Origin of the sequence: Staphylococcus debuckii (genome assembly GCF_003718735.1) — a bacterium.
Classification (GTDB): domain Bacteria; phylum Bacillota; class Bacilli; order Staphylococcales; family Staphylococcaceae; genus Staphylococcus; species Staphylococcus debuckii.
Window position 1 is genome coordinate 1,384,118 of record NZ_CP033460.1, and the last position, 57,671, is coordinate 1,441,788.

The following is a 57,671-nucleotide window of genomic DNA, read 5'->3' on the forward strand; positions in this document are numbered from 1 at the left end:
TAAACATATTTTACCAAATGCTACAGGTGCAATAATTGTTACTTCAATGTTTACAGTACCAAGTGCGATTTTCTTTGAAGCATTTTTAAGTTTTATCGGTTTAGGTATACCTGCACCTCAAGCATCATTGGGGTCACTGGTAAATGGAGGACGCAAATTTTTGCTTACTTTTCCATACCAGCTTTTTATACCAGCAATAGTATTGAGTATTCTTATACTTTGTTTCTATTTATTTAGTGATGGAATTCGAGATGCTTTTGATCCTAAATCAGAATAAACTTCAGGAGTGTAACAAATGAGTAAAATATTAGAAATCAATAACTTATATATAGATTTTCATTTAGATAATGGCGTGGTTCAAGCAGTTCGAAACGTTAATTTAGAACTAGAACAAGGTGAAACACTAGCAATAGTTGGAGAATCAGGATCAGGGAAATCAGTTCTAACTAAGGCTATTACAAAATTACTGCCTTCTAAAATAGCGAAAATTAAAAATGGAAGCGTAAATTTTGACGATAAGGATTTAGTAAAATTATCTAATTCGGAGCTCCAGAAAATTCGTGGAAAAGAAATTTCAATGATATTCCAAGACCCTATGACAGCTCTTAATCCTACAATGAAAATTGGAAAGCAAATTACTGAACTTTTAAAAATTCATAAAGGTAAAAGTTTTACTGAGGCTAAAAAAGAAGCCATTAAAACTTTAAATAGTGTAGGAGTGCCAAATGCTGAAAAAAGATTTAGTTATTATCCTCATCAATTTTCAGGTGGTCAACGTCAAAGAATCGTTATTGCTATGGCATTATTGTTGGATCCTAAAATAATTATTGCAGATGAACCGACTACCGCTTTAGATGTTTCAGTTCAAGCGAAAATTTTGAAATTATTTAAAGAACTACAAAAAGACTTTAATACTTCAATCATTTTTATTACTCACGATTTAGGGGTAGTTGCTAATGTGGCAGATAAAGTTGCTGTTATGTATGCAGGAGAAATTGTTGAATACGGCACGGTTGAAGAAATTTTTTATAATCCGAAGCACCCATATACATGGGGATTACTTGGCTCAATGCCGCATTTAGAAACGGATAAATCAGTAAAGCTAGCTTCTATTCCTGGCTCTCCTCCTGATTTAATGTTTCCGCCTAAAGTGGATGCATTTGCGAGAAGAAGTAATTATGCTATGGAAATTGACTTTGAGAGCGCACCTCCTACTTATCAATTCAGTCCGACACACTATACGAAATCTTGGTTATATCACGAAGCTACACCAGATTTCGTCATTCCAGATATTGTAAAAGAATTAAATAAAGAGTTTAAGGGAGATTTAAATATAAAACCGGTACTGCTTGGTCAAGGGGGAGAGCTGAATGTCTAATGAAAAGATTTTACAAATAAAGAATGTAAAGAAATATTTTAATATCGGTAAACCCAATGAGGTTCGAGCAGTAGATGATGTAAGTATAGATATATTTAAAGGAGAAACATTTGGATTAGTTGGAGAATCAGGCTGTGGAAAATCAACTTTAGGCAGAACTATTATGAATCTTTATAAAGCAACTGATGGACAAATATTATTAGAAGGCAGAGATTCTCAAAAACTTAAAAATAAAAAAGATAAGTTACATTTCACTCAAAATATTCAGATGATATTTCAAGACCCCTATGCTTCATTAAATCCTAGATTCAAAATTATTGATATTATTTCAGAAGGATTAGATGTGCAGAAAGTTCATAAAACCAAAGAAGAAAGAAAACAAAAAATATTTGAATTGCTAGAGCTAGTTGGTATGAATAAAGAAAGTGCGTACCGTTATCCCCATGAATTTTCCGGTGGACAACGTCAACGTATTGGAATTGCGCGTGCTCTAGCGGTTAATCCCAAAATTATTATTGCAGATGAGCCGATTTCTGCTTTAGATGTTTCAATACAAGCTCAAGTTGTTAACTTACTGCAAGAATTACAACGCGATATGGGATTAACTATTTTATTTATTGCACATGATTTGTCAATGGTTAAATACATTTCTGACAGGATTGGAGTTATGTATAAAGGTAAATTAGTTGAATTAGGGAATGTAGAAGAAATCTATAATAACCCGTTACATCCTTATACAAAATCTTTATTATCTGCAATCCCTATTTCAAATCCAAATATAGAACGAAACAGAAAAATAATAGAGTATATACCTGAAGCTGAAGAAAATAAGGGGTTCGGAAGAAATGATGAACTCGCACTACATGAAATAAGCAATAATCATTTTTTATATTGTACTGAAGAAAAGAAAATAGAAATTCAAAAGTTGTTATGATCAGATATTAATTATTAATATAAATACATCAGGAAGAAGGTAACATCATGAATAAGAAAACTAAGATTTTAACAGGTATTTTATCCTCTGCATTAGTATTAACTGCATGTTCTAGTGGAGGGGGAAGTAGCAAAGAAGGAAAAGTGTTGAACATTGGTGAAAGTGCCGATATCCCAACCTTAGACCCTTCTTTGGCAACGGATGCTGTATCATTTACTCAATTTGCACAAATATACGAAGGTCTATATAAAGTTGGGAAAAATGATGAAATATTGCCAGCTCTAGCTAAAGGGGATCCTGAAAAGTCTTCAGACGGTAAAACATGGACAATAAAGTTAAAGGATAATGGAAAATGGTCGAACGGTGACCCTGTTACAGCTGATGATTTTGTCTATTCTTGGCGTAGAACTGTAAACAAAGATACCGCTTCTGAATATGCATATATGTTCGAAAACATTAAAAATGCAAAAGAAATAACTGAAGGTAAATTGAAACCTGACGAATTAGGAGTAACAGCAGTAGACAAACACACTTTGAAAATAGAGTTGGTTAAAGACTTGCCATATATGAAAGCTATATTAGCTTTTGGGCCATTTATGCCACAAAATGAAAAGTTTGTTGAAAAACATGGTAAAAAATTCGGTACAACTGATAAAGATGTATTGTTTAATGGACCATTTAAAATAGAAGATTGGAAAAATGAAGACTCATGGAACTTAGTGAAAAATGATAAATATTATGATAAAGATAAAATCAAATTAGATAAAGTACATTATAAAGTTGTGAAAGAAGCTCAAACTGCCGTTAACATGTTTGAATCTAAAGATTTAGATTACGTTCGTAGTTTAACACCAGAAAACATAAAAAAATATAAAGACAAAAAAGATTATAAAACTACTGAAGAAAATTCAGTTTTCTTCTTAAGAGTAAACCAAACTAAAAACAAAAATTTAGCTAATGAACATTTAAGAAAAGCAATTAGTAAATCAATTGATAGAGAAACTTTTGTCAAAAAACTTTTAGATAATGGTTCTCGTGCTACTGATAAATTAACAGCAAAAGGTCTAGTTAAAGATAAAGAAGGAAAAGATTATATTGATGGAGTAAAATCATCTCAAGCTTTTAATAAGAAAGAAGCAAAAGCAGATTTTGAAAAAGCGAAGAAAGAACTAGGCAAAGATAAATTTACAATTGAATTTTTAACTTATGATAAAGATAATGCTGTAACAGAAGCTGAATTTATTAAAGCGCAAATAGAGAAAAATCTACCTGGTGTAACGCTTAAAATTAAACAATTACCATTCAAACAAAAATTAAAAGTTGAATCTGAAAAAGATTACGATATTTCATATGCTGGATGGGGAGCAGATTACCCTGACCCAACAACATATTTAGATTTATTTACAAAAGATAGCCCTCATAATGAAACTGGCTATGAAAACCCACAATACGATGCTCTATTAGAAAAAGCAAATACTGATGAATCATTGAAGAATCCAAATGAAAGATTAAAAACATTACAACAAGCAGAAGATATTGTGTTAGATGGGGGAAATGTAATCCCGCTTTATCAACGTAGTTTGGCACAATTATTAAGAGATGATGTAAAAGGATTAGAAACTCATAACCTAGGCGGAGAATATACTTTAGATAAAGTAGAGTTAGAAAAATAATCAACTCAATAATGATTGAAAACTTCCAAAAACACTAAATGTTTTAGAAGTTAAAAGAAGATGGATGTGAAATTACACATCCATCTTCTTACTTTTTATCTTTTTTAATTAATTATTTGCTTAGTAATAAATCAGTGTTTTTAACTTCTCTTAAAACTTCACAAGTATCGAATGCATTTGATGATAAATTAGCGTATCTTTCTGCTAATCGATAAGCATTAATGTAAAGTTCTAATGCGTCTTTAGCGATATCTTCTGGATCCTCGCTTTTTGAAGGATTCGATTGAAGTACAAGTTCTGCAAACTTTTCGGGATCAATGTTAATTGACATTTAGTTAATACATCTCCTATAAATTTGATAGACAAATCATAACATAGAAACAATTCTCAAAAAAGCGTCACAATACTCCATTCATGACTTATTTTTGAACAATTAAGCTATGTTTTGTCTTACCAAGTCTTTACCCGCTCTCCATAAAGTTAAATATTTTTTTGCAAAAATTTAATGAAGTTACATAATCAAAGCGTTTACAGACTTTGCAAGATTAAATTTTTCTATTAAACTAGCTTATAAGAGAGGATGAATTCATTTTGAGAATATTATTTATCGGTGACATTGTCGGTAAAGTGGGCAGGGAAGCCGTTACCACTTATTTACCGAAATTAAAACAGCAATATCGTCCTACAGTGACAATTGTGAATGCTGAAAATGCTGCACACGGAAAAGGGATAACTGAAAAGATTTATAAACAGTTGTTGCGTGAAGGCGTCGATTTTATGACAATGGGAAATCATACGTACGGCCAGCGACAAATTTATGAGTTTATCGATGATGCAAAACGTATGGTTAGGCCAGCTAATTTTCCTGACGAAGCACCGGGCATCGGTATGCGCTTTATACAGATAAACGAAGATAAACTTGCAGTTATCAACTTACAAGGTCGAGCATTTATGCAAGATATTGATGATCCTTTCAAAAAAGCAGATCAATTAATTGAAGAAGCACAGAAAGAAACGCCTTATATATTTGTAGACTTTCATGCGGAGACAACTTCAGAAAAGAACGCGATGGGATGGTATTTAGATGGACGTGCCAGCGCAGTAGTAGGCACTCATACACATATCCAAACCTCAGATAATCGAGTTCTTCCTAACGGTACGGGTTATATTACAGATGTAGGTATGACAGGCTTCTACGATGGTATTCTAGGTATTAACAGAGATGAAGTTATTTATAGATTTATTTCAAGTCTTCCTCAAAGACATGTGGTTCCAGATGAAGGCAGAGAAGTTTTATCCGGTGTTATCATTGATTTAGATAAAGAAGGAAAGACGAAAAATATTGAACGTATTTTAATTAATGATGATCACCCATTTGACATGTTAAAATAGTTATCGTCCATTAGTATGAATTTAAAGTAAAACCGCTGTTAATATAGTAAAGCAGTGGTTTATTTTGTTATGATTAATAGTGAATTAAATTACAGGAGGCAAAGGTATGAAATCACAAGTATCATGGAAAGTTGGCGGTCAACAAGGTGAAGGAATCGAGTCGACAGGAGAAATCTTTGCCACAGCTATGAACCGTGAAGGATATTACCTATACGGATACAGACATTTCTCAAGCCGAATTAAAGGCGGACATACCAACAATAAAATTAGAGTATCAACAAAGCCAGTACATGCTATTAGTGATGATTTAGATATTCTCGTTGCATTCGATCAAGAAACAATTGAGTTAAATCACCATGAGATGCGTGACGACAGTGTGATTATTGCTGATGCGAAAGCCAAACCTTCTAAGCCTGAAGATTGTAAAGCACAACTGATTATTCTTCCTTTTACAGAGATAGCTAAAGAATTAGGAACTAAATTAATGAAAAATATGGTAGCAATTGGCGCGACTTGTGCCATTATGGATTTAGAAATTCAATCATTCGAAGCACTTATTGCGAACACTTTCGGTAAAAAAGGTGAAAAAGTCGTGGAAAGCAATATCCAAGCATTACACCAAGGTTATGATGCGATGAAAGAACAAATGCCTGAATTAGAAGGTGATTATCACTTAGAACCAAGTGAATCAGAACCGCATCTTTATATGATTGGTAACGATGCTGTGGGATTAGGCGCAATTTCAGCAGGGTCTAAATTTATGGCAGCTTATCCAATTACACCTGCATCAGAAATTATGGAATATATGATTGATAATCTGCCGAAAGTCGGCGGTACAGTTATCCAAACCGAAGATGAAATTGCAGCGGCTACTATGGCTATTGGAGCCAACTATGCAGGCGTCAGAGCATTTACAGCTTCAGCAGGCCCAGGTCTATCATTGATGATGGAATCAATCGGCTTGTCTGGTATGACTGAAACACCACTCGTTATTGTCAATACACAACGTGGCGGTCCATCTACTGGATTACCTACTAAAGAAGAACAATCCGATTTAATGCAAATGATTTATGGGACACATGGCGATATTCCAAAAATCGTGATTGCACCTACTGATGCTGAAGATTCTTTCTATTTGACAGTTGAAGCGTTCAACTTAGCTGAAGAATATCAATGTCCAGTTATTATCTTAAGTGACTTGCAATTAGCATTAGGTAAGCAAACAGTTGAGCAATTAGATTATGACCGTATCGAAATTAAACGCGGTGAATTATTACAAGGTGACATTGAACGTGAAGAAGATGACAAATCTTACTTTAAACGTTATGCACTAACAGCTAATGGGGTTTCTCCTAGACCAATACCAGGTGTTAAAGGCGGTATTCACCACGTAACTGGTGTCGAACATAGCCAAGAAGGTAAACCAAGCGAGTCTGCACAAAACCGTCAAGAACAAATGGATAAACGTATGCGTAAAACTGAAAACTTGTTAATTTCAGAACCTGTTATTGATGACCAACCTTATGATGATGCAGATATCTTATATATCGGTTTTATTTCTACTAAAGGTGCGATTCAAGAAGGTAAATCACGTCTTGAAAATCAAGGTGTGAAAGTAAATCATTTACAAATCAGACAATTGCATCCATTCCCAGCAGAGATAGTGCAAGAAGCGGTAGATAAAGCGAAAAAAGTAGTAGTTGTCGAACATAACTACCAAGGCCAATTAGCTAATATTTTAAAAATGAATGTTAACGCACACGGTAAATTAATCAAGCAAACTAAATATGACGGCACACCATTTTTACCGCATGAAATTGAAGACAAAGGATTAGAGATTGCCAAAGAGACTGAAGGAGTGGGTACAAGTGGCAACATTTAAAGATTTTAGAAATAACGTTAAACCAAACTGGTGTCCAGGTTGCGGAGATTTCTCTGTACAAGCAGCGATTCAAAAAGCCGCAGCCAACGTTGGATTAGAACCAGAAGAAGTAGCACTGATTACGGGTATCGGTTGTTCAGGTCGTTTATCAGGATATGTTAATTCTTATGGCATGCACGCTATTCATGGCCGTGCACTTCCGATTGCCCAAGGTGTGAAAATGGCAAATAAAGATTTAACCGTTATTTGTTCTGGTGGCGATGGTGATGGTTATGCTATCGGTATGGGTCATACTATCCATGCGTTACGTAGAAATATGAATATCACTTATATTGTTATGGATAACCAAATTTACGGTTTGACTAAAGGGCAGACTTCACCATCTTCAGCACCCGGATTCGTAACAAAAACAACTCCAAAAGGTAACATTGAACAAAATGTAGCACCATTGGAACTAGCATTATCCTCAGGAGCTACTTTTGTAGGCCAAGGATTTTCAAGCGATATTAAAGGTTTAACAAAATTAATTGAAGAAGCGATCAATCATGACGGTTTTTCATTTGTAAACGTCTTTTCACCATGTGTAACGTACAATAAAGTAAACACTTATGATTGGTTTAAAGAACATTTAGTATCTATTGATGACATGGAAGATTATGATGCAAGTGATAAAAACAAAGCAATTCAAACAGTCATTGATAATGAATCACTTGTAACTGGAATTGTTTATCAAGATAAAGAAACGCCTTCATATGAATCACAAGTTGAACAAATGAGTGGCGAACCTTTAGCTAAGCAAGATATCAAAATTGATAAAGCACAATTTGAAGATTTAACACAACAATTTGTATAATATTAACTAAAAGTTCTCTTTATGTCTGGAAAAAGGGTATAAGCCTATTAAGACGTAAAGAGAATTTTTATATTTTTAAAATGTAGTACAGATACATAATTTAAATGATAATTTATACGATTTAGATAAATATATAATATAAACGTTTGGTACACCGCTTTAATTGGGTATTGATAAATATGTCATATTAAAGAGGTGTATGAATGACAAAAGAAATCAATAAAAATGATGAAGAAAGTGCTAAGCAGCAAAGACTATTAGACAATATCTTTGCGAATTGCTTAGGGCAATATCCTGATTATTTGAATAACCAAAATGATGAAAAAAATATAGAAAAAGAAGGACAAGAAGAGAGAAAATATTTACTGAAAACTGCAGCGAATCGAGAACACTTAGCAGAATGTATACGAGATTATATTAATGGAGATTTAGTAAAAGTGCTGGTGGATGAAAGTATGTTGATAGATTTTACAGAATCTGCAAATCAAGATCATACACACTTCAAGAGTAGAAATAAAGAATTAGTTACGAAATTTAATAATAGAATACAACAAATCAAAGGAAATATTCCTTTTGATAAAGGGAATCAACCTGTACCGGTAATGGTGAAAAGAGTAAAATCTGGTGGATTTAAATCAATAGCAATCGATGATATTCATTGCCTCGTCTATAAACAAATAGATAACCGTCTTATCGTTGTAAGTTGTTATTACCATACTATTTAAATATTCCTGTCATACTAATACACACTTCATTAAAAATTTGATACATTTAAAGTAACATATGAGGAAAAGAGGAGTTTCAGTATGCAAGATACATTAATGAGCATTCAAGTTTTGCCACAAACACCAAATGGAGAAGATGTGATTCCTTACGTAGATGAAGCCATAAAAATCATTGAGCAATCTGGCTTAGATTTCCGAGTAGCACCATTAGAAACAACAGTGCAAGGTACAATGAGTGAATGTTTAATTCTGATTCAAAATATTAATGATAGAATGGTTGAATTAGAAGTGCCAGGCGTCATCAGTCAAGTGAGATTTTATTACGTGCCGACTGGTATTACAATGGAAGAATTGACCGTTAAATACGATTAATATTAAAAAGTTTATTTAGAAACAGACTTTTGTCTTTTAGCTAGGGCTAGGAGATGAAAGTCTTTTTTCTTCCTAGAATCATTTTGCACATTTCGACTAAACCATATATAATGAAGTAATGATTAATCGGGGATATAGAAAGGATTTTGCGAAGTGAATGAAGAACAAAGAAAAGCAGGTTCTTTAGATGTTATTGCACAACGAAATAAAAAAGAAAAAGATTACAGTCAATACTTCGAAACAGTTTATCAGCCGCCAAGTTTAAAAGAAGCTAAAAAACGTGGGAAAGAAGATGTTCAATATAACCGTGATTTCCAAATTGATGAAAGATTTAAAGATATGGGTAAAGGCCGTACTTTTTTCATCAAAACATTTGGTTGCCAAATGAATGCGCATGATACAGAAGTCATGGCAGGTATATTTGAAGCGCTCGGTTATACTTTAGCTGAAGATATTTTGAAAGCAGATGTTATTCTATTGAATACTTGTGCAATTCGTGAAAATGCTGAGAATAAAGTATTCAGTGAAATCGGCAACTTGAAACATTTAAAACGTGACCGCCCAGATTGTTTGATCGGTGTATGCGGTTGCATGTCACAAGAGGAGTCAGTCGTTAATAAAATCTTAAAATCTTACCAAAATGTCGATATGATTTTCGGTACCCATAACATTCATAAATTACCAGAAATCTTAGAAGAAGCTTATATGTCTAAAGCCATGGTCATTGATGTATGGTCTAAAGAAGGCGATGTTATCGAGAATTTACCGAAAGTCCGTGATGATTATTTCAAGGCTTGGGTGAATATTATGTATGGTTGCGATAAATTCTGTACATACTGTATCGTGCCTTTTACAAGAGGGAAAGAACGTAGTCGACGCCCTCAAGATATTATCGACGAAGTGCGTGATTTGGCCCGTCAAGGTTATCAAGAAATCACTTTATTAGGTCAGAACGTTAATTCATACGGTAAAGATTTACAAGATATGGAATACGATTTAGGCGATTTATTCGAAGATATCTCTAAAATAGATATTCCGCGCGTGCGCTTTACTACAAGCCATCCTTGGGACTTTACTGACCATATGATTGAAGTCATTGCTAAAGGCGGCAATATCGTACCGCATATTCACTTGCCAGTTCAATCAGGAAATGATGCGGTCTTAAAAATTATGGGACGTAAATATACGAGAGAAAGTTACTTAGATCTTGTTAACCGTATAAAAACAGCGATTCCTGATGTCGCATTGACAACTGATATCATTGTAGGCTATCCAAATGAAACAGAGGAACAATTCCAAGAAACATTGTCATTATACGATGAAGTTGAATTTGAACATGCTTACACATACTTGTATTCGCAACGTGATGGTACACCTGCTGCACGTATGAAAGATAATGTAGAAAAAGAAGTGAAGAAAGATCGCTTGCAACGCTTGAATCAAAAAGTAGGTTATTATTCAGAACGTGCATTAAAAGGATATGAAGGCCAAGTTGTGACAGTATTATGCGAAGGTAGCAGTAAAAAGGATAATGAAGTCTTAGCAGGTTACACGGATAAAAATAAACTTGTAAACTTCAGAGGTCCGAAAGAAGTTATCGGTAAATTAGTAGATGTTAAAGTCGATGAAGCGAAACAATATTCATTAAACGGTACTTTTTTACATGTTCATGAACCTAGAACGGTGAATGCATAATGCATAACAAAGAAGAAATTTTAGCGGAAGCACACAAGCTGAGCAAACAAATCAAGCGTTTAGATACTGTAAAATATTACCAACGCGTAGAGACTCAAATTCATCGCAACCACCATATTGATGAGTGGATGAAAGATTTAAAGCAAAGACAAAAACAATCCGTTAATTTGCAGAATTACGGAAAAATAGAAGCGTATAAACGAAGTGAAGCAGAGATTGACCAGATTCAAGCTAAAATCGATGCTTTACCGATAGTGACAGAATTCAGAGAAGCCCAATCTGATGCGAATGACTTGTTGCAGATGATGATTAATACGATGGCTGACCGTTTAAACGCTGCACATCAAGATAAATAATCATTTTTAAAAATAGAAAGGGCGTCAATATATGAATGTGAGAAAACTTACTTTAACTTCGATGTTTATAGCGATTAATGTGGTTTTAAGCAGTATTATAGTTATACCATTAGGTCCGATTAAAGCCGCACCGGTTCAACATATGATTAACGTGTTATGTGCGGTATTTGTAGGACCTTGGTATGGATTGGCGCAAGCATTTTTATCTTCAGTCATCCGTATGATATTCGGTACAGGCTCAGCCTTTGCCTTTCCCGGTAGTATGGTGGGAGTATTGCTAGCTAGTTTGTTATACCGTTATCGTAAACATCTATTTATGGCAGCATTTGGTGAAGTCATCGGTACAGGGTTAATCGGAAGCTTTATGTGTATTCCGTTAGCTTGGGTTATCGGATTGCATAGTATCGCAATCAAACCGCTTATGCTGGCATTTATTACTTCTAGTGCGTTAGGTGCTTTTATCAGTTATGTATTATTGATGATATTATTTAAAAAAGGAAAGCTTTCAAGATGGTTGCCTAAAGATTAGTATGAAAGTAAAGAAGGGCTGGGACATAATTATTTCTTGTCCCAGCCCGTTCTTGCCTTAATAAGCAGTTTTATTTTGTGATTGATCTCTTAATTGAATATAGCGATCGATATAATTTGAGAATGCACCATCTACATTTGCATTAATCAAGTTTTTCATTGCAAGTTGCGTATTGGCAGTATAAGGATGAACAAGTAAGCCATGTTGATGCAATCGTTCAACTTGTGCCGGTGTAGCATCATGATATTCAGGACCCACTCCGCGTGCATAAGAAGCGATATAATTTAAATCTGCATCAGAATATTGCGGTAGTTGCAATGCATCTGTTAATTGAATCAGTGGTACATTAGGATTTAACTTTTTCATTTTCAATAAACTTTCTTGAGAGAATGATTGGATGACCACTTGACCATTTCGTAATTTGTCTGGCGTCATCATACCGTGTTTGTTTAAAGTCTTTAATAGTTTTTCTTCCATACCCGGATACACATTCGGTGATTTGGTTTCAATATAGTAATTAGTATTTGAACCATAACGTTTCAAGATTTCATCTAAAGTAGGAATTTTAGCCCCCGCATATTTAGGATTCGCATATTGTGGATTTTTTTGGTTAAACCAACTGCCGACATCCATTTTTTTCAATTGCGCAGTTGTGTAATTTTTAACTGGACCATGGTACTTGCCGCCTGTAGTTCGATCCACTGTTTCATCATGCATCGCAATTAAATTGCCATCTTTGGTCATTTGCAAATCTAATTCTATGTAATCTGCGTGCAAATCGTTTTTGGCTTTATCATAAGCAAAGAAAGTATGCTCGGGTGCATAACCGCTTGCGCCTCGATGTGCAATGGCTACGTTTCTATCAAGCACATTTTTATTTTGCTCCTGATTTGTATGGGCTGCAGAAGAGTTATCCGGTGAGACGGGACCTGTTCCGCCACCGCTGGCTAATGCACTTTGCACGCCTGCAAGAATAGTTGTTGAAAGTATTGCTGATGTTAATAAAGTTTTACCTAATTTCATCTTGAATCCCCATCTCCTTTTTAAAATCTAAGATTAATATAACAAAAGTCTATATACAATATTTTAGTTTTAACTATAAATACATATAAATTTACTACATATTAAAAATAGATTAACTTGCTTAGCAATTTTGTTTTTTCAAGTATACCATGAAAATGAGAAACTCGTATGCAAAGATAGAATTTGTTAAAATAGATGAGTTAAGAGAAAAGCAATTCACATTGTTTGCGTAAATCAACGAAAATGTATAAAATATATTAAATTAAAAAAGAATTAAACCGATAATAGAAGGAATGATTAAGAATCATGACAAATGTAACGCCGATGATGCAGCAATATTTAAAGATTAAATCACAATATCAAGACTGCTTGTTATTTTTCAGATTAGGCGATTTTTACGAAATGTTTTTCGAAGATGCGAAAGAAGCTTCTAGAGTCTTAGAAATTACACTGACCAAGCGTGACGCGAAAAAAGAAAACCCGATTCCAATGTGCGGAGTGCCTTATCATTCAGCGGAAAGTTATATCGAAACTTTAATCAATGAAGGTTATAAAGTCGCTATTTGTGAGCAAATGGAAGATCCGAAAACCACTAAAGGAATGGTTAAAAGAGAAGTTATCCGTGTCGTTACACCTGGGACTATTATGAACCAGGGCGGTATGGATGAAAAACAAAATAATTATATCTTAAGTTTTATTAAAGAAGGCTCAGCTATCGCGCTCAGTTATTGCGATGTATCAACAGGTGAGTTGAAAGTCACTCAATTCAGCGATGAAAGCATGTTGTTAAATGAGATTACGACCATTAACCCGAATGAAATTGTGACTGCAGAACAAGTCAGCGATGCGTTGAAACAACAAATGAGCTTAGCAACTGAAACGATTACTGTTGTGGACGAAATCAGTCACGAAATGTATGAAGTGAACCAAATAGAAGATACCTTGATGCATCAGGCTGTACAGTTGCTCCTAGATTATATTCATCATACGCAAAAACGCAGCTTGAATCATATTGAAGCAGCACAAGCATATGAGGCAGTAGATTACATGAAAATGGATTACTACGCCAAACGTAATCTCGAACTGACAGAAAGTATCCGCTTGAAGTCTAAAAAGGGAACTTTATTGTGGTTGATGGATGAAACGAAAACACCGATGGGAGCACGTCGTCTTAAACAATGGATTGACCGTCCATTGATTTACAAACAAGCAATCAACGAACGTTTAGATGCAGTTTCTCAACTGATTGATCGCTTCATCGAGCGCGATACCCTCCGCAACTACTTAAATCAAGTTTATGATATTGAACGTCTTGTCGGACGTGTGAGTTACGGAAACGTCAATGCAAGAGATTTAATTCAATTGAAACATTCTATTGCGGAGATTCCTAATATCAAAGCATTACTGGATGACTTTGATGAGGAATTACCTGAACAATTCCGCCAGTTAGAACCCTTAAATGATTTGCTCGATTTACTGGAACAAAGTTTAGTAGAAGAACCGCCGATTTCAGTTAAAGATGGCGGCCTATTCAAGCAAGGTTTCAATACACAGCTAGATGAATACTTAGAGGCTTCAGTCAACGGTAAACAATGGTTGGCGCAACTGCAAGCCAAAGAAAGAGAACGTACGGGTATTAAATCGCTTAAAATCAGTTTCAATAAAGTGTTTGGTTACTTTATTGAAATTACCCGTGCTAATTTAAATGGTTTTGAACCAGCAGACTATGGTTATAATCGCAAACAAACACTTTCTAATGCTGAACGTTTTATTACTGATGAATTGAAAGAAAAAGAAGACATCATTTTAGGGGCAGAAGATAAAGCGGTCGAACTAGAATACCAACTTTTTGCGAAATTGAGAGAAGAGGTTAAAGCCTATACTGAGCGCTTGCAGAAACAAGCGAAGCTCATTTCAGAGATTGATTGCCTGCAAAGCTTTGCAGAAATTGCGCAAAAATATAATTATGTACGACCTGAATTCAGTGATGATAAAACATTGGACCTTGTCGATTCACGACACCCAGTGGTTGAACGGGTCATGGATTATAATGATTATGTACCCAATGATTGCCGTCTTGATCAAGAAGATTTTATTTATTTGATTACTGGACCTAACATGTCAGGTAAATCTACGTACATGCGCCAAGTAGCCATTATCAGTATTATGGCGCAAATGGGAGCTTATGTACCATGTGGCTCTGCGATTTTGCCGGTATTCGACCAAATATTTACACGTATCGGTGCAGCAGACGACTTAGTCTCCGGTAAAAGTACTTTTATGGTAGAGATGTTGGAAGCACAAAAAGCCTTGACTTATGCTACAGCAGACAGCTTGATTATTTTTGATGAAATCGGTCGAGGAACTTCTACCTTTGATGGTTTGGCGCTGGCTCAAGCGATGATCGAATATGTAGCTGAGACTTCACACGCCAAGACTTTATTTTCTACTCATTACCATGAATTGACTGCTCTGGATCAATCTCTTGCATGTCTGAAGAATGTGCATGTCGCAGCAAATGAATATCAAGGGGAATTAATCTTCTTGCACAAAGTCAAAGATGGCGCAGTAGATGACAGCTACGGAATCCAAGTGGCGAAGCTGGCAGACCTGCCTGATCAAGTCATTGAGCGCGCGCAAGTCATTCTAGATGCCTTTGAAGAAAAGGATGCACCACACCCGCAAATCAGTCATTTACCATCCCAAAAAGAATCCGTCGTCAAAGAACCAGAAACAGAAGCGCTTCAACATGAAAAAGAACCCGAGAGTGAACAGTTCCAACAAGGCACATTCGATTTATTTGAAACACCGCCTGCAGAAAGTGAAATTGAAGCAGAATTGAAGAAAATCAACATTTCTAATATGACACCGCTTCAAGCACTCAACAAACTCAGCGAACTTCAAAACCAACTAAAATAAGAGGTGAGAAATCATGGGCAACATTAAAGAATTACAAACTTCACTCGCTAACAAAATAGCAGCAGGTGAAGTAGTAGAAAGACCAGGCTCTGTCGTCAAAGAGTTATTGGAAAATGCCCTTGATGCTAAAGCAACCGAAATTAATATAGAAATCAAACAATCCGGCATCGAATCTATACGCGTAGTGGATAACGGAACAGGAATCGAAGAAGATGACCTGCATCTCGTCTTCCATCGACATGCAACAAGCAAATTGCATGAAGACAGCGATTTATTCCATATTCGGACGCTAGGCTTTCGTGGTGAAGCCTTGGCCAGTATTTCATCCGTCGCAAAGGTAACATTGCAGACATGTACAGACGGACAAAGTGGTCATGAAATTTATGCAGAAGACGGAGCAATTCTAAAACAGAAACCTGCCAAAGCCAAAAAAGGTACAGACATTCTCGTCGAATCACTCTTCTACAATACACCCGCACGCTTGAAATACGTGAAAAGTCTTTATACCGAACTTGGCAAAATCACCGACATCGTCAACCGCATGGCCATGAGCCATCCTAGTGTCCGCTTCACCTTGATTTCAGACGACAAAGTACTGTTGAAAACCAATGGCTCAGGCCGTACCAACGAAGTCATGGCCGAAATATACGGGATGAAAGTAGCGAAAGACCTCGTGCATATCACAGGCGATACCAGCGACTATCACCTCGAAGGCTACGTAGCGAAGCCCGAACATTCCCGCAGCAATCGTCACTACATTTCTATATTTATCAACGGACGCTACATCAAGAACTTTGTATTGAACAAAGCCATAGTAGAAGGCTATCATACCCTGTTGACCATAGGGCGTTATCCCATCTGCTACATCAATATCGAAATGGATCCGATACTCGTAGACGTCAACGTACATCCAACCAAATTAGAAGTACGACTTTCTAAAGAAGAGCAACTTTATCAGTTGATTGTACACAAAATTCAAGAAGCCTTTAAAGATAAAATTCTCATCCCGCACAATGATGAAAATAAACTTTATAAGAAAAATAAAGTACTAGATACTTTCGAACAACAGAAATTAGATTTTGAAAACCGTACCGCTGAAAAGAAAGCCCAGAAAGAGGAAAACGATAAGAGTACCTCCGAAACAGGCGAGCAAGTTGCTGAAGATACCTCAGAACAGGATTATAATGCGACACAACGCGCGGTGCTGCAGGATTTAGAAGAGGACAATACAAATTCAGATAATTTATTTGAACCCACACAGCGTGAAGAAGATGCAGACCATACTGAAACTTCAGATTCACCAACTAATGTCGGTGAAGAAGTGGATGTGCGTGAAACAGAAAATGCACAGCCTAAACGACGTGTTCCTTACATGGAAGTGGTTGGACAAGTCCATGGCACTTACATTATTGCGCAAAATGAAACTGGCATGTTTATGATAGACCAGCATGCTGCTCAAGAGCGTATTAAATATGAATATTTCCGAGATAAAATCGGGGAAGTCACAAACGAAGTGCAGAACTTATTGATTCCAATGACTTTTCATTTTTCAAAAGATGAACAGATGATTATCAATCAATATAAAGATGAATTAGATAAAGTAGGTGTACATCTGGAACCTTTCGGCAGTCATGATTATATTGTGAACAGCTATCCGGTGTGGTTCCCTAAAGAAGAAGCACAAGAAATTATTCAAGACATGGTAGAATATGTGCTTGAACACCGCAAAGTCGATATTAAAAAAATACGTGAAGAAGCGGCTATTATGATGAGCTGTAAGAAATCAATTAAAGCCAATCACTATTTAAGAAATCATGAAATGGCAGATTTAATCGATCAGTTGCGAGAAATGGAAGATCCATTTACTTGTCCGCATGGCAGACCGATTATTATTAGTTTTTCAAATTATGAATTAGAACGTTTATTCAAACGCATCATGTAAAGGAGAAGGCTATGAAACCTCACATCTTACCCGCAATTCGCGAAATGAAAGATTTAGAAAAACTAGCTAAAACAGATTATAAAAAATGTGTGTTATTAGATACACATATTGGACATCTGCAAGGAATTATGAGTTTGCTCGCACAACATCAACTGGAAACTTATATCCATGTAGATTTAATGAGAGGAATTGCGCATGATGAATATGGCTGTGAATACATTATTCAAAAATTTAAACCAGCAGGCATTGTTTCTACAAAACCGAAAGTGATTAAAAAAGCCAAATCTTTAAAAGTAGCGACCATCTTGCGAATATTCGTTATCGATAGTCATGCTTTAAGCCGCAGTATCGCTTTAATTAAACAAGTACAGCCTGATTATGTAGAAGCTTTGCCAGGGGTTGCCAGTAAAGTCATCAGTAAGATTAATGAAGAAACCAATATCCCTGTCATTGCAGGCGGGTTGATAGATCAAGAGCAAGAAGTTGAAGCTGCCATATCAAGTGGTGCGGAATATATTACAACGAGCAATCAATCATTATGGTAAAGAATCTGTGAATATAGTATTACAATTATGTAAAAAAATAATTGACAACGCTTTCACTAAAGTATATTCTGTTTATAAGTTAATATTTAAAACGAGAACAAGGAGACTTCTACATTATCTGGGGAACATGTAGGGGTCTTTTTGTCTTCTTATAAGGAGGAAATAGAATGAATCCATATTTTGCAGAATTTTTAGGTACTGCCATTCTGATTTTATTCGGGGGCGGGGTTGTAGCCAATTTAAACCTCGTGAAGTCTAAAGGGTTTGGCAGCGACTGGATTAACATCTCTTTAGGTTGGGGATTAGCTGTAACACTCGGTGTTTATGCAGTCGGAAAATTTTCAGGTGCACACTTGAATCCTGCTGTAACCATGGCAATTGCAATGGACGGTGGAATTGAATGGTACAAGGTACCTGGTTATATTATTTGCCAAATGCTTGGCGGTATTGTCGGTGGAGTACTCGTTTGGTTGATGTACTTGCCTCATTGGAAAGTGACAGAGGACCAAGGTGCTAAACTTGGAGTATTTTGTACAGACCCTGGCATTAAAAATTATTATGCTAACTTTTTCAGTGAAATTATCGGTACTGCAGCTTTAACTTTAGGTTTGCTATTTATCGGTATTAACAAGTTTACAGATGGCTTGAATCCGATTATTGTCGGTGGTTTAATCGTTGCCATCGGTATTAGTTTAGGCGGACCAACAGGTTATGCGATCAACCCGGCTCGTGACTTAGGTCCTCGTATTGCTCATGCGATTTTACCGATTGCTGGCAAAGGAAAATCAAATTGGTCATACGCCATTGTTCCAGTATTAGGACCGATAGCTGGAGGAATGTTAGGAGCTTGTATTTATCGAGCAGCCTACAAAGGCACTTTTGATACAATGTCATTCGTCGCAATCGTTTTAACTGCAGCAACCTTGATACTTGGTGTAGTATTAAATAAAATAGATAAAAAAGATATTGGTACGATTTATTAAAAAAATTGGGGTTTTTTTAACAATATTAATTGAGGAGTTATGACTATGGAAAAAGAAAAATATATTTTATCAATAGACCAAGGAACGACAAGCTCTCGTGCAATTCTTTTCAATAAAGAGGGTGAAATTGTCACTACCGCACAACGTGAATTTACACAGCACTTTCCGCATAATGGTTGGGTTGAACATGATGCTAATGAAATTTGGACATCAGTGTTATCAGTTATTGCGACAGTATTAAATGATGATGATATTTATCCAGATCAAATTGCCGGTATCGGTATTACGAACCAGCGTGAAACGACTGTCATTTGGGATAAACATACAGGACGCCCGATTTATAATGCAATTGTCTGGCAATCTCGTCAAACTCAAGATATTATCCAAAGTTTGAGAGACCAAGGATATGAAGACACTTTCCGTGAAAAGACTGGTTTAGTGTTAGACCCTTATTTCTCTGGCTCAAAAATTAAATGGATACTAGATAACGTGGAAGGCGCGCGTGAAAAAGCTGAAAATGGCGATTTATTATTCGGTACCATCGACTCTTGGCTTGTATGGAAATTGTCAGGTAAAGCTGCACACATTACGGACTATACGAATGCCAGCCGTACTTTGATTTATAATATTCACACTTTAGAATGGGATGATGAATTACTGGAAATCTTAGATATTCCTAAACAAATCTTACCTGAAGTTCATGAATCGAGTGAAATCTATGCGAAAACGAAAGATTACCATTTCTTCGGTCAAGAAGTACCGATTGCAGGTATTGCCGGTGACCAACAGGCAGCTTTATTCGGGCAAGCATGTTTCGAACGCGGAGACGTAAAAAATACGTACGGTACAGGCGGCTTTATGTTGATGAATACGGGTAAAGAAGCGGTCAAATCTGATAGTGGACTACTGACTACAATTGCTTTCGGCTTGAATGGTGAAATCAACTACGCTCTAGAGGGCTCAATCTTCGTATCAGGTTCTGCAATTCAATGGTTGCGTGATGGTTTACGAATGATTAATTCTGCACCTGAATCAGAAAACTATGCCAATCGTATCGAATCTACGGAAGGAGTTTATGTTGTACCGGCCTTTGTTGGCTTAGGCACACCTTATTGGGACTCTAATGCACGCGGTGCAATCTTCGGTATTACTCGCAGCACCGAGAAAGAGCATTTTGTACGTGCGACATTAGAATCCTTATGTTATCAAACACGTGATGTAGTTGAAGCGATGGAGAAAGATTCAGGTATTACTGTAGAAAGCTTACGCGTGGATGGCGGTGCAGTGAAAAATAACTTCTTGATGCAATTCCAAGCAGATATTGAAAATATTAAAGTGGAACGCCCAGTCATTCAAGAAACAACAGCACTAGGCGCAGCTTATTTAGCGGGATTAGCAGTAGGCTATTGGGAAAGCAAAGATGAAATTGCTGATCGTTGGAAATTAGATAGAGCATTTGAACCTGAAATGTCAGCTGCAGAGCGCGAAAACTTGTATAAAGGTTGGAAAAAAGCTGTAGAAGCTACACAAGTTTTTAAATTAGACGACTAAATTTGAATTGTGCTACAATAAAGATAAGTTAATAAATGTGACTCGAGAATGAGAGAACTGTTCGTACAATTTTATGAAATGTATGGGATAGGTCTCTCATTTTTTAATATTAAGGGTTTTTAAAAAATGGACAGCTTGTCTCATATATGCACTGACAATAACTAGGAGGCGTTTTAGATGAGTTTATCAACTTTAAAAAGAAATGAAATTAAAGACAATTTTAAGAACCAAGAGTATGACATCGTTATAATTGGTGGAGGTATTACAGGTGCAGGGGTTGCCTTAGATGCTTCACAACGCGGCATGAAAGTAGCACTTGTTGAAATGCAAGACTTTGCACAAGGAACAAGCTCTCGTTCAACTAAATTAGTACATGGCGGTTTACGTTACTTAAAACAGCTGCAAGTTGGGGTTGTAGCTGAAACTGGCCGCGAAAGAGCAATCGTTTATGAAAATGGTCCACATGTAACCACACCAGAATGGATGTTATTGCCGATGCATAAAGGCGGTACTTTCGGTAAATTTTCTACTTCCATCGGTTTAGCGATGTATGACCGTTTAGCAGGCGTTAAGAAATCAGAACGTAAGAAAATGTTGAGTAAGAAAGAAACGTTAGCTAAAGAACCTTTAGTGAAAAAAGATGGTCTCAAAGGCGGCGGTTATTACGTTGAATATCGTACAGATGATGCGCGTTTGACTATCGAAGTATTAAAACGTGCTGCTGAAAAAGGTGCGGATATTCTTAACTATACAAAATCAATGGATTTCACATATGATGACAAAGAAAAAGTAAACGGCATTCAAGTTACAGACATGTTGACGGATGAACCTTACACAATTCATGCTAAAAAAGTCATCAATGCCAGCGGTCCTTGGGTAGATGAAGTCCGCAGTTCAGACTACTCTAAAAACAATAAACAACTGCGTCTGACAAAAGGTGTGCATATTGTTATTGATCAATCTCGTTTCCCATTACAACAAGCGGTTTATTTTGATACTGAAAAAGACGGCCGTATGATTTTTGCTATTCCACGTGAAGGAAAAGCATATATCGGCACTACAGATACTTTCTATGATAATGATAAAACTTCACCGCTTCCAAACCAAAAAGATCGCGATTACTTGATTGATGCAGTGAATTATATGTTCCCTGGGTTAGATATTAAAGATGAAGACATCGAATCTTCATGGGCTGGTGTCAGACCTTTAATTTTAGAAGAAGGAAAAGACCCATCAGAAATTTCACGTAAAGATGAAATTTGGGAAGGTAAATCTGGCCTGTTGACGATTGCAGGCGGTAAATTAACAGGTTATCGTCATATGGCTAAAGGTATTGTAGATTTAGTTTCTAAACGCTTACAACAAGAGTACAAATTAAAATTCAAACCTTGTGAAACTAAAGAACTTAAAATTTCTGGCGGAGATGTCGGTGGCAGTGCCAACTTCGAACAATTTGTTAAAGAGAAAATGAAAGAAGGTGAAGCATCTAACTTAGATGCTAAAACAGCTGAAGATATCGCTAGACGTTATGGTTCTAATGCGGATCAATTATATCAAATCGCTTATACTGCCCAATATCAAAATTCAGGTTTACCAGTCGAACTCTACACTGAGTTAGTATACGGTATTCAACACGAAATGGTTTATAAACCGACTGATTTCTTGATTCGTCGTACAGGAATGTTATATTTTGATATTGAAGATGTGAAGAAATATAAAGAAGCGGTCATGGATGTCATGTCTCAATTATTAAATTATGATGCAGAACAACGCGCGCTTTATGCTGAAGAATTAAATGAAGCCATTGAAGAAGCGACACATGGCAATCATCAACCTGCTGAAAAATAAAAAAGTGAGAGATTATGTCCGGCATACTTGTGCCTTTATAATCTCTGGTTAGAAAAAACTATGAGGAAATCTATCTAATGCGGTAGATTTCTTCGTAGTTTTTTTAGTGTGTTTGAGGCGGGATAGCGGTGGATTGGATAGAAAATGAATGGATTGTTGAGATATTGGCCAAGATGGAGAGCAACGTGTCCAATAAACGGATATATTGGCCAAGATGGAGAGCAACATGTCCAATAAATGAATATATTGGCCAAGATTATGAGCAACGTGTCCAATATCCTGCTAATTTAGACATAACTTGTAAACTAGTGTCCAGATTAAGGTGTTTTCTGGACATAACTTGTAAAATAGTGTCCGGATTAAGGTGTTTTCTGGACACAACTCGCAAACTAGTGTCCAGATTACGCTCTTTTCTAGACACTTCTCACAAACTAATGTCCAGATTCCAGCATAATCTAGACACTTCCCACAATATAGTGCCTAAACCGCCCTTCAAGCTAGAACAACCCACCCACTTACCCCGCACTCTCCAATTTTTATTTTTTTAGAGGTGATATCGGGCTGAAAACACGCTTATGATATGTCATAATAGTCTATAATAATAATAAAATGATTGATAAGATAATGAGTTTCAATCAATCAAATTGTATTGACGTATTACGCGGAGGTAATATTATGTGTCCAAATACATTTAAAATCACAGTTGAAGATGGTACAAATCTTGAAGTGAAACTTGATAAAGCGAATAAAGAGAGAATCGGAATCGTACATATTTTTCATGGCATGGCTGAACATATGGGTCGATATGATTTATTTGTAGAATCGTTGAACCAACAAGGTTATGATGTCATTCGTCATAACCACCGTGGCCATGGTAAAGATATTATTGAACGTGAACGCGGCCATTATGACAGTATGCAGATAGTAGCTGCAGATGCGTATGAAATTCTTCAAACATTGTATCCAGAACGAAACGGCTTGCCATATATCGTATTAGGACATTCAATGGGTTCTATTATCGCTAGAAAATATGTCGAAATGTATCCTGACACAGCACAAGGATTAATTTTGACGGGCACAGGCCTTTTCCCTAAAGTTAAAGGCAATTTCTTGGTAATTGGCATGAAACTTATCTCGTTAATATTAGGAAAAAGACGAAGATTGCGATGGGTCAATAATTTGGTGTTTAAACCCTTTAACAAGCGCATTCCTGATGCCAAGACGGAAAGTGATTGGCTATCGACGAAGAAAGATGAAGTGAATAAGTATTGCGAGGATCCATATTGTGGATTCTTAATGTCCAATCAAGCAATTTATGAAACAATTCATGAAATGATGGTCACAAGCAGACCTTCTGAAATTAAGAAGATGAATCCGGATTTACCCGTTCTCTTGATTTCTGGAAAAGAAGATCCATTCGGTGATTATAGTAAAGGTATCCGCAGATTAGGTGTAGCGATGAAACGTAACGGCGTGCAACATATTACTGTACAGCTTTACCGTAATAAACGTCATGAGATTCTCTTTGAAGAGGACCATCTCCAAACATGGAATAATATGTATGATTGGATTAAGAAAAATATTCTGAAAAAAATAAAGTGAGTGAACATAATGACAACGAATAAACCCTTATTAGTAGTAATTGTCGGTCCTACTGCTGTAGGGAAAACAGAATTAAGCATAGAATTAGCCAAACGTGTCGACGGTGAAATCATCAGTGGTGATTCTATGCAAGTATATAAAGGTATGGATATAGGTACAGCCAAAGTTTCAGAAACAGAAATGGAAAGTGTCCCACATTATTTAATTGATATTCTAAGTCCTGACGAAACTTTTTCAGCCTTTGATTTTAAAACGCGCGCACAACAATTAATCACAGAAATTACTGAACGAGGCCATGTTCCGATTATTGCAGGAGGAACAGGTTTATACATACAGTCGCTTATTTACGATTATCCTTTTGATAAAGAAGAAATTTCTGCGGAAAAGGAAAAAGAAGTGAAGGAAAAGATGGCTGCGTTAGAAACACTTTCTAATGAAGAATTGCATGAATATTTGAGTACTTTCGACCCTGAATCTGCTGAAGCTATTCACCCTAATAATCGTAAAAGAGTATTGCGTGCCGTTGAATATTACTTAAAAACAAAAAAAGTTTTAAGTTCTCGCAAGAAAACAGTACAATTTACAGAAAATTATGATACATTATTAATAGGGGTAGAAATGTCGCGCGAAACATTGTATCAACGAATAAATAGTCGTGTGGATATTATGCTAGAACACGGTTTATTAATTGAAGTAGAGGAACTGATGAAGAAGGGCTATACAAACTGTCAAAGTATGCAAGCCATCGGTTATAAGGAACTTATACCGGCTGTCAACCATGAGACAACCATTGACCAAGCTGTCAATACTTTGAAGCAACATTCTAGAAACTACGCAAAACGACAAATGACTTGGTTCAAAAACAAAATGAACGTTCAATGGTTTGACAGAGAACAAACATCACTTCCATTGATATTAGATGAGGTTACTGCCCAAATAAAGAAAAGGAGAGAAAGTTGACATGATAGACAAAAACATCCAAGACAAAATTTTACAAGAATTCAAAGAGGGGCAAGAAGAATTAACAGTATTCTTATTGAATGGGTTCCAAATGAAAGGAACTATTGTAGATTTTGATGACAGCGTTGTAAACCTTTTATCTCAAGGTAGAAATCATTTAATTTACAAGCATGCAATCAGCACATTCACTCAAGAGCCTGCTGAAGTAGAAGCTTAATTAAAAAATTGCTTAAATTACAGTAAGGGATAAACTGAGATTGCGTCACGACCGCATAACCGTATTATCACAATCTTTATCAAGCGCGACGGTAAAATTGGATGTTAATACAACATAAGTTTTTCATACTGTATATTCAATCAGTCCATTAAAAATCATTTTTTAAAATTCTCAAAAAAACAACCGCACAAGACAACGGTTTCTCAATACATAGGTGTATTGACCGGTGTTTTGTGCGGTCTTTCTTTTATACTTTATAATAATTTCTCTATATCCGCTTCGATTTGACTCGGATTTTTTTGAGGAGAGAAACGATCGATAACATTACCGTCGCGATCTACAAGGAATTTAGTGAAATTCCATTTAATTTTACTATTAAAGAAACCATTTTGCTGTTCAGTCAAGAATTTGAATAAAGGATGACGATTTTCGCCATTAACTTCAATTTTTTCATGCATTGGGAAAGTTACACCGTAATTAATTTTACAATTTTGCATCGCTTCTTGACCATTGCCCGGCTCTTGTTTGCCGAATTGATTACATGGAAAGCCAAGTACTACGAATCCTTGCTCTTTATATTTCTCGTATAAAGCTTGTAAACCTTCAAATTGTGGTGTAAATCCACATTGACTTGCTGTATTGACGATCAACATTACATCGCCTTTATATTTCTCTAATGAATACGTGCTACCGTCGATTTTAGTTACTTCAATATCATAAATACTCATAATTCATTTCACCTCTTATGAAAACAAGGTATCATATTTCGCTGTAATAGTCTTTCTATATGCACTGTGATAGAATAGGAAAGGATTACAGGTATAAATAAGAGTATAGAAATTTTAAATAGATGCGTAGAGAAAGGGGATTATTTTTTGCCTCAAGAAAAAATTTATGATACTGAAGAAGCAGTAGAAAAAGCACTTCTTATCGGGGTAGATGCCTATGACGAAAAAGAATATGATTTCGAATCTACCATGGAAGAATTAAAAGCTTTATCTGAGTCGTGCCGCTTAGAGGTCATTGGTGAAATTACTCAAGCGAAAGACCGCATCGAAGAAAAGACCTACGTCGGCAAGGGTAAACAATATGAAATTAAAGACTTTGTAGAAATGTATGACGTAGATGTGGTAGTAGTCAATGATGAATTAACAACTTCACAATCTAAGAGTTTAAATGATACTTTAGGCGTTAAAATTATCGATAGAACACAGTTGATATTAGAAATATTTGCGATGCGTGCCAGCAGTAAAGAAGGTAAGCTGCAAGTTGAGTTGGCTCAATTAGATTATTTGATGCCACGCTTGCAAGGCCACGGTAAAAGCTTATCCAGATTAGGGGGCGGCATTGGAACAAGAGGTCCAGGTGAAACGAAACTTGAAACGGACCGTCGTCATATCCGTCGTAGAATGAATGAAATTAAACATCAATTGAAAGCGACAGTTGAACATCGTGAGCGTTACCGTAGCAAACGTCGCCAAAATCAAGTATTCCAAGTGGCGCTAGTCGGTTATACCAACGCAGGCAAATCTACCTGGTTCAATATTTTAGCAGATGAATCTACTTATGAAAAAGATTTATTATTTGCGACTTTAGATCCGAAGACACGTCAAATTCAAATCAATGATGGATTTAATTTAATTATTTCAGATACTGTAGGATTTATCCAAAAACTGCCGACAACATTAATTGCAGCATTCAAATCAACTTTAGAAGAAGCAAGAGATGCTGACTTATTGCTTCATGTGGTAGATGCCAGCAATGAGGATTACCGTGCGCAATTTGATACAGTTAATCGTATTATCGGCGACTTGGAGATGGATAAGATTCCTCAAGCGGTGATTTTTAATAAGAAAGACTTGAGTGATGGACTCGCACCAGCTTCTCAATTTCCAAATGTGTTTGTTTCAGCTAAAAATGAAGAAGATAGAGAACGTGTACGTGAATTGTTAATCACGCAAGTTGAGAAACAAATGGAACCTTATACAGAAGGAGTACCGGCAAATGATGCTGACCGTCTTTATTTCTTGAAAAGACATACCATCATTACCCAATTAGAGTTCAAAGAAGATGATGAAAGCTACTTAGTAGAAGGTTATCGACAACAAAATAACGATGAAGGAAAGAAGCAAGAATAAATGAATTTAGAACAATTGATTCAAGAAACTGAAAACACGTTACAGCCCTTTTTTAGAAAAATAGAAGAAAGGGCTTTTCGCAATCAAGCAAAAGTTCTCGATGCTTTTCACGCAGTAAAGGCATCAGAATCAGATTTACAAGGTACGACTGGTTATGGTTACGATGATATCGGACGTGATCATCTGGAAGAAATTTACGCCCATACTTTCAAAGCAGAAGCAGCATTAGTACGTCCGCAAATTATCTCAGGGACGCACGCTATTACCATTGCCTTGCAAAGCTGTTTGAAATATGGAGATGAGTTGTTATACATTACTGGAAATCCCTATGATACTTTATTGGAAGTGATAGGCGTCAATGGTAATGGAATCGGCAGTTTGAAAGAAAATGGCGTCTTGTATCGTCAAGTGCCGTTGACACATGATGGTTATATTGATGTAGAGATGGTATTAGAGACTATTAATGAACAGACGAAAGTCGTAGCAATACAGCGTTCTAAAGGATATGATCAACGCCCATCTTTAGACGTGGACGAAATTGAACAGGCGATTCGTCAAATTAAAGCGCACTATCCAGAAGTGATTGTCTTCGTAGATAATTGTTATGGAGAATTTGTAGAAGAGAGAGAACCAATTGAAGCGGGTGCTGATTTAATTGCTGGCTCCTTAATAAAAAACCCAGGAGGCGGTCTTGCGCGAATCGGCGGATATATTGCCGGCAGATTGGATTTGATTGAGCGATGTGGTTATCGATTGACTGCGCCTGGAATAGGGAGAGAAGCGGGTGCTTCATTAGATGAATTGCCAAGTATGTATCAAGGGTTCTTTTTAGCACCGCATGTGGTAAGCCAAAGCTTGAAAGGTGCGTTGTTTACAAGCTTGCTACTTACAAAGCTGAAAATGCGTACGGTGCCGGCGTATGACACACCTAGAACGGATTTAATACAGACGATTCAATTTGATACTGCCGAACAGATGATTCGTTTCTGTCAAAGTATACAAGCCGCTTCGCCTATTAATGCGCACTTCAGTCCGGAGCCCAGTTATATGCCCGGTTATGAAGATGACGTGATTATGGCTGCAGGTACCTTTGTGCAAGGTTCATCGATTGAATTATCGGCTGACGGTCCTATACGCCCGCCATATGAAGCATATGTTCAGGGCGGATTGACTTATGAACATGTGAAGCTGGCTGTTATCAGAGCAGCGGAACAACTTCTTGAAGAAGGATTAATTCAATAGATTGGAAAACAACCATTCCTTAAGCGAGGTTTGCTTTTAATGAGGAGTGGTTGTTTTTTATGTTGTAGGTGGAAAAATTGGGCGATCTAGACATAAGATTATGAGAAGTGTCTAGAAAATGTATACTTAAAGTGAACGTGTGAGAGAAAAAGAAGGTACATGAATCAACTAAGTGGGGAGAACGTTATGGTTCTGACTTATCGTACCTTATTGTTTGTCTTATCATTAATGATGCTAGTGTGCTTTGAAGCAAGTATGGCTTTAGAACATGTGTTTTTCTATTCTAAACTTGCAGTCTACCTTACAGCAGCTTCATTCATTTTGTATAAACTTGGCAAGGTGAAACGTAATAAAAGATTAAGATAGCAACAAAAAAAGAGGCCGTTATGGCCTCTTTTTTTATCCCATTTGTTTAGCACCTAAGTGCGATAATACGATTTAAGATTAATACAATTTCATGTATTGTTCTCTTTCCCATTCAGAAACTTGAGTTCTGTAATAATCCCACTCAATTGATTTAGAGTTGATGAATTGGTTATAGATATGTGAACCTAAAGCATCTTTAATTGCCTTGTTATCACGCATTGCTTTTAATGCAGTATATAAAGTTGATGGTAAATCTTCAATGCCGATAGATTCACGTTCGTCGCGATTCATTTCGTAAATATTTTGGTTAACTGGTTCTGGAACTTTCATTTTGTTCTTAATACCGTCTAATCCAGCTTCTAAGATTGCTGCTAAAGCCATATAAGGGTTAGCTGCAGGGTCTACTGAGCGTACTTCTACACGAGTAGATAATCCACGTGAAGTAGGGACACGTACTAATGGTGAACGGTTTTTACCACTCCAAGCGATATAACATGGTGCTTCATAGCCAGGTACTAAACGTTTATATGAGTTAACAAGCGGGTTGCAGACTGCAGTGAATCCACGTGCGTTTTTCAAGATACCTGCGATGAATTGATAAGCTTCTTCAGTCATTTGTTCTTTGCCATCTGGATCATAGAAGGCATTTTCTTTACCTTTGAATAATGAAACGTTGAAGTGCATACCGCTTCCGTTTACACCGAATAATGGTTTCGGCATGAATGTAGCATGCAAGTTATGTTTACGAGCGATTGTTTTTACAACTAATTTGAATGTTTGGATGTTGTCGCATGCAGTAACTGCATCTGCGTATTTGAAGTCGATTTCATGTTGGCCAGGTGCAACTTCATGGTGGCTGGCTTCAATATCGAATCCCATATCTTCAAGTTCTAATACGATATCACGACGGCAATTTTCACCTAAGTCTGTTGGAGCCAAGTCGAAATAACCGCCATGGTCATTTAATTCTAAAGTAGGTTCGCCTTTGTCATCTAATTTGAATAAGAAGAATTCAGGTTCAGGTCCTAAGTTGAAATCTGTAAATCCTAAATCTTCCATTTCTCTAAGTATACGTTTCAAGTTATTACGAGGGTCACCAGCAAATGGTTCGCCGTCAGTAGTGTAGACGTCGCAGATTAAACGTGCAACTTTTCCTTGTCCTGCTGTCCATGGGAAAATTACCCAAGTGTCTAAGTCAGGATATAAATACATATCTGATTCTTCAATTCTAACGAAACCTTCGATAGATGAACCGTCGAACATCATTTCGTTATCTAAAACTTTTTCTAATTGACTTACAGGTACTTCAACGTTTTTGATTGTTCCTAAAATGTCAGTGAATTGCAAACGCAAATATCTTACATTTTCTTCAGTAGCAAATTTGCGGATATCCTCTTTTGTAAATGAACGTTTTGGCATGTTAAATCCTCCAGTGAATTATTTGATAAAACGAGATAGGTCTCCTCGGTTTATCGGTATAGCTTCTTGTTGCGGTTTCTGTGTTGCTTCTACGATAACATGTTTTCTCAATGCTGTTTCTTCGCTTGATAAATGACTTTCATCATCCGTCAGAATTTGTTTGATCGCTTTTAAATTAAAACCTTTTTCCAAAAGGCGTTTAATCTCTAACAAGCGATCTAAATCATTCATTGAAAAAAGCCGTTTGTTGCCTGGTGATCTCTGTGGTTTGATGAGTCCATGTGTTTCGTAATAACGTATTTGTCTTGGTGTCAGTTCAGTCAACTGATTTACGACACTCATAGAGAAGACGGCCATATTTCTGCGTAAAGCATCATTCGACATGTTCCATCACCTCTATTTTTGAACTTGATATTAATTTAGCATAGTTTCTTAAGTAATACAAAAATATGTAAGGTTTCCTGACATTACTCACAAAATCCTTATATATCAAGGTTTGAGAAGGGGAGAAAGTAGGACGAAGCGCTCTTTTTCTGTAAATTGTCAAAATTAATACAAAAAGAGAGAAATATTTCCGTTTCACCTCTGTTTATACATAAAATAAGCTGGGACATTGATGGCATCCCAGCTTTATATAACATCTTATAGAAAATTAAAGCTCATTAATTTTAGCTACTACATCTTCGTACTTGTTTAAATAAGACTCAAACGCTTCGCCTAAATGTGATTTGTCTTTACTTTCATCGCTTGCTACTTTAGCTAATTCATCGTAGAATTTGCGTGCTTCTTGTGCAAAAGACTTAAATTCTAAATTTTCTACGTCATCGTGTGTTGATACAAAACCATCTACTGCTTCTAACGTTGAAAATATTTCGCTTAATAAAATGATTTCAGACTTAGAAATGTCTTTGTTGTTAGGATTAATCTCATTTTGGTATAAATCATCGAATGTTTCGTTAATAAATTCAACTTTCTCATTTAAATAGCTTTTAATTTTTTGTTTGTTTGGCATATATCATCACTCCTTAATAACTGTAATACCTAAACTTTTACTGAATTAAACATTTGGAGAAGGAATTTTTGTGAAAAGAGTGAAAAATTAGCGAGTTATAATTATGAAGTAATTTCAGACTAAAAATGTTAAAATAGCTACATATCTATGGTCTTTAATTATTGTTGATAACTATTATAAATAAACTCATCAATAATCAATTAAAAAATTGACGCAAAAGATGTGTTAGATTGATAAGAAGGAGAGTGAGAAAATGTTCTCATTTGAAGTGCCCGGATTACTTGGAGATATATTATCAGGCATCTTTATTTTATTTACAATTTTAAATTTGATTGTAGCCTTTAATATTATCTTTATCAAAGATCGAAGTACCAGCTCGACTTGGGCTTGGCTGTTTATTTTATTTATTGCCCCAGTGCTTGGTTTCTTCCTTTACCTTTTATTTGGCAGAGGTGTCTCTAAAAACAAACTTTACAAGGATTATCGTAAAGATATAGAAGAATTTGAAAATATCCTGAATGAGCAAAGATACCAAGTAAAACATCATAACTTAGAAACAGATAATAAGATTGTAGAAAAGCACCATGATTTAGTAAATATGTTACTGACAAGACAACCCGCTTTCTTAACGGAAGATAATGATGCTGAAATTTTTGTAGATGGCCATAAACTTTATGACAAGATGATTGAAGATATCATGAAAGCTAAAAACCATATTCATTTAGAGTATTATACTTTTGAATTAGATGGATTAGGTCATCGCATTATTGATGCTTTAGAGCAGAAGCTCGAAGAAGGTGTAGAAGTATTGCTGCTTTATGATGATTTAGGTTCTAAAAAATTGAGTATCAGACAATTTAAGCGCTTTAGAAAATTAGGCGGCCAAGTAGAATCATTCTTTGCGAGCAAACTACCGTTGATTAATTTCCGAGCAAATAACCGAAACCACCGTAAAATTGTAGTGATTGACGGAGAAATTGGCTACGTCGGCGGTTTCAATGTCGGCGATGAATACTTAGGTTTGAGTAAGAAATTCGGTTATTGGAGAGATACGCACGTCAGATTAAAAGGTGGAGCAGTCGATGCCTTACAGTTACGTTTTATTATGGATTGGAATTCTCAATCTAAACGTGAACATTTAAAATTAAAACCCGCTTATTTCCCAGTGAAAGAAAAAGAGGGAGACGTATCTGTACAAATCGGTTCGAGTGGTCCGGATGACAGTTGGCATGAAATTGAATTCGGTTATACTAAAATGATCAACTCAGCAAGAGATTCTATTTACATGCAAAGTCCTTACTTTATTCCAGATAATTCTTATATTAATGCAATTAAAATGGCTGCAAATTCAGGAGTCGACGTACATTTGATGATTCCTGACATGCCTGACCATCCTTTCGTGTATTGGGCAACGTATTATCATGCGGCAGAGCTATTGGATGCGGGTGTAAAAATTTATACTTATAATAACGGATTCATACACTCCAAAGTAATGGTGATTGATGATGAAGTAGCCAGCGTAGGATCTGCTAACATGGACTTCCGAAGCTTTGAGCTTAATTTTGAAGTCAATGCCTTTATGTACAACAAAGATGTAGCAGTAGAATTACGTAAGGCATTTGAACACGATTTGACTTTATCTACACAGCTCACTAAATCACGTTATGCCAAACGTTCAAATTGGATTAAGATGAAAGAAGGCTTCTCTAAGCTGATTACACCAATTTTATAAAAATAAGAAATTCCAGCTACTCCTTAATTAGGAAAAGCTGGAATTTTTTACTTTCTTTTATGGTGAGTCTCTTCTTTGTTTTTACGATGTTTAGCTTGGTTCTGTTGAATCACAAATAAAATAAAGCCGATTAACATTCCCATTAAGACACCAATTACTGCAGTGACTAGTAAAGGAAGTTTAAATATATATTGCAATACCAAACCAACTATAATAGCCACGGCAACTGCTACAATCGTTACTAAATTTTCTCTGATGGCATTCATGTGGACGCCTCCTCGTTCTATTTAAGATTAACTCTATCATATCAAATTTTATGTCTCTAGAGAATTGACGATAATATTCAAAAAAAGGTATGATAATTCGGTGCACTATATAATGAATAAGCAGGTGGTCAACTTTGAAACAAAAAACCTTATCAACAATCCTGACTGTGGCTGTAATAGCGCTTATCGTATTAGGATTTCAGTATTTTAATCATTCAGGGCCTTTTAAGCATTCCAGTTCTCAATCTACTCACACATCGATGGGAGACAAAGAGAAGGTACAAGTGAAACGTGTGATAGATGGTGACACGTTTATCGCTACAGATGAGCATGGAAAAGAAATTAAAGTAAGGATGATCGGCATGGATACTCCTGAAACAGTAAAACCTAATACGCCTGTACAACCCTACGGTAAAGAAGCTTCTAATTATTCTAAAAAGACATTGAATCATCAAACCGTATATTTAGAATACGATAAAGAGAAAGAAGATCGATATGGCCGGAATTTAGCCTATGTCTGGCTAGACCAAGATCATATGTATAATAAAGAACTCGTTGAAAAGGGATTAGCTCGAGAAAAATATTTCGCTCCGAACGGTAAATATAGAGATATGTTTAAAGATGCGCAAAAGCAAGCGCAAGAAAAGCACTTGAATATTTGGAGCCAATCCAATTAAATAAGAAAAGTATCAGTACAACGTCACATGGCGTTGTGCTTTTTGTTTGTAAAACACAATAAGTTTTTTGGTTTGAGAAGTGGGTAATTAATGATTGAGAGAAATATATAGGAGGTTTTATTTTTATGGTTGAAGTAAATAATGTAGCAGGCGTAACAAAAGTTGCAGATAATGTTGAAAGAGTCGCTGTATTAGAATTTTCATTTGTTGATGATTTAGTTGCTTTAGGTATTAGTCCAGTCGCAATTGCAGATGACGGTAATAAAGATAAAATTATTGAACCTGTACGTAAGCACTTAAAAGATTATATTTCAGTCGGCGAACGTGAAAACCCAGACCTTAATAAATTGCGTGAAGCGGAACCTCAATTAATTATTGCAGACAGTACACGTCATAAAGATATTTACGACGAATTAAATAAAATTACACCTACTATTTTATTAAACAGTTTCGGCGGTGACTATAAAGAAAACCTTGAATCGTTTAAAACTGTCAGCCAAGCTGTTTCGAAAGAAGAAGAAGGTAAAAAACGTTTAGAAGAACACGATAAAAAAGTAGACGAAGGTTCTAAAAACATCAGCATTGACAAAAAGTTATCTACACTTCCAGTAGTGCCAGCTAAAATCGGTGTAGCTGCACACAGTGATAAAAGTTATGTAGGACAATTCTTAGAAATTTTAGGATTTGACATTCCATTAAGTCAACAAGATGCAAATAAATATAAACCTTATTTAGATGGACCTTATTTACAAATGACACCTGATCAACTTGCTGAATTAGACCCAGAACGTTTGATTATCATGTCAGATGAAGAAGACAAAGACGCATTAGAAAAGCTTGAAAATGCAGATGCTTATAAAAAAATTAAAGCTGTTGAAAATGACCATGTGCATAAAGTAGGAAGATTAGCATGGGCTAAATCAAGAGGTCTAATTGCATCAGAAAACATTGTGAAAGAATTAAGTGAATTTAAATAATAACTTAGTTAAATAGAAATAGTTAAAACCGAGGAGTAGTATCTCCTCGGTTTTTTAATGTGCAAAATAATTAGATTTTATTGATTAAGATAATTAACGGCCGCTTCACAATCTTGCTTAGATAAATCATGTTTAGATTGCGCAATCATTTCTTCTACAGCATCACGTAAAGAACGTTTTGAAGAAGCTGTAGCTACATATTTCTCGCGTTCAGTAGGACCATCTATAATATTAATAGAGCCGTCATTGAAATAAACAACGCCTACACTGGTAATTTTCTGATTAAAGTTTTTTTCATAAGCGTCCTTCAACTCTTTTGAATTAACAGCAGCAGCTAAATAAGGATCATAGTCATAGAAATCAAATTCTACGCGGTTATTTTTAATCTTTTCGGTGAAAGTGTACACATCGCGACGTGAAGATTGAAATTGACTTTGATATTGGTCAGCAATATAATGTCCGATAATTTGGTCTAAACTTTCGCTTTCAGTTTTTATTTCGTTTTCCGGATCTGCACTGAAATGATAAAAAGTTTTTTCTTTCCAGTTCTTGACATCGATATTTAATAGACCTTTATCGGTAATCACAATATAATCGAACGTACGGAGTTGTTCGAATAAAGGATGTTTTACTGCTAAGTTGCCAGTTGAAAAGATAGTGAAAAAATTAATTTTGCCTTCTTCTTTAAATTTTTCTAAGATATCTGTAAGTGCTTGCTTAGCTTTACGTATGCCATAATGATGTTGTTGATGATTGCTGTCATTAATCATTTCATTGCGCAGTGAAGTCACTTCTGAACGCAAGGTGTTCACTTTGCTGACAAGTTGATTCTTAGAATAAACTTCTGTATCTAGACGATGCTGCATAATACTTCTAGATACAAATAAGGCAACAATCATTAAAATAATGATAGCTACTAAAATTAACGTTAAAAACATAAAGAATCATTCCTTAATAAAATTTAGTTATAGATTATAATGTACCCTTATAATCTAACTCTTACTTATAAAAATCAATGATTTTGGCTTTAAGATTATATTAAGCTAATATTTTGTAAAAATAAAAGCAGTTTAAGCAAAACATAAGTTAGAATGCTTAAACTGCCGTGGTTGTGTCAGTTAATAGTTTGTTTGAGTGTTAAATCTCTTGGGAAAATACCAAGAACATATAGATTAATTCATTTCTGGCAATACATTCTTTTGTAAAGCCTCAAATTCGTTTAATAGATATTTAATTTTTTCAATTTGATTTTCGTTAAGGGTAATAAACACTTTTCTCTCGTCTTCGTTAGAGCGTTTTTTCCCAATAATTTGCTGGTCAGTTAACGTCGTTAGGGATTTATGTACTTCCATCAAACTAAATGTAAGATTTCTTTTTACTTGGTATAATGGTATGCAAGTGCTATTGCATGCAAGTAAATGTTTAAGGAATAATAAATCATTCAATTTTAAATCATAGTGCTTCTTAACTAGATTTAATAATTGTTTTCGATGCAATTCATAATAGAATATAGATTCCGATGCTTGAGTCATAGGGGATTGCATTTTTTCACCTCTTATATTTTTATATTGAACTGACATCTTTTATTATATTAAATTTTTAATACGATTAAAAGAGTTATTTTTTACTTATTAGTTAATTTTCTGTGTCAACAATTTAAAATTGGTTTAACTTAATATTAAACATAGTTTATAAAACTAATAGGTTTACTTTTCATTACAAAAGGAGTTAAAAACTTTGTCTTCTAATATAAAGCGCCACAACCATTTATATAATATTTATAATACGATTCAACCCGATTCAGTTATAGCTTTAGATAATCATCCTACGGCCTATTTCATTATCAATCTTTTGAATGACAAGCAGGTGAACGTGTCTGTAGTGACTTATTCCACAGACATTTTGAAATATTTATGTAGAAATACTAACTTTAATATAGTGTTCACTTCTGGGAAAATTGACTCAGGATTACATACGATTACAGGTAAGGAAGTCATCAAAAAATTTGAGCAGCTGCAAATAGACTATTATTTTTGTGAAGCGAACTACTTGGATTCCGATGACAACTTATATCAAATTCATGAAGATATCGCTCGAATCCAGACGTGTTTAATCAGTCGATCTAAAGCGTCGTATCTCATTAACTATCCAGCACTTTGCAGTGATGATTATAATCAGAAATTGTCATTAATTGGTCAACTTGTTTAATATAGACAAGTTTGACTGACGGGGATAAAATATATATGAAATTATTTGTAAATGCGTTATACTATAATTTGTAAGCGCTTACCAAAGGAGGTGCAGAAATGATAAAGTCTCAAAATGAAGATTTAAATTATTTGGTTGATAGATTAATTAAACATGCGAATCATGAAATAAAGTTTTTCGGGGATACAGCCAAAATGTTGTTTTTAAAAAATGAATTTATAATTGGGGATTGCTCGGAAATTTGTGTGAAACGTCGCAATTTAACTAAAGTATTGAAATATATTCCAGAAGGATATCGCATTTCTTACTTTGATACATATGGTCATACGAGTGATAAATTGAGAGATATGAAATTTTCGGCGTTAACGCATTTGAAGATTTATAAAGACAACCAGCACATTATGAATATCTATGTGTATGACGTAAATAATGATGAATGGATGTTCCGATTTAATCATTCCATTCGCTTACCGGAGAAACATATCTATTTTCATTCCTTACCTTGGGGCGTAGATTATATCAAACCTGAAATCGTGTTGATGTATGAATTGTTAAGACCAGGTGAGTATGGTACAGAAGAGAGTAACAAAGAAGTGATTGATGCATTAAGTTATTATCAATTCGTTATCCTCAAAGTAGTGGTAGGAGAAGAAAAACTACACAATGCTTTGTCTGTTCATTATTAAAAAACAAGAGCGTTGCAACGAAAATTGCTACAACACTCTTGTTTAATAGAACAGCAATATATAATTAATTAATATTCTCTAAATTCAGATTATTTTAGTCATAAGTTTCAGCTTTTTCTTTACTGCAACAGCAGCCTTCATAAGTTGCCCGCACAGCATTATCTGCATCGCATACGGAGATACCGAACATCATTGAAATTTCAGAAGCCCCTTGATTAATCATTTTTAAATTAATATTGGCTTTGGCCAATGCCTCGGTAATTTTATTTGCAGTACCGACCATTTGACTCATGCCTAATCCTACTACCATTAATATAGCTAAATCGCTCTCGATGCTTAATTCATCCACATCGCACTGCTTTCGAATTTCATTCAGTACTTTATTTTCTTTACCTGCAATTTGATGTGTACGCATAATGATACTGATGCCGTCAATACCAGAAGGCATATGATCGAAAGATATATTGTTATCCTCTAATACTTGCAATACTTTTTTAGTAAAGCCGACTTGTCTATTCATTAAATATTTACTGATATTGATTACAGTAAATCCTTTATCACAACTTAAGCCGCTGATGAGATGATCGGGTTTGATTTCTCTATCGTATCGAATGAACGTACCCGGATCTTGCGGTCTGTTGGTATTTTTGATGACCACTGGAATGCGTTCTTTTTGAACAGGTTGCAAAGCTTCATCATGGAAGACACTGAAGCCGGCATATGAAAGTTCACGCATTTCTCGGTAAGTGACTTCACCCATAATCTCTGCATTTTTTATCAAGTTAGGATTGACGCGATAAATACCAGAAACATCTGTATAGTTTTCATACAATTCTGCGCGAACGCCTCGAGCTAATATCGCACCTGTGATGTCAGAGCCGCCTCGTGGAAAGGTTACAATATTTCCCTTTTTAGAGTAACCAAAGAATCCAGGCACAATAATTTTTCCTTTAATATCACGTAATTTATAAATATTATCGTAAGATTCCTCTAATATTTGGGCGAATTGCGGTGTGTCTGTGACGGTAATACCAGCGTCAAGCGGCGAAATATATGTAGTTGTAACGCCTTGACTATTGTTGTATTGCGCAATAAGCCGAGCGTTGAAATCTTCCCCGCATGATAAGAGGGCATCTTTTAAACGTGGCGGGTGATTTTGATGCTGAGCAATACGTTCTTCTAAAATAGCAGAGAATTCTTGTAATATTGAATGGTCCATACCTAAATCGTTTACAATATCTGCGTAGCGAGTAATAATTTCCTCTTTTTTATTTTGATAATCTAAACTTGCTGCACTTTTTTCATAGAGTCTTAGGAGTAAATCTGTAGTTTTAATATCTTCGCTATGCCTTTTACCAGGTGCAGAAACAACGATGATTTTTCTCTCTTCTTCGCTATTAACGATATTTAACACCTTTTTAATTTGGCTTGCTGAAGCGACGGAACTACCGCCGAATTTAGCTACTTTCATATTAACGCAACCTTTCTATCGATCTTAATAATTTACTGCTTTGTTTTTTCTGCTAAAAATGCTAAAATTTCAACATATTCCAAATTTTTTGAACTTTACAATTTTGATGAATGAACTTATACTAAACCATATTCAAGTATTTTTCAATAGTACAATTGTTTTTTTACAACGAACAAACGGAGGAATGAATAATGAAGAAGTTAAACATCGCTTTGCTCGGTCTTGGGACAGTGGGCTCAGGTGTAGTTAAAATAATTGAAGAAAATCACCAACAAATTAAAGATACAATTCAAAAAGATATCCAAATCAAGCATATTCTTGTACGTGATACTAAGAAGAAGCGACCATTAAACATCAGTCAATACCATCTTACTGAAGATGTAAATGAAATCCTTAACGATGATGATGTGGACATTGTGGTTGAAGTAATGGGTGGTATCGAACCGACAGTAGAGTGGTTGAAGCAATCTTTGCAACAAGGAAAACATGTTATTACTGCGAATAAAGATTTGCTTGCAGTACATTTAAGAACTATGGAAGATTTGGCTCAAGAAAATGGGGTAGCTTTAAAATTTGAAGCCAGTGTAGCAGGCGGTATTCCTATCGTCAATGCGATTAATAACGGTTTGAATGCGAATAATATCAGTAAATTCATGGGGATTTTAAACGGAACATCCAACTTTATTTTAACGAAAATGACTCAAGAAGGCGCAAGCTTTGAAGAGGCGTTGGGAGAAGCGCAAAGACTCGGTTTTGCAGAAGCAGATCCTACAGATGATGTAGAAGGGGTAGATGCTGCTAGAAAAGTAGTTATTGTTACCTATCTCTCATTTAATGATGTTATTAATTTAGATGATGTTAAACGCACAGGTATTTCTGAGGTATCAGTGGATGACATCAATGCAGCTAAAACGCTTGGTTATAAGATTAAATTAATCGGCAAAGGTACATATGAAAATGGGAATATCGATGCTTCTGTAGCACCTACTTTAATTGATGAAGCACACCAATTAGCTTCGGTTGAAGATGAATTTAATGCGATTTATGTTATCGGAGACTATGTGGGGGAAACAATGTTTTACGGTAAAGGTGCAGGCAGTTTAGCAACAGGTAGTGCGGTCGTGAGTGATTTATTAAATGTAGCATTGCAATTCGAATCCAACTTGCACACATTGCCGCCTCATTTTGAATTGAAAACAGCAGATGCCAAAGAAATTATCGACGCAGATGAACCGACTAAATTAAAACAAAAAAATAGTTATTATGTAGTTTTAAAAACGAATGGTGCACCTGCAAAACGCGTTGAAGAAGAAGTGAAATCTCAATTGCCGCTTCATAAGTCTCTAAATGTCGTAGAACGAAATGCTGAAACTGCAGCAGTTTTGGTTAAAGGGACAGACGTACCAGTGAGTGAGATTTTAGCACAAGGCAAATATCCAGTTGAAAAAGTATATCCAGTAGAAGGGGTTTAATTAATTATGAAAAGATGGCAAGGTTTAGTACAAGAATACAAAAATTATTTACCCGTTGACGAAAAGACACCGAATGTAACTTTAAACGAAGGCCAAACTCCGTTAATTCATTGTGATACATTATCTGAAATGTTAGGCATTAATTTATTTGTAAAGTTCGAAGGTGCCAACCCTACAGGTTCATTTAAAGACCGCGGAATGGTAATGGCAGTAACTAAAGCTAAGGAAGATGGCAAGAAAGTCGTTATTTGTGCATCTACAGGTAATACTTCTGCATCCGCAGCAGCATATGCCGCACGCTCAGGTTTGAAAGCCATTGTAGTAATCCCTGAAGGAAAAATTGCTTTAGGAAAGCTCTCTCAAGCTGTAATGTATGGGGCTGAAATTGTTTCTATCGATGGTAACTTTGATGAAGCATTAGAAATTGTTAAAGAGGTTGCAAACGAAGGCGGCGATATTGAACTCGTTAATTCTATCAATCCGTATCGTATTGAAGGACAAAAAACTGGTGCTTTTGAAGTCGTTGATCAACTAGGCGGCCATGCACCGGACGTATTAGCCATTCCTGTAGGTAACGCAGGCAATATTACTGCTTATTGGAAAGGTTTTAAAGAATTCAATGAGAAACATCAAACAGGCTTACCGAAATTATTCGGTTTCCAAGCTGAAGGTGCTTCACCTATTGTACAAAATAAAGTAGTGAAAAATCCCGAAACAGTCGCAACTGCTATCCGCATTGGAAATCCAGCAAGCTGGGACAAAGCGGTTGCAGCATTGGAAGAATCAAATGGTTTAATAGATTCTGTTACAGATGAAGAAATTTTAGAAGCTTATCAATTATTAGCTTCTAAAGAAGGCGTATTTGCTGAACCAGCGAGTAATGCATCTATCGCGGGATTGATTAAACTGCATCGCGCAGGTAAATTGCCTAAAGATATTACAGTTACGGCAGTCTTAACTGGTAATGGACTTAAAGACCCTGATACAGCCATCTCATTATTGGACAATCCTATTAAATCGTTGCCGAACGATAAAGAAAGCATTGTTAAATACATCAAAGGAGTATTGCAGTAATGTCAGAACGATTAAAACTCAAAGTACCTGCTTCGACTGCAAATCTTGGAGTGGGATTTGATTCTATCGGATTAGCACTCAATAAATTTTTATATGTAGAGGCTGAAATCAGTGAAGACCAACAATGGTACTTTCAACATAAAGGAGAAAATTTGCATGATCTTCCGACTGATGAGAACCATTTAATTTATCAAGTTGTACAATTTTTAGAGCGAAGATTTGAAGTGACAGTTCCACCTTTGAATATTACGATGCGTAGCGAAATTCCTTTAGCTAGAGGACTAGGATCCTCTGCTTCAGCTTTAGTAGCAGGTATTTATCTGGCTGATTTTTTCGGACATTTACAACTATCAGAATTTGAGATGGTTGAAGCGGCTACTGAAATTGAAGGACACCCGGATAATGTAGCGCCGGTCATTTATGGTGGTATGGTTTCTGGTTTTTACAACAGTCAAACAAGCGAGACTTTTATTTCATTCATAGAACCTCCACATGTCAACTTGGTTATTACAGTTCCAAGTTATGAATTAAAGACGAGTGATTCTAGAAAAGTGCTGCCTGAGAGCTTTAAGCATGGGGAAGCGGCCCAATACAGCGCTATCAGCAATACTATGTTAAGTGCGCTCATTCAGCATGATTATATCTTAGCGGGTAAATTAATGGAAATGGATGGTTTCCATGAACCTTATCGTCAAAAACTCATTCCTGAATTTGAGCAAGTTAAAAATATAGCGAAAGAATATAAAGCGTATGCGACAGTTATCAGCGGGGCCGGACCCACAATTTTAACGTTGATTGATCCATCAAAGAGCGGTAAGTTGGTAAGAAGGTTGAATAAAGCGTTAGAAAGTTGCAATTCTGAAATTATTACCATAAATAAAAGTGGAATAATTGCTGAAAAAGTTTATGAGTAAAACTGAAATAGGTTATAATTTGGTGTAATAGCTTGAAAGGAGCAAAGGACATCAAATGACTAAATACGAAATGATTATAATGGATATGGACGATACTTTATTAACTTCTGAAAACGAGGTCAGTCCGAAAACAGCTCAATATTTAATAAATCTTCAAGAACAAGGCTATCATGTCGTACTTGCTTCAGGCAGACCGACAGAAGGAATGCTGCCGATTGCAAAGTCACTTAAACTGAATGAACATGATAGTTACGTTATCAGTTATAATGGTGGCAGAACGACGCGGGTAAAAGATGATGAACTTGAAGACGAACAAAGTGTTTCTAAGCAAGATTTTGATAAAATTGTAGATTATTGCAGAGAGAATGATTTGTTTATCTTAACTTATCAAGATGGACACATTATCTACGAAGGGGAACACGAATATATGAATATTGAGTCAGAACTGACTGGATTACCTATGAAAAAGGTCGATGATGTGAAGACGTTTATTCAAAATCCGGTCCCTAAAGCAATGGGAGTAGATTACGTTCCTCATATTGAAGAAATTTTTCAAAGTTTAAATGGAAAATTCAACGACAATGTAGATGTCACAACGAGTAAACCTTATTTCTTAGAATTTATGGCACATGGAGTATCGAAAGGCAATGCTTTAAAAGCATTGTGCTGTAAAGTTGATATAGATATTTCACAAACGATTGCTTTCGGAGATAGTTTGAATGATTATTCTATGATTGAAGAAGCGGGTTATTCAGTAGCTATGGGCAATGCTAAAGCAGAATTAAAAGAGATTGCAGATGATGTTACACTGGATCATGATTCAGATGGCATTGTAGTCGCTTTAGAAAAAATATTGAAATAAAAAGTGTTACAGAACACAAGAGCCAAGACAATAAATTGCCCGGCTCTTGTGTTTGTTTTTGTTTACTTTGCTGTATGTGTCCATTCATGCATGCCATGATTACGTTTAACCAATGCATAAATATTATCAGCAGAATAATCTAAGTTGGTATAAACAGTAATAATATAGGCGGATTGTCCTGGCTCAAATGGTTCATTGAGATATACATCTTTTAAGTGCTCAAATAGCGGAACCATTTGATCATGTTCTAAACTTGGGTATTCTCTTAAAGTACGTTTTACAAGCTTGCCTTGTTTATCTTCAAGAGATTGAACAACAATGACAAAACGTTCATCCTCTTTCAAAACATCGTCAAATAAATTAGTTTGTCCTACCATGTTGTAACACCTCGATTTGTTCTTATTATTACTATTATTATACTATATATAGTTCTGCGAGAAAATCAGATATATGAAAAAAACAGGCTGAAATTCAACCTGTTTTCATATCACTTATTTTTTATTTACTTTATTGAACGCTTTAAAGTTTCTTAAGTCCATTTCTTTCAGGCGTACATATTTCGTTTTCTTCACGCTTTTATGCAGAAGATAAATCGTTGCCAGAATGATGATAGGCAAGAAGTCTTTCGTTAAACCGCCGACACTTAGATTCACAATATTTTCGAAAGAACCTCCGACTAATAAGAAAATAAGTGTTGCTAACACGATAATAGGCCCTAAAGGATATAAAGGCGCTTTATAAGGGAGTATTTTGCTAGCATCTAAACCTTGAGCTTTGATGCCTTGACGTAACCTAATTTGCGCACATACTGCAGCGGCCCAGATAAAGATAACCAACTGGCCGATAATTCCTAATAAAGTAAAGACGGTATCAGCATAGAAGTTAGCAATGATAATTACGGCTACTACAATGAGATAAGTTGTCAGAATTGCAGGAAGCGGTAATTTTGTTTTGGGATGTAGATAACTTAAGAATTTCGGTGCTTGTTTGTCGTTGCTGAGCGAGAACAACATACGGCTTGTCGTATAGATACCTGAATTAGCTGCTGATAACAACGAGGTTAATATAACAGCATTGATGACAGATGCTGCAAAAGCGATGCCGACTCTATCAAAAACAATTGTGAAAGGACTTTGGGCAACTGATTCACTTTTGTTTAATAGTAGAGGATCTGTATAAGGTAGAATAGCTGAAATAACAGCTATAGAGAGAATATAGAATAACAATATTCTCCAAAATACAGATTTGATGGCACTTGGCATAGATTTTTCAGGATTATCAGATTCCCCGGCTGTCACAGCGACGACTTCAGTACCCCCGACTGAGAAACCAGCAACGAGTAAAACACTTAAGAACCCTGATATACCACCTACGAATGGCGCTTCTCCTGTAGTGAAGTTTTTCAAACCGTAAGTATGGCCACCTAGAATTCCGAATATCGTTAAAATACCAACAATAATAAAGACAATAATAGTGATAACTTTAATGGCTGATAACCAGAATTCAGCTTCACCAAAGGCTCTGACTGTAAAAATGTTTAATAATAATAATAAAGTAATGAATATTAAGCTCCAAGTTAATGGAGAAAAGAATTTAAAAGTATCCCAATAATAAAGTACGTTAGATGCGATAATAGTATCGACACTGGTTACAAGTGACCAAATCGCCCAATATAACCATCCTGCTGTAAAACCGAGAGATGGATCGATGAAGCGAGTTGAATAAGAACTGAATGACCCAGAAACTGGGTAAAACGTTGCTAATTCACCAACTGATGACATTAAGAAGTACAACATAATTCCAATTAACACATAGGCGAGAATTGCACCGCCCGGACCAGCTTGTGAAATAACTCCTCCGGTTGCAATAAAGAGGCCGGTACCAATTGCGCCACCGATAGCAATCATTGATATATGCCGGGAACTGAGCCCCCTGTTCATTTTGTTTTCATCCATAAGCGTTACCCCTAATCTTTTAATTTGAAAATGATATGTAGTCTATTCTAATCGTTTTTAGAACACTAATCAATGGAATTTAGCACTTTAAAGCGAAAAATTTATAAAAAATTCAGAAAATAGAGGAAATTTAGCGTTAAATGCTTAAACTAGAGGGATAAAGAGGAGGGGGATGTAGACAAAAATACGTTAAAGGTGTATATTGAATATCCGTAAAAAATAAAAAGTGAACTTATACGTTATGATTAACGGTAAGTTCACTATCGTCGTTTCGTCGTTATCATCTTTAAAAGATAACTCGGTTTCATTAGATTATTTAGTTTCGCGGTGTAATGTATATTTTTTTAATCTTGGACAATATTTCATTAATTCAATACGTTCAGGATTGTTACGTTTGTTTTTAGTAGTAATATAATTACGGTCGCCGCATTCTGTGCAAGCTAAAGTTACGTTTACGCGCAATGTAGACACCCTTTCTATTAAGTTATTAGCAATACTTACGCACTTAAATTTACCATATTCATGCATAACGTGCAAGATGAGGTTTCAATAATGGCGCATAAGCTCAATGTATTCTATTCTATATAAAAACTTCCAATTAGTAAACAACTTTGCTTGAAAAAATGAGCAAAATGTATTGATAAAGTCGAAATTTGTGTTATGATATAAATCGTAATAATTACGATTATAAACAATTATAGAAGAAAGGTAGGAACTTTAATGGCCAAAAAATCAAAAGTTGTTAAAGAACAAAAACGAGAAGAACTCGTTGCTAAATATTATGCAAAACGTCAAGAATTGAAAGCTAAAGGTGATTACGAAGCATTACAAAAATTGCCAAGAGATTCATCACCAACACGCTTAACTCGTAGATGTAAAGTTACTGGCAGACCTCGTGGCGTAATGAGAAAATTCGAAATGTCACGTATTGCTTTCAGAGAACATGCGCATAAAGGACAAATTCCAGGCGTTAAAAAAGCAAGCTGGTAAGCCGTCTAACATAAAACGAGTAGCTTTAAGTTGAGTACACACACTTCAAAATCGAAGTGTGTTCTTTTTTTGTTCAAAATTAACCAAAAAAAAGTAAATTTAAGTTGGTAAATTAGGCGCTAAGATAGTATGATATACATTGGATATTTTGGAAAAATAAATAAAGTGTATGGGTAAGGTGTTTTTTATATGAAGATATTTGATTACGAAGATGTTCAATTAATTCCAAATAAATGTATTGTAAAGAGTCGTTCAGAATGTGATACAAGTGTACAATTCGGTCCAAGAAGATTCAAATTACCAGTTGTGCCAGCAAATATGCAAACAGTTATGAATGAAAAATTAGCTGAGTGGTTTGCTGAGAACGATTATTTCTACATTATGCATCGTTTTGATGAAGAAGCAAGAATTCCATTTATTAAAAAAATGCAAGACAAAGGTTTGTTCGCCTCTATTTCAGTAGGCGTTAAAGATAAAGAATATGATTTCGTTAAAGAGATAGCTGAAGAAGGTTTAAAACCTGAATACATTACAATAGATATAGCACACGGTCACTCAGAACAAGTGATTAATATGATTCGTCAAATTAAATCTTATTTACCAGAAACATTTGTTATTGCAGGTAACGTAGGTACGCCAGAAGGTGTCAGAGAACTTGAAAATGCTGGCGCTGATGCTACAAAAGTAGGTATCGGTCCTGGACGTGTATGTATTACTAAAATTAAAACAGGTTTCGGTACAGGTGGTTGGCAATTAGCTGCGATTAATCACTGCAGCAAAGCAGCACGCAAACCAATTATTGCTGATGGCGGAATCAGAACACATGGTGATATTGCTAAATCTATTCGTTTCGGTGCTTCAATGGTTATGGTCGGATCATTATTTGCAGCACACGAAGAATCACCTGGAGAAACAGTTGAATTAGATGGCAAACTTTATAAAGAGTATTTCGGAAGCGCCTCTGAATTCCAAAAAGGCGAACATAAAAATGTTGAAGGTAAAAAGATGTTTGTAGAACATAAAGGAACATTAGCTGATACGTTGACTGAAATGCAACAAGACTTACAAAGTTCAATTTCATACGCAGGTGGAAAAGATTTAGGTTCATTAAGAAAAGTAGATTATGTGATTGTAAGAAATTCTATTTTTAACGGTGATAGAGACTAAGCTTTTGCACTGATAGGCGGAGGTGCCCAAAATTAGAAGATATTTTGCTCTGATAACAGTTTTCTTACTCGTGGCTTTATGTGTGCCTATTAAAGAGACATCTTGGATGTTAGATTTGCAAGAGCACGCAAGAGGTAAGATCCAAGCTTTGGCTGCCAGAGAAAACGTGACTAAGGAAGCATTAAAGGTTCCTGATAAGCAAGACTTTGCAATTAGAAATATACAAATGAACATGGATAAGGCACAAGTTGAAAAACAATTAGGCAAGCCCAAAAGAGTAACTGCTAACGAATATGGCTTGCAGTGGTATACGTATCATAATCAATATCACTCATTTATTATGGTCAGCTATATTGATAATAAAGTGAATGCAATTTATACGAATCAAAATATAATTTCATCTAAATCCAAGATTAAGTATGGTACACCGCAAGAGACTGTCAGATCGAGAATGGGCAAACCTCTGAGTAGTATCACTAAAGGAAATTATCGTTTTGAACTCAACAATGATGAATATGATGTATTTGATAAAGATAATATTTATACTACTGTATTCTATGATCAACATGAAAATAACCAAGTGACAGGCTTAATGCAAGTAAGTAATAAAATGGAGAATCGGTTGTCCCGGCAATACGGCGCACCGTCTTCATCACTTGAAAAAGGATTCGAATTACAGGATTTCGATTTGGTAAACGCACAGCGTGTCCAAAAAGGCAAATCTGTATTGAATTATAGCCAACCATTATCAGATACTGGACGTAAACATAGTGAAGATATGGCAGAACATCATTTCTTTGATCATAACAACCTTAAAGGCGAGTCACCGTTCGACAGAATGAAAAAAGACGGTATCGATTATCAAAATGCTGGTGAAAACTTAGCTTATGGGCAACAAAGCAGTATTTTTGCGCATGAAGGCCTAATGAATTCAGAAGGACATAGAAAGAATATCTTACAAACTAATTTTAAAAATTTAGGCGTAGGTGTAAGTTTCAACGAAGAAAGACAACCATTCTGGACAGAAGATTATACAAGTTAAAAAGGAAGAGGGCCGACGAAATAACACGGATTAATTTCGTCGGCTCTTTCTGATTCTATCTAGATATATATACTGCCAGTTCATAAAACAGGTGCTGAGACATTAATTTGTCCCAGCACCTGTTTTAGCTTATACGTGTTAAGAAGAGATAATATGCAAACAGAAAGGCGAATTAGAGTTCTCTGAACAAACCTACTACTTTACCTAAAACCGTTACTTGCTCTAAGTAGATAGGATCCATGGTACTATTTTCTGGTTGCAAGCGGTAACGGTGTTTTTCTTTATAAAAACGTTTAACTGTTGCCTCATCATCTTCAGTCATAGCTACAATGATATCTCCATTTTCAGCAATTGTCTGGCTGCGTACAATCACTTTATCTCCATCAAGTATACCAGCTTCAATCATACTGTCTCCCACAACATTCAAGATGAAAATATCACTATTATGTGTAGAAGTAAGATGTTCTGGAAGAGGGAAATATTCTTCGATATTTTCTACTGCAGTAATAGGAACACCTGCAGTAACTTTCCCGATAACTGGAACATGGATTGTTCCTTCCATTTCAGCAGATTCTTCAAGTTGATCGCTTACTATTTCAATTGCTCTCGGTTTAGTAGGGTCACGTCGGATATAACCTTTACTCTCTAATCTCGATAAGTGCCCATGTACTGTCGAGCTAGAAGCTAATCCTACCGCTTCACCAATTTCTCTGACGCTTGGCGGATACCCTTTTGTGTGGACTACGGTTTTAATATATTCATAAATTTCGCTTTGACGTTTCGTTAGTTCTGTCATATTAAAGCACATCCTCTTCTTGTTTGTTCTTATTATAGCATGCGAACAAAACATTTACAAACATTTGTTCGTAAAAGTGTTGACAGCGAACAATCGTTCTGATATCTTGTTAATACAAACAAATGTTCTGGGAGTGTTGAAAAATGATTAAGAAATACCAATCAACTTTTTTAGTATATTCAGCAGTATTATTGACTTCTTTTGTATTGTTTTCAGCTTTTATTGTAAGTGCTAATCAAACTGCGAATAAAGAACAAGTGTACGAAATGACGGATCATACTATATCCGCTAAAGCAGAACAAAAAGCCGAACAAGAAGGTTATGTTAAAAGCGAAGGCGAACAAGAAAGTAAACCTGTGATTGCTGTGGCGCATTAAAAATACGATTAATTCCATTCTAGGTGTATAATTATTGAGAATAGGGAACTGTACAATAACAAGTTTCCTTTATTTTTATTACTGCCAATCTTTTTGGTATCATTAATAATTATCAGAGCAATGGAGGGATTTAAAGTGTCTGAAGAACATAAAGAAACGATTAAGAGAATCAATGAATTATCTAAAAAGAAAAAAACAGAGGGCTTAACTAAAGAAGAAGCAAAAGAAAGAGCAGAACTTCATCAGAAATACCTTGGTACTTTCCGTGAAGGCTTCAAACAACAACTTGAGAATACGAAAGTTTTAGATCCAGAAGGCAATGATGTAACTCCTGACAAATTGAAACAAGTCCAACGTGATCAAAATAAAAGAAGCTAAATTTTTCTTGCAAAAAAAATGACTTTGAATATAGATAAAAAACCGCCTTATTACAGTGATGAGGTGGCTTTTTTTAGCATAAAATTTAAAAATAAATAAATTTATAATAATTGTTAGCGGTTTCATAAGAACAAAGAATGTAAAACTGATAATAGATAATGTATAATGGCATAAAATGATGCTGTATAGAAAGGAAGTTTTATTGATGTTCGACAAAAAAGATGAACTTGCAGTTAATACGATAAGAGCTTTAAGTATCGATGCAGTAGAAAAAGCGAATTCTGGTCATCCAGGATTGCCTATGGGCGCTGCGCCAATGGCATATACGCTTTGGACACGCCATTTGAATTTCAACCCTAATTCAAATGAATACTTTAATAGAGATAGATTTATTTTATCTGCAGGACATGGTTCTGCGTTGCTTTATAGCTTACTTCATGTTTCTGGAAGTTTAGAATTAGAAGAACTGAAACAATTCAGACAGTGGGATTCTAAAACTCCAGGTCACCCTGAATTCAGACACACTCAAGGTGTAGAAGTAACTACTGGTCCGCTTGGACAAGGTTTTGCTATGTCTGTGGGAATGGCAATGGCTGAAAATCACTTAGCGGGTAAATTCAATAAACCGGATGCTGAAGTAGTAGACCATTACACTTACGTGTTAGCTTCTGATGGTGACTTAATGGAAGGTATTTCTCATGAAGCCGCTTCATTAGCAGGTCATTTGCAATTGGATAAATTGATTGCACTTTACGATTCAAATGATATTTCACTAGACGGTGACTTGGACAAAGCATTTTCTGAAAATATCAAAGAACGTTTTGAAGCATATGGCTGGAACCACATCTTAGTTAAAGATGGTAATGATTTAGAAGAAATCAATAATGCTATTGAAGAAGCTAAGAAACAAAAAGGTCCTACTATGATCGAAGTGAAAACAGTTATTGGTTACGGTTCACCTAATAAATCAGGTACGCATGGCGTACACGGTGCACCATTAGGCGATGACGAACGTACATTGACATTAGAAAACTATCACTTAAATCCTGAAAAACGCTTCTATGTGCCAGATGAAGTATATGATATCTTCAATGACACAATGTTAAAACGTGCCGATGAAAATGAAGCAGCTTGGAAAAAATTAGTAGATAAATACTCTGATGAATATCCTGAACTTGCTGCAGAATTCAAAAAAGCTATTAATGGCGAATTGCCAGAAGACTACAAAGAATATTTGCCGGAATTTGAAGTAGGCAGCGAAAGTGCTACACGTGCTGACTCAGGTGAAGTCATTCAAGCATTGAGTAAACATGTTCCTTCATTCTTCGGTGGATCAGCTGACTTAGCAGGTTCAAACAAATCAAATGTTAAAGAAGCAGTAGACTATGACCGTAATACTCCAGAAGGTAAAAACATTTGGTTTGGTGTACGTGAGTTTGCAATGGGAGCTGCTGTAAATGGTATGGCTGCACATGGCGGTTTAAATCCATATGGCGCTACATTCTTCGTTTTCAGTGACTACTTGAAACCAGCGTTAAGATTATCAGCAATCATGGGCTTGAATTCAACATTTATCTTCACACACGATTCAATCGCTGTAGGTGAAGATGGCCCTACTCATGAACCGATTGAACAATTAGCGGCCTTACGTTCATTACCGAATATGAATGTAATTCGTCCAGCTGACGGTAACGAAACACGTGTTGCTTGGGAAGTTGCATTAGAAACTGAAAATACACCAACTTCATTAGTATTAACACGTCAAAACTTGCCTGTTTTAGATGTACCGAAAGACACAGTTGAAGAAGGTGTACGTAAAGGTGCATATGTAGTTTACGAATCAGATACTGAACCTGAATATCTATTGCTTGCTACTGGTTCTGAAGTGAGCTTAGCAGTTGAAGCAGCAAAATCATTTGCTGAAAGCGGCAAAGGTATTCGCGTCGTATCAATGCCTAACTGGCACGCATTTGAACAACAATCTAAAGAATATAAAGATGAAATTCTTCCACCATCAATTACTAAACGCTTAGCTGTAGAAATGGGCGCAACACTAGGTTGGCATAAATATGTCGGCTTAGAAGGCGAAGTATTAGGTATCGATAGATTCGGTGCAAGTGCTCCAGGCGGCTTAGTCGTTGAAAAATATGGTTTCACAAAAGAAAATGTTCTTAAGTTATTGAACAATCTATAATAAATGCAATACAATGTAAGTAAGAGAGAGCTATTCCATACTTGAAATGCTGTATAATACAGTTATAATTTCAAAGGGCTAGGAATAGCTCTTATTTTGTGAATTCAATGTGAGAGTGTAATAGAACAACTTGAAATGAATTTATAAGTTTAGTAAAATGCAAAAGGATAAAGAAAGTGGGTGAGACAATGGCAACTTGGTTAGCAATTCTTTTAATTGTTGCTGCACTTATCATCGGTTTAGTTGGTGGATTCTTCTTAGCAAGAAAATACATGATGGATTATCTTAAAAAGAACCCTCCTATTAATGAAGAAATGTTACGTATGATGATGATGCAAATGGGTCAAAAACCATCTCAAAAGAAAATCAATCAAATGATGACGATGATGAACAAAAATATGGATCAAAAAATGAAATAATCTCTAATAAAAAAAGAAACTTTGCTCAAAGAAGAGTATCGTTTCTTTTTTTGCTTTTAAAAAGTTTTCATTCTCTCAAAAGAGTAAAGGTAGAAAGCTTTTTTATATAAAAATAGATGTGCAGACTGGAATTATCTGGGAAAAAATGAACTTTTTCTATGGAAATTTTCAGTTGCAGTGATATACTATACAATGATTTAAATTAAATACTTAACCATGTAAAGAAGGTGTCATTGTGTTATATCTTGTATTTTCTATCGGTATAGCATTCATAATGGGCGCTGTTGTAATAGTCGTCAGAATGAAAGCGCAACAATTTCCTGTTAATGAAAAGAAACTGATTTTACCGCCTATATTTATGTCCACAGGGGCATTAATGTTCGTCGTTCCTTACTTTAGATTAAATGGTATGGAAATTATTGAAGCAATTATCATGGGTGTACTATTCTCAACAGTTCTGATCTGGACATCTCGTTTCGAAGTAAAAGGTTCAGAGATTTATATGAAACGTTCGAAAGCATTTCCGATTATTTTAATATCATTACTCGTTATCAGAACGTTTATTAAAGTAATTGTCAGCAATCAGATTGATCCTGGGCAACTTGCTGGAATGTTCTTCTTACTTGCATTTTGCATGATTTTACCATGGCGAATTGCTATGTTGATGAAATATAAAAAGTTAAAAAGAAAACTTATAAGTTAATAGAAAGTTTAGGAAGCGGGACGACGAAATAATTTTAATCAAATATTATTTCCGTCCCGCTCAATTTTGTTATAAAGGGTATAATACTAAAAGAATACAAAGAAAAGTTGATTTATTTGAAACTAAAACATGTAGTTAGTTTAATCGGACTCATTGTAGCCGGCTTAGCATTAACATTTTCTTTTTTCCAAAAGTTATACTAAATATATCGAATAATTTAATAGACATAAGAGATGCCGCTTATTTTCGATGAGAAGATAAGCGGTTTATTATATAATAAGAAACATGAGGTGATCTTGTGAAAGTCATACATACAGCTGACTGGCATCTAGGGAAAATATTAAACGGCCAGTCATTCTTAGAAGACCAAAAATATATCTTAGAACAATTTATTGTTGCAATGAAAGAAGAAAAGCCTGATTTAATCGTTATTGCAGGGGACTTATACGATACGAGTTATCCAAGCAAAGAGGCGATACAATTACTTGAATCAACGATTGGTGAATTAAATTTAAAGTTGCAAATTCCAATTATTATGATCAGCGGCAATCATGATGGTAAAGAACGTTTGAATTACGGCGCTTCTTGGTTCGAGCATTCAAAACTCTATATACGTACCAAACTAGACACAATGCATCAACCTATTTCATTTGAAAATGTAGACTTCTATACGTTGCCATTTGCGACGTTAAGTGAAATACAGCACTATTTTCCAGATGAAAAGTTAAAATCCTATGATGAAGCGGTAGAGTGTTGTTTAAAACGTATCAGCAGAGAATTAGATAAGGATAAGCAGAATGTATTAATTGCCCATATGACCGTAGCTGGCGGAATCAGAAGTGAATCAGAGCGACCATTAACAATTGGTACAGTCGAACAAGTGCCCGAAAAATATATGGAACATTTTGACACTGTCATGCTGGGACACTTACATCATCCTTTTAGTATTCAATCGAATTACGTCTTTTATAGCGGTTCACTTTTACAGTATTCTTTTTCAGAAGCCAATCAGCCGAAAGGTTATCGCCGTGTAGTGTTAGAGGCACCACATGAAGTGAAAAGTACCTTTGTAGCAATGCGGCCATTACGAGAACTTGAGGTTATAGAAGCAACTTATGAAGATGTTATTCAAGATCGAATAGATGTTAAAAACAGAGATAACTATTTTCATTTCAAATTAAGCGAAATGTCACATATTACAGATCCTATAATGAATATTAAGCAATTGTATAAAAATGTTTTGGCATTGACCAACCACTCACAAACATTTGAACATCAATTTACAGAACGAGAGATTAAAAAGTTACCTGACCAAACCATTATCGGAACTTTTTATGAAGAAATGACGCATAAAGAGTTGTCGGAATTGCAACAGAAAAAAGTATCACAATTATTGAATGAAATTATGAGAGGTGACCAAACATGAAACCTTTAAAGCTTCATTTACAAAATGTCGGTCCTTTCATGGATGAAACTATAGATTTTACTCAATTGCATAATAATGAGCTTTTTTTAATCAGCGGAAAGACAGGTTCAGGTAAGTCTATGTTGTTTGATGCCATTGTATTTGCGTTATATGGAAAAGCTTCTACAGCGTCCAGAAAAGAAGGTGCATTGAGAAGTCACTTTGCTGATGGAAAATCTCCGATGGAAGTGGAACTTATTTTTCAATTAAAAGATAAGCAATTCAAGGTGATTAGACAGGGCGCTTTCGTCAAAGAAGGCAATAAAAACCAAACAAATCCCAATTTAGCAGTGTATGAATTAGAAAATGGCAGTTATGCACTTAGAGAAAGTAAAGTGAACGATGGGAATAATTATATACAAGAGTTATTAGGTGTAAATATAGAACAATTCAGACAGTTATTCATTTTGCCGCAAGGAGAATTTAAAAAGTTTCTATTTTCTAGGAGTTCTTCAAAACAAGAAATTCTTAGAACTTTATTCAATACGAATCGTTTTGAAGCATTACAACAACGATTAGTAAATCAAAATAAAGAAGAAAAGAAAAAGATTGAAATGAGACACCAACAGATTGAACAATTATGGAATAAAGTAGAAGATTTCGGTAATGAAAAATTGCAAGAATATAAAACACTTCCAAGTATACAAACTGAAAAAATATTAAATACCATTCCTGAATTTGAACGAATTGGGAATGAAATTTATCAACAATTGGAAAATGAAAAAATTCAACAAGATAAGCTCAAACAAAAAGCGGAGAAATCTTATAGAGAAGCCGAAGAATTGAGTCAGAAAATTACAGAGCAAAATGACTTAACAACTCAACTGGAAACACTTGAAAAGCAAGCTTCTGAAATTAAAATACTTGAAGCTCAACTGAAGAAAATTAGAGAAGTACGTCCGCTTCACCAGATTATAGAAAATATTTCTACTCAAACTACAAAATTAAATGAATTAAATGATAAGTTTGAGAAAATTGAAGCTAACATTCAACAATACCAGTCTCAGTTGCAAACGATTACAACACAACAAGAAAAATTAGCGAAAACTCAAAATGATATCGAATCCCAACGAATGTTTGTGAATGAAACGCAGTACTTTTATCAAAATCATCAACAGTACCAAAACGCATATCGTAATCAAGCACAAGTACAAGAAGAGTATGAGCAATCACAGCAAGATTTAAAGCAAAATGAGCAGTTATTAAAGGATATTGAAGCAGATTATCAGAACGAGCAGCCTGATTATGAACGACTGAATCAACTGACACAACAAATATTCGGTTTAAAACAACAAATTAAAGACACAGAAGCGTCTATCGAAAAAGAAGAAGCGCAAGCGCAACGTTTAACGAAACTAAAAACATTAGAACAAGAGTTAACAGATAATACTCAAAAATTGAACGAGCTTCAAGCAAAAATTTCACAATTTAACACGAATCAATTAGAGTTAGATAATCAAGAAACAATGATCAAAAAGCTGCAATCCATGCTGCAACCTGGAGACCAATGTCCGATATGCGGCAATACAATTCAATCGCTTTCCGATCACTTGGATTTTGAGGAGCTAAGAGCTCAAAGGGAAATATTGAATACTTTGCATGAAAACAAAGAAGAAATTCGAACGGCACATTCAAAATTAGAAGCTGAATATAATGTGCTCAAAAGTGAAACCGAAAAATTCGAGCAACAAGAGTTGCCAGAAAACAATACGCAAACACTTCAAGACCTGAAAAAACAATATGAAAAAGCGGAAACAGATAAGCAGCATCAAGATAAACGTAATAAAGAGATTGAGAAGACTAACGCACAAGTTCAGCAAATTAAAGATGACATTCAAAATCTACAACTCACGCTCACTCAAAAGAAAGCTGATACTGAAAAAATTAATCGTTTAATTGAGGATTTTGAAAAAGGCACCTCTTTCCGCAATGTAACGGATTTTATGAATGATTTTGAAAAGAAACAAGATGCAGTCACAGATTATCAAAAGCAAACAGATGCATTAAAACAACAAGAAATAGAAATGAAGCAACAAATTGCAGTTGAGCAAACAAAGCATACTTCTGTACAAGATAACCGTAAAGAAATTGATAAAGCAATCGCACAATTAAAACAGCAATCTCAAATAGAAATGGAAAATATTGGCATACAAAGTTCAGACGAAGTGCAAGAAATTTTAGATTTAATGCCGAAAAAAGCACAAATTGAAGAGCGAATAAAAAAATATCATGATAAGGAAAATAATTTATCTCATAAACTGGCTGAATTAAAAGCGATTATCGGAAATCA

Annotated in this window: 57 protein-coding genes (2 of these 57 running past the window's edge); 43 read left to right on the plus strand and 14 right to left on the minus strand. The window is 35.4% G+C overall.

Features of this window, described 5'->3' with window-relative positions; genetic code table 11:
- The 4 genes in view from opp3C to CNQ82_RS06505 are tightly spaced (at most 47 nt apart) and all read left to right on the plus strand, a layout consistent with a single transcriptional unit that may run on beyond the window.
- Nucleotides 1-277: the final stretch of an oligopeptide ABC transporter permease gene (gene opp3C, locus CNQ82_RS06490; protein ID WP_123144589.1), read on the plus strand. 746 nt of this gene lie to the left of the window's left edge; the window shows 277 of its 1,023 coding nt (coding positions 747-1,023); its start codon lies beyond the left edge, outside the window; it ends in the stop codon at nt 275-277.
- 18 nt (nt 278-295) lie between these two features.
- A complete protein-coding gene (locus tag CNQ82_RS06495; RefSeq protein ID WP_123144590.1) occupies nt 296-1,378 on the plus strand; it encodes an ABC transporter ATP-binding protein in 1,083 nt (360 codons plus the stop codon).
- Entirely contained in the window at nt 1,371-2,312 is a 942-nt protein-coding gene (locus CNQ82_RS06500; protein WP_123144591.1) for an ABC transporter ATP-binding protein, read from the plus strand. Before CNQ82_RS06495 ends, CNQ82_RS06500 begins: the two co-directional genes overlap by 8 nt.
- Before the next feature lie 47 nt (nt 2,313-2,359).
- On the plus strand, nt 2,360-3,985 hold the full coding sequence (locus tag CNQ82_RS06505; protein WP_123144592.1) for a peptide ABC transporter substrate-binding protein: 1,626 nt from the start codon (nt 2,360-2,362) through the stop codon (nt 3,983-3,985).
- 112 nt (nt 3,986-4,097) lie between these two features.
- Here the strand turns inward: CNQ82_RS06505 and CNQ82_RS06510 are convergent, their stop codons facing one another.
- Nucleotides 4,098-4,316: a hypothetical protein gene (locus CNQ82_RS06510; RefSeq protein WP_095105572.1), complete on the minus strand. Its 219-nt coding sequence runs from the start codon at nt 4,314-4,316 to the stop codon at nt 4,098-4,100.
- A 260-nt stretch (nt 4,317-4,576) separates the two neighbouring features.
- Between CNQ82_RS06510 and CNQ82_RS06515 the strand changes: the two genes are divergently transcribed.
- The 8 genes from CNQ82_RS06515 to thiW all read left to right on the plus strand — a co-directional run bounded on the left by CNQ82_RS06515 (nt 4,577) and on the right by thiW (nt 11,789).
- Complete coding sequence (locus CNQ82_RS06515; RefSeq protein ID WP_123144593.1) at nt 4,577-5,377, plus strand: TIGR00282 family metallophosphoesterase; 801 nt, start codon at nt 4,577-4,579, stop codon at nt 5,375-5,377.
- A 106-nt stretch (nt 5,378-5,483) separates the two neighbouring features.
- A complete protein-coding gene (locus tag CNQ82_RS06520; protein WP_123144594.1) occupies nt 5,484-7,259 on the plus strand; it encodes a 2-oxoacid:acceptor oxidoreductase subunit alpha in 1,776 nt (591 codons plus the stop codon).
- Nucleotides 7,246-8,112 carry a 2-oxoacid:ferredoxin oxidoreductase subunit beta gene (locus CNQ82_RS06525; protein ID WP_123144595.1) on the plus strand — a complete coding sequence of 289 codons (867 nt, stop codon included), beginning with the start codon at nt 7,246-7,248 and terminating at the stop codon, nt 8,110-8,112. The genes CNQ82_RS06520 and CNQ82_RS06525 overlap by 14 nt, the downstream gene beginning before the upstream one ends.
- Before the next feature lie 203 nt (nt 8,113-8,315).
- Complete coding sequence (locus tag CNQ82_RS06530; RefSeq protein WP_123144596.1) at nt 8,316-8,837, plus strand: type II toxin-antitoxin system YoeB family toxin; 522 nt, start codon at nt 8,316-8,318, stop codon at nt 8,835-8,837.
- An 81-nt stretch (nt 8,838-8,918) separates the two neighbouring features.
- The gene (locus CNQ82_RS06535) at nt 8,919-9,209 is read left to right on the plus strand and encodes a thiamine-binding protein (protein WP_095105566.1); all 291 of its coding nucleotides are present in this window, start codon (nt 8,919-8,921) and stop codon (nt 9,207-9,209) included.
- A gap of 153 nt (nt 9,210-9,362) precedes the next feature.
- Entirely contained in the window at nt 9,363-10,904 is a 1,542-nt protein-coding gene (gene miaB / locus CNQ82_RS06540; RefSeq protein ID WP_123144597.1) for a tRNA (N6-isopentenyl adenosine(37)-C2)-methylthiotransferase MiaB, read from the plus strand.
- Complete coding sequence (locus tag CNQ82_RS06545; protein WP_123144598.1) at nt 10,904-11,260, plus strand: YlbF/YmcA family competence regulator; 357 nt, start codon at nt 10,904-10,906, stop codon at nt 11,258-11,260. The genes miaB and CNQ82_RS06545 overlap by 1 nt, the downstream gene beginning before the upstream one ends.
- Nucleotides 11,261-11,291: 31 nt before the next feature.
- Nucleotides 11,292-11,789: an energy coupling factor transporter S component ThiW gene (thiW, locus tag CNQ82_RS06550; RefSeq protein ID WP_123144599.1), complete on the plus strand. Its 498-nt coding sequence runs from the start codon at nt 11,292-11,294 to the stop codon at nt 11,787-11,789.
- Between the two features lie 57 nt (nt 11,790-11,846).
- On the opposite strand, the gene CNQ82_RS06555 is transcribed toward thiW, so the two are convergent.
- Nucleotides 11,847-12,812, minus strand: coding sequence for a glycerophosphodiester phosphodiesterase (locus tag CNQ82_RS06555; RefSeq protein WP_123144600.1), 966 nt, complete (start codon nt 12,810-12,812; stop codon nt 11,847-11,849).
- A 306-nt stretch (nt 12,813-13,118) separates the two neighbouring features.
- Between CNQ82_RS06555 and mutS the strand changes: the two genes are divergently transcribed.
- The 9 genes from mutS to hfq all read left to right on the plus strand — a co-directional run bounded on the left by mutS (nt 13,119) and on the right by hfq (nt 25,379).
- Nucleotides 13,119-15,731: a DNA mismatch repair protein MutS gene (mutS, locus tag CNQ82_RS06560; RefSeq protein WP_123144601.1), complete on the plus strand. Its 2,613-nt coding sequence runs from the start codon at nt 13,119-13,121 to the stop codon at nt 15,729-15,731.
- A gap of 13 nt (nt 15,732-15,744) precedes the next feature.
- Nucleotides 15,745-17,673 (plus strand): DNA mismatch repair endonuclease MutL, encoded by a 1,929-nt coding sequence (gene mutL, locus CNQ82_RS06565; protein WP_123144602.1) that lies wholly within the window; start codon nt 15,745-15,747, stop codon nt 17,671-17,673.
- A gap of 11 nt (nt 17,674-17,684) precedes the next feature.
- Nucleotides 17,685-18,218 (plus strand): glycerol-3-phosphate responsive antiterminator, encoded by a 534-nt coding sequence (locus CNQ82_RS06570; RefSeq protein ID WP_123144603.1) that lies wholly within the window; start codon nt 17,685-17,687, stop codon nt 18,216-18,218.
- Between the two features lie 167 nt (nt 18,219-18,385).
- Nucleotides 18,386-19,201, plus strand: a complete 816-nt coding sequence (locus CNQ82_RS06575) for an MIP/aquaporin family protein (protein WP_123144604.1) — start codon at nt 18,386-18,388, stop codon at nt 19,199-19,201.
- A 45-nt stretch (nt 19,202-19,246) separates the two neighbouring features.
- Nucleotides 19,247-20,752, plus strand: coding sequence for a glycerol kinase GlpK (gene glpK, locus CNQ82_RS06580; RefSeq protein WP_123144605.1), 1,506 nt, complete (start codon nt 19,247-19,249; stop codon nt 20,750-20,752).
- Nucleotides 20,753-20,929: 177 nt separating this feature from the next.
- Nucleotides 20,930-22,600 (plus strand): glycerol-3-phosphate dehydrogenase/oxidase, encoded by a 1,671-nt coding sequence (locus CNQ82_RS06585; RefSeq protein ID WP_123144606.1) that lies wholly within the window; start codon nt 20,930-20,932, stop codon nt 22,598-22,600.
- Nucleotides 22,601-23,275: 675 nt separating this feature from the next.
- Nucleotides 23,276-24,202 (plus strand): alpha/beta hydrolase, encoded by a 927-nt coding sequence (locus CNQ82_RS06595; protein ID WP_123144608.1) that lies wholly within the window; start codon nt 23,276-23,278, stop codon nt 24,200-24,202.
- A gap of 6 nt (nt 24,203-24,208) precedes the next feature.
- Entirely contained in the window at nt 24,209-25,162 is a 954-nt protein-coding gene (gene miaA / locus CNQ82_RS06600; protein WP_206125383.1) for a tRNA (adenosine(37)-N6)-dimethylallyltransferase MiaA, read from the plus strand.
- A 1-nt stretch (nt 25,163) separates the two neighbouring features.
- The gene (gene hfq / locus CNQ82_RS06605) at nt 25,164-25,379 is read left to right on the plus strand and encodes an RNA chaperone Hfq (protein WP_123144610.1); all 216 of its coding nucleotides are present in this window, start codon (nt 25,164-25,166) and stop codon (nt 25,377-25,379) included.
- A 254-nt stretch (nt 25,380-25,633) separates the two neighbouring features.
- Here hfq and CNQ82_RS06610 read toward each other — a convergent pair whose 3' ends face one another.
- Nucleotides 25,634-26,107 carry a glutathione peroxidase gene (locus tag CNQ82_RS06610; RefSeq protein ID WP_123144611.1) on the minus strand — a complete coding sequence of 158 codons (474 nt, stop codon included), beginning with the start codon at nt 26,105-26,107 and terminating at the stop codon, nt 25,634-25,636.
- Nucleotides 26,108-26,254: 147 nt separating this feature from the next.
- Between CNQ82_RS06610 and hflX the strand changes: the two genes are divergently transcribed.
- The 3 genes from hflX (at nt 26,255) to CNQ82_RS06625 (ending at nt 29,125) form a co-directional block, all read left to right on the plus strand.
- Entirely contained in the window at nt 26,255-27,517 is a 1,263-nt protein-coding gene (gene hflX, locus CNQ82_RS06615; protein WP_123144612.1) for a GTPase HflX, read from the plus strand.
- Entirely contained in the window at nt 27,518-28,759 is a 1,242-nt protein-coding gene (locus tag CNQ82_RS06620; protein WP_123144613.1) for a methionine gamma-lyase family protein, read from the plus strand.
- A gap of 159 nt (nt 28,760-28,918) precedes the next feature.
- Nucleotides 28,919-29,125 carry a hypothetical protein gene (locus CNQ82_RS06625; RefSeq protein WP_164711951.1) on the plus strand — a complete coding sequence of 69 codons (207 nt, stop codon included), beginning with the start codon at nt 28,919-28,921 and terminating at the stop codon, nt 29,123-29,125.
- 78 nt (nt 29,126-29,203) lie between these two features.
- Here CNQ82_RS06625 and glnA read toward each other — a convergent pair whose 3' ends face one another.
- The 3 genes from glnA to CNQ82_RS06640 form a co-directional block, all read right to left on the minus strand.
- On the minus strand, nt 29,204-30,544 hold the full coding sequence (glnA, locus tag CNQ82_RS06630; RefSeq protein WP_095105505.1) for a type I glutamate--ammonia ligase: 1,341 nt from the start codon (nt 30,542-30,544) through the stop codon (nt 29,204-29,206).
- A gap of 18 nt (nt 30,545-30,562) precedes the next feature.
- Nucleotides 30,563-30,928: a MerR family transcriptional regulator gene (locus CNQ82_RS06635; RefSeq protein ID WP_095105503.1), complete on the minus strand. Its 366-nt coding sequence runs from the start codon at nt 30,926-30,928 to the stop codon at nt 30,563-30,565.
- Nucleotides 30,929-31,196: 268 nt separating this feature from the next.
- Nucleotides 31,197-31,556: a hypothetical protein gene (locus tag CNQ82_RS06640; protein WP_123144615.1), complete on the minus strand. Its 360-nt coding sequence runs from the start codon at nt 31,554-31,556 to the stop codon at nt 31,197-31,199.
- Nucleotides 31,557-31,809: 253 nt separating this feature from the next.
- On the opposite strand from CNQ82_RS06640, the gene cls reads away from it, so the two are divergent.
- Nucleotides 31,810-33,288 carry a cardiolipin synthase gene (gene cls / locus CNQ82_RS06645; protein ID WP_123144616.1) on the plus strand — a complete coding sequence of 493 codons (1,479 nt, stop codon included), beginning with the start codon at nt 31,810-31,812 and terminating at the stop codon, nt 33,286-33,288.
- Nucleotides 33,289-33,335: 47 nt separating this feature from the next.
- Here the strand turns inward: cls and CNQ82_RS06650 are convergent, their stop codons facing one another.
- A complete protein-coding gene (locus CNQ82_RS06650) occupies nt 33,336-33,554 on the minus strand; it encodes a hypothetical protein (protein ID WP_095105497.1) in 219 nt (72 codons plus the stop codon).
- Between the two features lie 134 nt (nt 33,555-33,688).
- On the opposite strand from CNQ82_RS06650, the gene nucI reads away from it, so the two are divergent.
- Both nucI and CNQ82_RS06660 read left to right on the plus strand, forming a co-directional pair.
- Entirely contained in the window at nt 33,689-34,231 is a 543-nt protein-coding gene (gene nucI / locus CNQ82_RS06655) for a thermonuclease NucI (RefSeq protein WP_123144617.1), read from the plus strand.
- 125 nt (nt 34,232-34,356) lie between these two features.
- Nucleotides 34,357-35,208: an ABC transporter substrate-binding protein gene (locus CNQ82_RS06660; RefSeq protein WP_123144618.1), complete on the plus strand. Its 852-nt coding sequence runs from the start codon at nt 34,357-34,359 to the stop codon at nt 35,206-35,208.
- Between the two features lie 77 nt (nt 35,209-35,285).
- On the opposite strand, the gene CNQ82_RS06665 is transcribed toward CNQ82_RS06660, so the two are convergent.
- Both CNQ82_RS06665 and CNQ82_RS06670 read right to left on the minus strand, forming a co-directional pair.
- Nucleotides 35,286-36,146 carry a hypothetical protein gene (locus CNQ82_RS06665; RefSeq protein ID WP_123144619.1) on the minus strand — a complete coding sequence of 287 codons (861 nt, stop codon included), beginning with the start codon at nt 36,144-36,146 and terminating at the stop codon, nt 35,286-35,288.
- A gap of 234 nt (nt 36,147-36,380) precedes the next feature.
- Complete coding sequence (locus tag CNQ82_RS06670) at nt 36,381-36,752, minus strand: transcriptional regulator, SarA/Rot family (protein WP_206125356.1); 372 nt, start codon at nt 36,750-36,752, stop codon at nt 36,381-36,383.
- Nucleotides 36,753-36,945: 193 nt separating this feature from the next.
- Between CNQ82_RS06670 and CNQ82_RS06675 the strand changes: the two genes are divergently transcribed.
- Both CNQ82_RS06675 and CNQ82_RS06680 read left to right on the plus strand, forming a co-directional pair.
- Nucleotides 36,946-37,416, plus strand: coding sequence for a sugar phosphate isomerase family (locus CNQ82_RS06675; protein WP_123144620.1), 471 nt, complete (start codon nt 36,946-36,948; stop codon nt 37,414-37,416).
- A gap of 98 nt (nt 37,417-37,514) precedes the next feature.
- A complete protein-coding gene (locus tag CNQ82_RS06680; protein ID WP_123144621.1) occupies nt 37,515-38,102 on the plus strand; it encodes a hypothetical protein in 588 nt (195 codons plus the stop codon).
- A 94-nt stretch (nt 38,103-38,196) separates the two neighbouring features.
- Here CNQ82_RS06680 and CNQ82_RS06685 read toward each other — a convergent pair whose 3' ends face one another.
- Complete coding sequence (locus CNQ82_RS06685; protein WP_123144622.1) at nt 38,197-39,573, minus strand: aspartate kinase; 1,377 nt, start codon at nt 39,571-39,573, stop codon at nt 38,197-38,199.
- Between the two features lie 191 nt (nt 39,574-39,764).
- Between CNQ82_RS06685 and CNQ82_RS06690 the strand changes: the two genes are divergently transcribed.
- From CNQ82_RS06690 to CNQ82_RS06705, 4 genes are read left to right on the plus strand one after another with little or no spacing between them, the layout of a single operon-like run.
- Nucleotides 39,765-41,045 (plus strand): homoserine dehydrogenase, encoded by a 1,281-nt coding sequence (locus tag CNQ82_RS06690; protein WP_123144623.1) that lies wholly within the window; start codon nt 39,765-39,767, stop codon nt 41,043-41,045.
- A 6-nt stretch (nt 41,046-41,051) separates the two neighbouring features.
- Nucleotides 41,052-42,119, plus strand: a complete 1,068-nt coding sequence (gene thrC / locus CNQ82_RS06695) for a threonine synthase (RefSeq protein ID WP_123144624.1) — start codon at nt 41,052-41,054, stop codon at nt 42,117-42,119.
- Nucleotides 42,119-43,033: a homoserine kinase gene (thrB, locus tag CNQ82_RS06700; RefSeq protein WP_123144625.1), complete on the plus strand. Its 915-nt coding sequence runs from the start codon at nt 42,119-42,121 to the stop codon at nt 43,031-43,033. The genes thrC and thrB overlap by 1 nt, the downstream gene beginning before the upstream one ends.
- Before the next feature lie 55 nt (nt 43,034-43,088).
- Nucleotides 43,089-43,895: a Cof-type HAD-IIB family hydrolase gene (locus tag CNQ82_RS06705; RefSeq protein ID WP_123144626.1), complete on the plus strand. Its 807-nt coding sequence runs from the start codon at nt 43,089-43,091 to the stop codon at nt 43,893-43,895.
- A gap of 62 nt (nt 43,896-43,957) precedes the next feature.
- Here CNQ82_RS06705 and CNQ82_RS06710 read toward each other — a convergent pair whose 3' ends face one another.
- The 3 genes from CNQ82_RS06710 to rpmG form a co-directional block, all read right to left on the minus strand.
- Complete coding sequence (locus CNQ82_RS06710; RefSeq protein WP_123144627.1) at nt 43,958-44,272, minus strand: hypothetical protein; 315 nt, start codon at nt 44,270-44,272, stop codon at nt 43,958-43,960.
- A gap of 114 nt (nt 44,273-44,386) precedes the next feature.
- Nucleotides 44,387-45,850 carry an amino acid permease gene (locus CNQ82_RS06715; RefSeq protein ID WP_123144628.1) on the minus strand — a complete coding sequence of 488 codons (1,464 nt, stop codon included), beginning with the start codon at nt 45,848-45,850 and terminating at the stop codon, nt 44,387-44,389.
- Between the two features lie 312 nt (nt 45,851-46,162).
- Entirely contained in the window at nt 46,163-46,312 is a 150-nt protein-coding gene (gene rpmG, locus CNQ82_RS06720; RefSeq protein ID WP_015900225.1) for a 50S ribosomal protein L33, read from the minus strand.
- A gap of 258 nt (nt 46,313-46,570) precedes the next feature.
- Here rpmG and rpsN point away from each other — a divergent pair, with 258 nt between their 5' ends.
- The 3 genes from rpsN (at nt 46,571) to CNQ82_RS06735 (ending at nt 49,049) form a co-directional block, all read left to right on the plus strand.
- Nucleotides 46,571-46,840: a 30S ribosomal protein S14 gene (rpsN, locus tag CNQ82_RS06725; protein WP_095105466.1), complete on the plus strand. Its 270-nt coding sequence runs from the start codon at nt 46,571-46,573 to the stop codon at nt 46,838-46,840.
- A gap of 189 nt (nt 46,841-47,029) precedes the next feature.
- On the plus strand, nt 47,030-48,007 hold the full coding sequence (gene guaC, locus CNQ82_RS06730; RefSeq protein WP_123144629.1) for a GMP reductase: 978 nt from the start codon (nt 47,030-47,032) through the stop codon (nt 48,005-48,007).
- A 22-nt stretch (nt 48,008-48,029) separates the two neighbouring features.
- A complete protein-coding gene (locus CNQ82_RS06735; RefSeq protein ID WP_420876453.1) occupies nt 48,030-49,049 on the plus strand; it encodes a CAP domain-containing protein in 1,020 nt (339 codons plus the stop codon).
- A gap of 172 nt (nt 49,050-49,221) precedes the next feature.
- On the opposite strand, the gene lexA is transcribed toward CNQ82_RS06735, so the two are convergent.
- The gene (lexA, locus tag CNQ82_RS06740) at nt 49,222-49,845 is read right to left on the minus strand and encodes a transcriptional repressor LexA (protein ID WP_123144631.1); all 624 of its coding nucleotides are present in this window, start codon (nt 49,843-49,845) and stop codon (nt 49,222-49,224) included.
- 143 nt (nt 49,846-49,988) lie between these two features.
- Between lexA and sosA the strand changes: the two genes are divergently transcribed.
- From sosA to sbcC, 7 genes are all read left to right on the plus strand, one after another.
- Nucleotides 49,989-50,222 carry a DNA damage-induced cell division inhibitor SosA gene (sosA, locus tag CNQ82_RS06745; RefSeq protein WP_095105460.1) on the plus strand — a complete coding sequence of 78 codons (234 nt, stop codon included), beginning with the start codon at nt 49,989-49,991 and terminating at the stop codon, nt 50,220-50,222.
- 120 nt (nt 50,223-50,342) lie between these two features.
- On the plus strand, nt 50,343-50,600 hold the full coding sequence (locus tag CNQ82_RS06750) for a DUF896 domain-containing protein (RefSeq protein ID WP_123144632.1): 258 nt from the start codon (nt 50,343-50,345) through the stop codon (nt 50,598-50,600).
- A gap of 205 nt (nt 50,601-50,805) precedes the next feature.
- Nucleotides 50,806-52,794: a transketolase gene (gene tkt / locus CNQ82_RS06755; RefSeq protein ID WP_123144633.1), complete on the plus strand. Its 1,989-nt coding sequence runs from the start codon at nt 50,806-50,808 to the stop codon at nt 52,792-52,794.
- Nucleotides 52,795-52,982: 188 nt separating this feature from the next.
- Nucleotides 52,983-53,213 (plus strand): YneF family protein, encoded by a 231-nt coding sequence (locus tag CNQ82_RS06760; protein ID WP_015900233.1) that lies wholly within the window; start codon nt 52,983-52,985, stop codon nt 53,211-53,213.
- Nucleotides 53,214-53,448: 235 nt separating this feature from the next.
- Nucleotides 53,449-53,916, plus strand: coding sequence for a CcdC family protein (locus CNQ82_RS06765; RefSeq protein WP_123144634.1), 468 nt, complete (start codon nt 53,449-53,451; stop codon nt 53,914-53,916).
- Between the two features lie 298 nt (nt 53,917-54,214).
- Entirely contained in the window at nt 54,215-55,342 is a 1,128-nt protein-coding gene (gene sbcD / locus CNQ82_RS06770; protein ID WP_123144635.1) for an exonuclease subunit SbcD, read from the plus strand.
- Nucleotides 55,339-57,671: the 5' portion of an exonuclease subunit SbcC gene (sbcC, locus tag CNQ82_RS06775; RefSeq protein ID WP_123144636.1), read on the plus strand. It continues 703 nt past the right edge of the window; 2,333 of the gene's 3,036 nt are visible here — the first part of the coding sequence; the start codon lies at nt 55,339-55,341; its stop codon lies beyond the right edge, outside the window. The genes sbcD and sbcC overlap by 4 nt, the downstream gene beginning before the upstream one ends.

Coding starts and splice junctions, on each gene's coding strand:
- thrB (WP_123144625.1), top strand. CDS start 42,119: ATGTCAGAACGATTAAAACTCAAAGTACCTGCTTCGACTGCAAATCTT.
- CNQ82_RS06510 (WP_095105572.1), bottom strand. CDS start 4,316: ATGTCAATTAACATTGATCCCGAAAAGTTTGCAGAACTTGTACTTCAA.
- CNQ82_RS06690 (WP_123144623.1), top strand. CDS start 39,765: ATGAAGAAGTTAAACATCGCTTTGCTCGGTCTTGGGACAGTGGGCTCA.
- CNQ82_RS06670 (WP_206125356.1), bottom strand. CDS start 36,752: ATGCAATCCCCTATGACTCAAGCATCGGAATCTATATTCTATTATGAA.
- CNQ82_RS06505 (WP_123144592.1), top strand. CDS start 2,360: ATGAATAAGAAAACTAAGATTTTAACAGGTATTTTATCCTCTGCATTA.
- guaC (WP_123144629.1), top strand. CDS start 47,030: ATGAAGATATTTGATTACGAAGATGTTCAATTAATTCCAAATAAATGT.
- CNQ82_RS06555 (WP_123144600.1), bottom strand. CDS start 12,812: ATGAAATTAGGTAAAACTTTATTAACATCAGCAATACTTTCAACAACT.
- CNQ82_RS06635 (WP_095105503.1), bottom strand. CDS start 30,928: ATGTCGAATGATGCTTTACGCAGAAATATGGCCGTCTTCTCTATGAGT.
- CNQ82_RS06680 (WP_123144621.1), top strand. CDS start 37,515: ATGATAAAGTCTCAAAATGAAGATTTAAATTATTTGGTTGATAGATTA.
- thrC (WP_123144624.1), top strand. CDS start 41,052: ATGAAAAGATGGCAAGGTTTAGTACAAGAATACAAAAATTATTTACCC.
- CNQ82_RS06715 (WP_123144628.1), bottom strand. CDS start 45,850: ATGGATGAAAACAAAATGAACAGGGGGCTCAGTTCCCGGCATATATCA.
- CNQ82_RS06660 (WP_123144618.1), top strand. CDS start 34,357: ATGGTTGAAGTAAATAATGTAGCAGGCGTAACAAAAGTTGCAGATAAT.
- CNQ82_RS06610 (WP_123144611.1), bottom strand. CDS start 26,107: ATGAGTATTTATGATATTGAAGTAACTAAAATCGACGGTAGCACGTAT.
- CNQ82_RS06750 (WP_123144632.1), top strand. CDS start 50,343: ATGGAGGGATTTAAAGTGTCTGAAGAACATAAAGAAACGATTAAGAGA.
- lexA (WP_123144631.1), bottom strand. CDS start 49,845: ATGACAGAACTAACGAAACGTCAAAGCGAAATTTATGAATATATTAAA.
- CNQ82_RS06705 (WP_123144626.1), top strand. CDS start 43,089: ATGACTAAATACGAAATGATTATAATGGATATGGACGATACTTTATTA.
- cls (WP_123144616.1), top strand. CDS start 31,810: ATGTTCTCATTTGAAGTGCCCGGATTACTTGGAGATATATTATCAGGC.
- glnA (WP_095105505.1), bottom strand. CDS start 30,544: ATGCCAAAACGTTCATTTACAAAAGAGGATATCCGCAAATTTGCTACT.
- CNQ82_RS06685 (WP_123144622.1), bottom strand. CDS start 39,573: ATGAAAGTAGCTAAATTCGGCGGTAGTTCCGTCGCTTCAGCAAGCCAA.
- CNQ82_RS06760 (WP_015900233.1), top strand. CDS start 52,983: ATGGCAACTTGGTTAGCAATTCTTTTAATTGTTGCTGCACTTATCATC.
- sosA (WP_095105460.1), top strand. CDS start 49,989: ATGATTAAGAAATACCAATCAACTTTTTTAGTATATTCAGCAGTATTA.
- hfq (WP_123144610.1), top strand. CDS start 25,164: ATGATAGACAAAAACATCCAAGACAAAATTTTACAAGAATTCAAAGAG.
- CNQ82_RS06665 (WP_123144619.1), bottom strand. CDS start 36,146: ATGTTTTTAACGTTAATTTTAGTAGCTATCATTATTTTAATGATTGTT.
- mutS (WP_123144601.1), top strand. CDS start 13,119: ATGACAAATGTAACGCCGATGATGCAGCAATATTTAAAGATTAAATCA.
- CNQ82_RS06625 (WP_164711951.1), top strand. CDS start 28,919: ATGAATCAACTAAGTGGGGAGAACGTTATGGTTCTGACTTATCGTACC.
- CNQ82_RS06530 (WP_123144596.1), top strand. CDS start 8,316: ATGACAAAAGAAATCAATAAAAATGATGAAGAAAGTGCTAAGCAGCAA.
- mutL (WP_123144602.1), top strand. CDS start 15,745: ATGGGCAACATTAAAGAATTACAAACTTCACTCGCTAACAAAATAGCA.
- CNQ82_RS06570 (WP_123144603.1), top strand. CDS start 17,685: ATGAAACCTCACATCTTACCCGCAATTCGCGAAATGAAAGATTTAGAA.
- CNQ82_RS06640 (WP_123144615.1), bottom strand. CDS start 31,556: ATGCCAAACAAACAAAAAATTAAAAGCTATTTAAATGAGAAAGTTGAA.
- CNQ82_RS06595 (WP_123144608.1), top strand. CDS start 23,276: ATGTGTCCAAATACATTTAAAATCACAGTTGAAGATGGTACAAATCTT.
- CNQ82_RS06535 (WP_095105566.1), top strand. CDS start 8,919: ATGCAAGATACATTAATGAGCATTCAAGTTTTGCCACAAACACCAAAT.
- thiW (WP_123144599.1), top strand. CDS start 11,292: ATGAATGTGAGAAAACTTACTTTAACTTCGATGTTTATAGCGATTAAT.
- CNQ82_RS06585 (WP_123144606.1), top strand. CDS start 20,930: ATGAGTTTATCAACTTTAAAAAGAAATGAAATTAAAGACAATTTTAAG.
- CNQ82_RS06500 (WP_123144591.1), top strand. CDS start 1,371: ATGTCTAATGAAAAGATTTTACAAATAAAGAATGTAAAGAAATATTTT.
- CNQ82_RS06650 (WP_095105497.1), bottom strand. CDS start 33,554: ATGAATGCCATCAGAGAAAATTTAGTAACGATTGTAGCAGTTGCCGTG.
- CNQ82_RS06620 (WP_123144613.1), top strand. CDS start 27,518: ATGAATTTAGAACAATTGATTCAAGAAACTGAAAACACGTTACAGCCC.
- CNQ82_RS06575 (WP_123144604.1), top strand. CDS start 18,386: ATGAATCCATATTTTGCAGAATTTTTAGGTACTGCCATTCTGATTTTA.
- glpK (WP_123144605.1), top strand. CDS start 19,247: ATGGAAAAAGAAAAATATATTTTATCAATAGACCAAGGAACGACAAGC.
- CNQ82_RS06710 (WP_123144627.1), bottom strand. CDS start 44,272: ATGGTAGGACAAACTAATTTATTTGACGATGTTTTGAAAGAGGATGAA.
- rpsN (WP_095105466.1), top strand. CDS start 46,571: ATGGCCAAAAAATCAAAAGTTGTTAAAGAACAAAAACGAGAAGAACTC.
- CNQ82_RS06520 (WP_123144594.1), top strand. CDS start 5,484: ATGAAATCACAAGTATCATGGAAAGTTGGCGGTCAACAAGGTGAAGGA.
- tkt (WP_123144633.1), top strand. CDS start 50,806: ATGTTCGACAAAAAAGATGAACTTGCAGTTAATACGATAAGAGCTTTA.
- CNQ82_RS06495 (WP_123144590.1), top strand. CDS start 296: ATGAGTAAAATATTAGAAATCAATAACTTATATATAGATTTTCATTTA.
- CNQ82_RS06545 (WP_123144598.1), top strand. CDS start 10,904: ATGCATAACAAAGAAGAAATTTTAGCGGAAGCACACAAGCTGAGCAAA.